The sequence below is a fragment of the Thermomonospora catenispora genome (assembly GCF_006363815.1).
Taxonomy (GTDB): domain Bacteria; phylum Actinomycetota; class Actinomycetes; order Streptosporangiales; family Streptosporangiaceae; genus Thermomonospora; species Thermomonospora catenispora.
In genome coordinates this window covers 282,817-325,962 of record NZ_RRYT01000001.1, presented here as the reverse complement: position 1 = coordinate 325,962, position 43,146 = coordinate 282,817, and the positions used below count along the sequence as shown (strand labels likewise).

Here is a 43,146-nt window from a genome sequence, read left to right as displayed (position 1 = left end):
GGGGGCAAGGCGGCCGCCGCGGCGTTGGGGACCGCGCTGGTGGTGGCCGGCGGCACCGGGGCGGCCGTCGCCTGGCGCCCCGGTGCCGGGGCCGCTCCGACCGCGGTCGCCACGACCGCCGACCGGCCGGCCGCCCTCGTCGCCGTGCGGGCCTGCCCGTTCGGCGCCGACCCGAGCCCGGCGGCCCCGCGGCCGGTCCGGCTGCCCCGGCAGGTGCGGCTGCCGGAGGGGGCGGCCGTCTACGAGGCCACCGGGACGTATCGGGGAGTCCGGCTGATCGGCCCGGCAGAGGCGGACTGCAAGGCCGACGGGGGGAGCTGGGTCGGCAGCGCCGTCGTGCGCACCGACGCCGGGGGCGTGGAGGTGCAGCTGTATTCGCGCTCCTATGTGTGCGCGTACTTCCCGGACTCGGCGCAGGCCGCCGAACTGCGCCGCACCCGCCCGACCTGGTGCACGGAGCCCGGGTCCGTCCGGGAGAGGCAGGACGTGCCGACCGGGCTGCCAGGGCATGAGGCGTACCTGACGGTGGAGGACGGCAGGCCCGGCGCCGTGATCCTGCGGATGCTCGCGCTCGACCGCGCCTCCGGCGGGCCGGGACCCGGGCTCATGATCACCTGCGATCTGCCGCGGAGCCGGGCGGAGATCTGCGTGGCCGCGTTGACCCATCGGTTCGTGGAGATCATGGGGCGGGCGGGCGCGTCCGCGCAGGTCCTGGACCGGGCGGCGCGGCAGATCCGCGCCTATGTGCCCTCCCGGCTGCGCTGAGCCGCCCGAGGACGGGCAGACGGACCTGGTGGAGAGGGGCCGGACCGGTCACGGGTAGTCTGGCCACCGCCATGAGTGAGAAGACGATCGTTCATCTGTTGCGACACGGTGAGGTCCACAACCCCGAGGGGATCCTCTACGGCCGGCTGCCCGGCTACCGTCTCAGCGAGAACGGCGTCCTCATGGCGCAAGAGGCGGCCAAGTGGTTCACCGACCGGGACGTGACCGCGCTGTTCTCCTCGCCGCTGGAGCGGGCGCTGGAGACGGCCGCCCCCCTCGCGGAGCTCTTCGGCCTGGAACCCGTCGTCGACGAGCGGCTGACCGAGGCCGAGAACCACTTCGAAGGACTGACGTTCGGGGCGGGGCAGGGGTCGCTGAAGCATCCCCGGCACTGGCCGTACCTGGTCAACCCCATCCGTCCGTCGTGGGGCGAGCCCTACAAGAAGATCGCCATGCGGATGCGGAGCGCGGTGATCGCCGCCAAGAGCGCCGCCCGCGGGCACGAGGCGGTGTGCGTCAGCCACCAGCTGCCCATCTGGACGCTGCGCCGCTACGCCGAACGCCGCCGCCTGTGGCATCACCCCAAGCACCGGGAGTGCGGGCTGGCCAGCGTGACCAGCCTGGTGTTCCAGGGGGACCGGCTGGTCGAGGTCTCCTACCACGAGCCGGCCGCGGCCCTGATCCAGCAGCCCACCGTCCCGGGCGCCTGATTCCGGCACTACAGTGATGTACTACACCGTGTAGTAGGAGTTGCCCCGATGCCCGGAGTCGCAGCCATCGCCCGTGCCGGCCTGCCGCTGGCCGTCTGCCTGCTGCTGGCCGGATGCGCCGGCGGCCAGGCGTCGCCGGGCGATGCCGGCAACCGGTTCATCGGCGGTGACGGCACCGCCCAGACCATCGCGGTCGCCGACCGCAAGACGGTCGGGCCGGTCGAGGGCACCACCCTGGACGGCAGGCCGCTCAAGCTCGCCGACTACCGGGGCAAGGTCGTGGTGGTGAACTTCTGGGCCTCCTGGTGCGCCCCCTGCCGCGGCGAGGCCCCCACCCTGCAGAAGCTGTCGGTCGAGCACAAGCCCAAGGGCGTGGAGTTCGTCGGCGTCAACTTCAAAGACTCCAAGGATCAGGCGCTGGCCATGGAGCGCACCTTCAAGATCACCTATCCCAGCCTGTTCGACGCCGACGGGCGCGTGATGCTGGCGTTCCGCGACGTCCCGCCGAACGCGGTGCCCAGCACGCTGATCTTCGACCGGCAGGGCCGGGTCGCCGTCCGGATCATCGGTGCCACCACCTACTCCACCCTCAACCCGCTGATCGCCCAGATCGCCGCGGAACGATGAGCGCGAGCGGGACGAGGCCATGAGCACCCTCGCGGACACGGTCACCGACGGTTCGCTGCTGCTGGCGATGCCGCTGGCGGCGCTGGCCGGGCTGGTGTCGTTCGCCTCCCCGTGCGTGCTGCCGCTGGTGCCGGGCTACCTGTCCTATGTCACCGGCATGTCCGGGGTGGACCTGGAGCGGCGGCGACGTGGCCGGCTGGTGGCCGGTGCGGCGCTGTTCGTCGCCGGGTTCACGGCGGTGTTCGTGACCGCCGGGGTGGCGGCCGGCGGGATCGGCCGGTGGCTGCTGGAGTACGCCGACCCCATCACCCGGGTGCTCGGCGGCGTGACGATCGTGTTCGGGCTGGCGTTCATGGGGCTGATCCCCGGGCTGCAGCGCACCGTGAAGTCCGGGCGGCTGCCGGCCGCCGGGCTGGCCGGGGCGCCGATGCTCGGGGTGCTGTTCGGGCTCGGCTGGACGCCCTGCATCGGGCCCACCCTGGCCGCCGTGCAGGCGCTGTCGTTCAACGAGGCCAGCGCCGGCCGGGGGGCGCTGCTGTCGCTGACCTACTGCCTGGGGCTGGGGCTGCCGTTCGTGGCGACCGCCCTGGCCTACCGGCGGGCGCTGGGCGCGTTCGACGCGATCAGGAGCCGGTACCGGCTGATCACCCGGATCGGCGGCGGGCTGCTCGTGGCGATCGGCCTGCTGTTGGTGACCGGACTGTGGGGCGACCTGACCCTGGAGCTGAAGTCGTGGATCGGCGGCTTCGAGACGGTGATCTGACATGACGCAGGCGCAGCGGGAGGACACCGGGACCTCCGTCGAGCAGACCGGGCGGGCTGCGGGCGGCTCCCGGACCGGCTCCGGCGGGATGGGGCCGCTGGGCTGGCTGCGCTGGGGCTGGCGGCAGCTGACCTCGATGCGCACCGCCCTGATCCTGCTGTTCCTGGTGGCGCTGGGCTCGGTGCCCGGGTCGATCCTGCCGCAGCGGGGCCAGGCGCCCGAGAAGGTCGCCGAATACCTGGCCGAGCACCGGACGCTCGGGCCGTGGCTGGACCGGCTGTCGCTGTTCGACGTGTTCGCCGCGCCCTGGTTCGCGGCCGTCTACATCCTGCTGTTCGTGTCGCTGGCGGGCTGCGTCATCCCCCGGGCCCGGCAGCACTGGCGGGCCATGCGGTCCGCGCCGCCGCCCGCCCCGCGCCGCCTGTCCCGGCTGCCGCAGTCGGCGTCGTTTCGCACCGACCGGGACGCCGAGCAGGTGCTCGCCCAGGCCCGGGAGCTGCTGCGCCGGCGGCGGTTCCGGGTGGCGGAGGGGGCGGACTCGGTCGCCGCCGAGAAGGGCTACCTGGGCGAGATCGGGAACCTGACGTTCCACCTGGCGCTGCTGATGCTGCTGCTGGCGGTCGCGGCCGGAGCGATGCTGGGCTACCGCGGCAACATCGTGCTCACCGAGGGCGGCGCCTTCGCCAACTCGCTGGCCTACTACGACCAGTTCACCCCGGGCCGGCGGTTCGACCCCGACCGGCTGGCGCCGTTCTCGATACGGCTGGAGGACTTCCGGGCGAGCTTCGTCACCGATCCCGGGCCGCAGCAGGGACAGGCGCTGGACTTCACCGCCGAGATCTTCTACCGGGAGCGGCCCGACGGGCCGGAGAAGCCCTACGACCTCAAGGTCAACCACCCGCTGGGCGTCGGCGGCGCCAAGGTCTACGTGCTGGGCCACGGATACGCGCCGCGCTTCACCGTCCGCGACGGCAAGGGCGACGTCGCCTTCCGCGGGGCGGTGCCGTTCCTGCCGCTGGAGCAGCGCACCTTCACCTCCGAGGGCGTCGTCAAGGTGCCGGATGCGCGCCCCGAGCAGCTGGCCTTCCAGATGGTGTTCTGGCCCACCGCCGTGGCCGACACCCGCAACCGGCAGATCGTCTCCCGCTTCCCCGCCCCGCTGAACCCCACGGTCTCGCTGATGACGTTCAAGGGCGACCTGGGGCTGGACTCGGGCGTCCCGCAGTCGGTGTACCGGATCGAGGGGATCGGCAAGACCCTGCAGCCGGTCCGCGACGGCTCGGCGGTCCTCAAGCAGGGCGAGACGTTCCAGATCCCCGGCGGGGCCGGATCCATCACCTTCGACGGCGTCCAGGAGTACGTCAGCCTGGCGATCAACCACGATCCCGGCCGGGGGCCCGCGCTGGCCGCCGCCGTGCTCGCCGTTGCCGGGGTCATCGTCTCTTTCACGGTGCGGCGGCGCCGGGTTTGGGTGCGGGCGGTCCCCGGCGAGGACGGCCGTACCGTGGTGGAGATCGGCGGATTGACCCTGGGCAACCCGACCGCGGAGTTCGACGACCTGGTGGCGGCGCTGCGCCGCGACGACCCCCCGGCGGACGAGGCCGCCGAGCGGTCCGGCGCCGGTTCCGCCGACGAGACCGAGGAGTGACGAGGTGGCCGACAGCGACCTTGCGAACCTGAGCGACCAGCTCGCGCTGGGCGCCGTGCTGCTGTACGTGGTGGCCATGGTCGGGTACGCGCTCGACCTGGGCTTCGGCCGCCGCCGGGCGCGGGCCGAGGCCGAACGCGCCGAACCCGTCGAGGCGCTGGTGGGGGCGGGCGGCGGCGGGGTCGCCGAGGCGCCCCCCGCCGAGGCCTCCGCGGCCTCCGCCGAGGAGGAGGGGGCCGAGCGCGTCGAGCGGGACTGGGGCCGGTTCGCGATCCTGATCAACCTGCTGGGCTGGGGCGCGCACCTGGGCATGCTGGTCACCCGCGGCCTGGCGGCCGAACGCTGGCCGTGGGGCAACATGTACGAGTTCCTGTCGGCCATCGCGTTCGCGGCGGTCACCGCCTACCTGGTGGTGCTGGCCCGCTACAAGGCCCGCTTCCTGGGCGCGTTCGTGATGGTCGCCGCGGTGCTCGCGCTCGGGGTCGCCACCATCTGGCTCTACACGCCGGTCGGACCGCTGGTGCCGGCGCTCAAGTCGTACTGGATCGCCATCCACGTCACCGCCGCGATCGTGGCCACCGGCGCCTTCACGGTCGGGGGAGCGGCCACGATCCTGTACCTGGTGCAGTCCCGCCGGGAGGAGCGCGGGGCGTCCGGCGGGGCGCTGGACATGCTGCCGGGCGCACAGACCCTGGACCGGCTGGCCTACAAGGTGACCGTGTTCTCGTTCCCGATCTGGACCTTCGCCATCATCGCGGGGGCGATCTGGGCGGACGAGGCGTGGGGCCGCTACTGGGGCTGGGACCCCAAGGAGGTCTGGTCGTTCGTCACCTGGGTGGTGTACGCCGGATACCTGCACGCCCGGGCCACCGCGGGGTGGAAGGGGCGTCGCGCGGCGGTCATCTCGCTGGTGGCGTTCGCCGCGCTGTTGTTCAACTTCTTCGGGGTGAACTACCTGTTCTCCGGCCTGCACTCCTACGCCGGGTAGCCGCCCTCGGGCGGCTCCCGTCACCGGATCCGCGGCGGGGGACCGGTCAGTCCTCGCCGCGGATCCTGCGGTCCAGGCTGCGCAGGAACTCCTCGTCGTCGTCGGGGCCGCGGGGCGGCTCGGGACGCGGACCGCTCTGCATCCCCGGGGGCGTCCAGCCCGACCCCACCGGCTCCCGGGGCCGGCCGAGGGCCAGCCACAGCGCCGCACCGATCGCGAAGCCGAGCAGCACGATCAGGAACCAGCCGAACTTCGGCAGGAGCCGTACGTCGATCTCGTCGGTGGTGAGCACGTCGAACAGGCAGAACAGCCAGACGCTCACGGTGATCAGGCCGAGCAGGACATACAGCATGGTTTGAGCGTATCCGGTGACTCGCCGCCGGACCGCCTGTCGACGGAACGTGACCGCCCGGCTTACTCTGCCATGGGCGAGTCTGGCATGGTGCGTCCTGGGCGACCGAACGGTGCGGAGAGGCGGGGTGGATGCGGTATCGGGGTATTCGCCGTAAGTCCCGCGAGCGGCTGGAGGAGGGGTTCGCGTCATCGCCCCCCGAACGGGTCGGTCCCGACCGCCGGGGGTGGATGCAGACCCGTCCGCGCAGCAGCCAGCCGCGCGACAGGTGGGGCAGGTTCCGCAAGGGCGGACGGGACGATGAGTTCGTGGCGGCCGGAGAGGCCCCCGTGGACCGGGTCCGGGCGGGTGCCGGGCCGGGTCGGCCCCGGGGCACGGGACGTTCCGGGCCGAGCTGGCGTGACTTCGAGCTCGACACCGAGCTGCCCCGGACCGAACCGCACCCGCCGGGCACCCCGTCGCTGGGCGACGGCCGGGTGCACTGCGGGCCACTGGAGGACGTTCTGCACCGCCAGTGGGACGCCGCGCAGGGGCCGCCTCCGCCGGACGTGGTGCGCGCGGTGGAGAGCCTGGCCGCGCTGCCCGAGCCGCTGAAGGAGAGGCTCGCCGCCGGGCTGGACGGGATCTATGTGGGACCGGGAGGGGTCCCGCAGCTGGACGACATGGGACACCTGGCCGGGCGCCCGCTGCCGTCGGGCCGGGCCACGTGGGACATCTGCGCCGGGGCGTACGGCGACCGCAAGATCGTGGTGGGCGATCGGCCGTCGCCGACCCCGGACGTGATGATGCACGAGGTCGGGCACGCCCTCGACGACATCGATTCCGGACGCGGCGGGTGGCGGTCCGACAGCGCCGAGTTCCGTGCGCTGTACGCCCGGTGCCTGCCGCATCTGGCCAGCGACTTCCATCGGCAGCCCGCCGAGCTGGGCAGACGCGAGTTCTTCGCGGACGCGTTCGCGGCGATCACGTCCGGCCAGCGGCCTGCCCTGGTGGATATGCTCGGCGGGAACATCCGGTTGGCGCTCGATGTGATGCTCTACTTCAACCGCAGATACGGAATCTAGCCGAGGTGATCGACGGTGTACGTGATCCGGCTTCCCGACGGCACGCTGCGCGTCCCTCGGAGCGCCACCACGGACGACGGGCGGATCATCGGCCAGGGATACGTCGAGATCGGCCCGGACGACCCCGACTACGAACGCCTGCTCGAGCAGGCGCTGACCGAAGAGGAGCTGGCCGACCGACGCCGGCGGTGGCGGGAGGGGGACGAGGCCCTGCTCCGGGAGTTCGAGGAGTACAAGGCCTCGCGCGCAGAAGAGCGCTAGACCGGTTGCCGATGGCGCCGCCGCACCCCGTAGCCCGGTTGGATCGTTACAAACGGCGGCGAACGGAACCGCCGACGCCCGGGAGTGACCTTTCGGGGATGAGAGCCGGACGACGGCCCTCACGGCGATCGTTCCGGGCGTGGCCGGCTCCGCGGGTCAGCGGCCCGAGCGCTCGGCCAGCGGCTCTTCCCCGCGCAACAGCGCGTGGACCTCGGACTCACGGAAGCGGCGGTGGCCTCCGGGCGTGCGAATACTGCTGATCCGACCCGCCGCGGCCCACCGGGTCACCGTCTTGGGGTCGACCCGGAAGAGCGCGGCCACCTCTCCGGGGGTCAGCAGGCGCTCGCTGGTACTTTCCACGTTGTTCTCTCCCCCTTTGTCCCGCTTGCGGTGCGGGTGGACAGATTCTTAGTGTGCCGGGCGGGGACCGTTTTCTCCCTTGTTTTCGGAAAACATCACCGTCCGTAGTTGGTTGACCTGGGAAGATCACAAGATGTAAACGTGAGCTTCGGTCACATTCGTCTCACCGGCTCCGCCTCCCCCGCGTCCGCGCCCCGTCCGCACCCGCCTGTGGCGCAGGTCGCGCCGTCCGACCGAGGGCGACCGCATAGTCTCAAGGTCATGTCCGGAGCGACTCGACACGACGAGGCCCAGGCGGCGGGCCCGCCCGCCCGGGGCCGCCACCGCGGTGCGCCGGCCTGTGAGCTGGTGACCCTGGCCGACATCGAGGAGGCCGCGGCCCGGCTGGCCGGGGTGTGCACCCGGACCCCCCTGGTGCCGTCCGTCCCCGACGCCTCCGGCCTGCAGATCAAGGCCGAGTCGCTGCAGCCGATCGGGACGTTCAAGCTGCGCGGCGCCTACAACGCCATCGCCCGCCTGCCGCACGAGCGGCGCGCCCGCGGCGTGGTCACCCACTCCAGCGGCAACCACGCCCAGGCGGTCGCCTACACCGCGGCCCGGCTCGGCATCCCGGCGGTGCTGGTCGTCCCGCACACCGCTCCCGCCGTCAAGGTCGAGGCCTGCCAGCGGCTGGGCGCGGAGATCGTCTACGTCGAGCCCTCCCTGGAGGCCCGCATCGAGACCGCCGAACGGCTCGCCTCCGCGCACGGCTTCACGTTGGTGCCGCCGTTCGACGACCCCGGAGTGATCGCCGGGCAGGGCACCATCGGCCTTGAGATCGTCCGCCAGGCCCCCGACGTGGAGGTGGTGCTGGTCCCGGTCGGCGGCGGCGGGTTGATCTCCGGGGTGGCCGCCGCGGTCAAGCAGCTGCTCCCGCAGACCAAGGTGATCGGCGTCGAGCCCGAACTGGCCGCCGACGCCCGCGACTCGCTGCGCGCCGGCAGGCCGGTCGGCTGGTCCGTGGAGCAGACCGGCCGCACCATCGCCGACGCGCTGCGCGTGCCCCGGCTGGGCACGCTGACGTTCGCGCACATCGCCGAGTACGTCGACGACATCGTGACGGTCGGGGAGGAGGAGATCCGCGCCGCCATGCGCCATCTGGCGCTGCACGCCCGGCTGGTCGCCGAGCCCGCCGGCGCCGTCGCCGCCGCCGCCCATCTGTTCCGTCGCGACGCGCTGCCCGCGGCCCCGCGCCAGGTCGCCGTGCTGTCCGGCGGCAACGTCGACCCTGAGCTGTTGTCCCAGGTCCTGGCATAGACTCCGGAACGTCATGCGCTCCCTGGTCACCTACACCGCGGCCCGGCTGGCCGTCTTCGCGGTCACCGCCGGCATCCTCTATCTGGTGCTTCCGCTGGATTACGGCGAGCCCGACGCCCTGCTCCTCCTGCTCGCCGTCGCCGTGCTGGTCAGCGGCATCGTCAGCTACGTGCTGCTGGCCCGCTTCCGCGAGGAGTTCTCCGCCGCCGTCGTCGACGCCTTCATGGGCGTCCGCAGCGCGATCGACAGGTCCCGCCGCAAAGAGGACTGACCCCGCGCCGCCTCGCCTGCACGGATCCCGCCCGCCTCGCCGTCCCGCCCGCCTCGCGACGCCGCCGGCCCTCCGGCGCCGTCGTCGGCCCGCCGTCGCCCCGCCGGCGGGCCGGTGCGCCGCACCCGTGACAATGGAGCCATGACCCGGGCTTCCCTCGACAAACGGCCAGAAGACGTGGCGGCGATGTTCGACGACACCGCCGAGCGCTACGACCTGTTGAACTTCCTGATGACGGGAGGGATGGAGCCACGGTGGCGGCGGGCCGTCGCCGCCGCGCTCGAGGCCCGGCCCGGGGAGCGGATCTTGGATCTGGCGGCGGGGACGGGGACGTCGTCGCTGCCGTTCGCCGAGGCGGGGGCGCACACCGTGGCGTGCGACTTCTCGCTGGGGATGCTGCGGGTCGGGACGCGGCGGACGGCCGGCCTGCCGGAGGGGCGCAGGCCGCGGTTCGTGGCGGGGGACGCGCTGCGGCTGCCGTTCGGGGACGGCGTGTTCGACGCGGTGACCATCTCCTTCGGGCTGCGCAACGTCGTCGACACCGACCTGGCGCTGCGCGAGCTGCGCCGGGTGACCCGGCCGGGCGGCCGACTGCTGGTGTGCGAGGTCAGTCACCCGCCGAACGCGCTGCTGCGGCTCGGGCACCGGCTGCACCTGCGTTACGGGCTGCCGCTGCTGGCCCGGGTGTCGTCCAATCCCGACTCCTATCGGTACCTGGCCGAGTCCACTCTGGCCTGGCCCGACCAGGCGGCGCTGGCGCGGCGGCTGCAGGAGGCCGGGTGGACCTCGGTGCGGTGGCGCAACCTGACGTTCGGGGTCGCCGCGATGCACCACGCGGTCAATCCGGGCTAACGTTCCCCGGGGCCGGTCGGACGGCGCGTGCGGGCACACCGGGGGCCACGCTCGTGGGACCGGTCCAAAGAGCAGTGGGGTCAAGTACCACTTCACCTCGCTGAAGGCATAGACTCCACCAATGGAAGTTTGTGAAGTACTTCACAAGCGAACGAGCTAAGGAACCCTCGTGACCGACCTCTCCGGACAGGCCGACGTCATCGTCGTCGGGGCGGGCCCCGCCGGCTCGGCGACCGCCTATTGGCTGGCGCAGGCGGGCCTGGATGTGCTGCTGCTGGAGAAGGCCGCTTTTCCGCGGGACAAGGTCTGCGGAGACGGGCTCACCCCGCGCGCGGTCCGCGCGCTGATCTCCATGGGCGTCGACCTCGACGCCCCCGGCTGGGCCCGCACTCGCGGCCTGCGGATCTACGGCGGCGGCGTCAAGATCGAGCTGGACTGGCCGGAGCTGGCGACGTTCCCCGACTTCGGGCTGGTCCGGGCGCGCACCGACCTGGACCGGCTGCTGGCCGAGCACGCCGCCAAGGCCGGCGCCCGGCTGCAGCAGCGCTGCACCGTCACCGGCCCGATCACCGACGAGCGCACCGGTCGGATCATCGGGGTGACCGCTCGGTACGAGGGCGAGGAGGTGACCTACCGGGCGCCGCTGGTGGTGGCCGCCGACGGGGTCTCCAGCCGGCTGTCGCTGGCGATGGGCATCCGCAAGCGCGAGGACCGCCCGATGGGCGTGGCCGTCCGGCGCTACTACCGCACGCCCCGGCACGACGACGAGTACCTGGAGTCCTGGCTGGAGCTGTGGGACGGGCAGCGGCTGCTGCCCGGCTACGGCTGGGTGTTCCCGCTGGGCAACGGGCTGTCCAACGTCGGGCTCGGGCTGCTCAACACCAGCAAGGCGTTCCAGAACGTGGACTACCGCGCCATGATGCGCCGCTGGTGCGCCCAGATGCCCGAGGAGTGGCAGTTCGACGAGGACCACGCCACCGGCCCCATCCGCGGCGCCGCCCTGCCCATGGGCTTCAACCGGCAGCCGCACTACACCCGAGGGCTGCTGCTGGTCGGGGACGCCGGCGGCATGGTCAACCCGTTCAACGGCGAGGGCATCGACTACGGGCTGGAGTCGGGCCGGCTGGCGGCCGAGACCATCGTGCAGGCCCTGGGCCGCACCACCCCCGGGCAGCGCGAGCGCACCCTGCACGAGTACCCGCGGATCCTCAAGGAGGAGCACGGCGGCTACTTCACCCTCGGGCGGCTGTTCGTCAAGGCGATCGGCGACCCGCGGGTGATGCAGTTCCTGACCCGCCACGGCCTGCCGCATCCGACGCTCATGCGGTTCACCCTCAAGCTGCTCGCCAACCTGACCGATCCGCGGGGCGGCGATGCGATGGACCGGATCATCAATGCCATGTCGAAGGCGGCCCCGGCGGCATGACCGAAGGACCGGACACCACGATCGGGGCCCCCGAGGGATGTTGCGATGACCACCCTGACTAAGGTGGCGACCCGTGACCGAGACCGGCACCACACCCGGGTCCCCGGTCACGCCGCCATCGCGCCCCCACCGCCGGCGTCCCCCAGCGCCGACGGCGCGGCGGCGTGCACCCCGTACAACGCCGTACGAACCGAGGAGGGGGTGTAGAGACCGATGGATCTCTATGTTCCGATCGTGGTGCTGGGCCTGCTGGCACTGGCGTTCGCCGTCTTTTCGGTCGGCGCGGCCGCGATCACCGGCCCCAAGCGGTGGAACAGGGCCAAGCTGGAGTCCTACGAGTGCGGGATCGAGCCGACCCCGCAGCCGGTGGGCGGCGGCCGGTTCCCGATCAAGTACTACGTGACGGCGATGCTGTTCATCGTCTTCGACATCGAGATCATCTTCCTGTACCCGTGGGCGGTCGCCTTCAACAGCATGGGGATCTTCGCGCTGGTCGAGATGGTGCTGTTCATCGTCACCGTGCTGGTCGCGTACGCCTACGTGTGGCGGCGCGGCGGTCTGGAGTGGGACTGAGATGGGTCTTGAGGAGAAGCTCCCCAGCGGTTTTCTGCTGACCACCGTCGAGCAGGTGGCGGGCTGGGCCCGCCGGAGCTCGACGTGGCCGGCCGTCTTCGGGCTGGCCTGCTGCGCCATCGAGATGATGGCCGCCGGCGACCCCCGGCACGACTTCTCCCGCTGGGGGATGGAGCGCGCCGCGGCCACGCCCCGGCAGGCCGACCTGATGATCGTGGCGGGCCGGGTGAGCCAGAAGATGGCCCCGGTGCTGCGGCAGATCTACGACCAGATGACCGAGCCCAAGTGGGTCATCGCGATGGGCGTGTGCGCCTCCTCCGGAGGCATGTTCAACAACTACGCCGTCGTGCAGGGCGTGGACCACATCGTCCCGGTCGACATCTACCTGCCCGGCTGCCCGCCGCGGCCGGAGATGCTGATCGACGCCATCGTCAAGCTGCACGACAAGATCCAGAACACCAAGCTGGGCCCGCACCGGCGCAAGCAGATCGCCGAGCTGGAGGAGGCCAAGCGCCGTCAGCTTCCGCTGCTGGGCCAGGGTCAGGGGGCGATCTCATGAGCAGCCAGCATCCCGAACAGCAGGCCGAACAGGGCGCCGACAAGCTCCCCGCGCACGCGGCGCAGGACCGGCTGAACCAGCCCGTCGTCCGCAAGGGCATGTTCGGCGTCAAGGGCAGCGGCGACACCTCCGGGTACGGCCGGCTGCTCATCCGGCAGTCCCCGAAGGTCTCCAGCCCCCGGCCCTACGGCGGTCCCGGGGGCGGCGGCGAGCCCGGGGAGTTCGACGAGGTCGCCGACGCCCTGGAGCGGGCGCTCCCGGACTTCGGCGAGGCGGTCGAGCGGGTCGTGGTGGACCGCGGCGAGATCACCTTCTTCGTCCGGCGGGAGCACCTGCCCACGGTGGCGCAGACCCTGCGTGACCAGCCCGACCTGCGGTTCGAGCTGTGCACCGGGGTGTCGGGCGTGCACTACCCCGCCGACACCGGCGCCGAGCTGCACGCCGTCTACCACTTCCTGTCGATGACCCACAACCGGCGGATCCGGGTCGAGGTCACCTGCCCCGACGCCGATCCGCACATTCCGTCGATCGTGTCGATCTACCCGACCAACGACTGGCACGAGCGGGAGACCTACGACTTCTTCGGGATCATCTTCGACGGCCATCCGGCGCTGACCCGCATCGAGATGCCCGACGACTGGGTGGGCCACCCGCAGCGCAAGGACTACCCCCTGGGCGGGATCCCGGTCGAGTACCGCGGTGCACAGGTCCCGCCGCCCGACCAGCGGAGGTCGTACGTCTGATGAGCTCTGCCAAGTACACCGAGTACGACGCCTACGCCGAAGAGGTCGCCGAGGGCAAGGTCCTGGGCGTCGACGGCGGCGACTGGGACCAGGTGGTGGCCGCGGCCGAGGAGGGCGACGACGAGCGGCTGGTCGTCAACATGGGCCCCCAGCACCCGTCCACGCACGGGGTGCTGCGGCTGGTCCTGACGCTGGACGGCGAGACCGTCACCGAGACCCGGCTGAACATCGGCTACCTGCACACCGGGATCGAGAAGAACATGGAGTACCGGACGTGGACCCAGGGGACCACGTTCTGTACCCGCATGGACTACCTGGCGCCGATCTTCAACGAGACGGCGTACTGCCTGGCCGTGGAGAAGCTGCTGGGGATCACCGACCAGATCCCCGAGCGGGCCCAGATCATCCGCGTGATGATGATGGAGATCAACCGGATCTCCTCGCACCTGGTCGCGATCGCCACGTTCGGGCTGGAGCTGGGCGCCACCACGGTGATGCTCAACGGCTTCATCGAGCGCGAGTACGCCCTGGACGTGTTCGAGGAGATCACCGGCCTGCGGATGAACATGGCCTACGTCCGGCCGGGCGGCGTCGCCCAGGACATCGGGCACGGCGGGTTCACCAAGGTCCGCGAGTTCCTGGACCGGATGCCGGGGCGGATCAAGCAGCTGCGCAAGCTGCTGGACGCCAACCCCGTCTTCCTGGCCCGCACCAAGGACATCGCCTACCTGGACCTGGAGGGCTGCATGGCCCTCGGGGTGACCGGGCCGGTGCTGCGCGCCACCGGGCTGCCGTGGGACCTGCGCAAGACCCAGCCGTACTGCGGCTATGAGACCTACGAGTTCGAGGTCGCCACCGAGGACACCTGCGATGTGTACGGCCGGTACCTGGTGCGGGTGAAGGAGATGGAGGAGTCCCTCAAGATCATCGAGCAGTGCCTGGACCGGCTGTCGGTCACCAAGGGCCCGGTGATGATCGAGGACAAGAAGATCGGCTGGCCCGCCCAGCTGGCCATCGGCACCGACGGGATGGGCAACTCCCCCCGGCACATCGCGCACATCATGGGCACCTCGATGGAGGCCCTGATCCACCACTTCAAGCTGGTGACCGAGGGCTTCCGGGTGCCGGCCGGACAGGTCTACGCCGCGGTGGAGGCCCCGCGCGGCGAGCTGGGCGTGCACGTGGTCAGCGACGGCGGCACCCGCCCCTACCGCGTGCACTTCCGTGATCCGTCCTTCACCAACCTGCAGGCGACGCCCGCCATGTGCGAGGGCGGCATGGTCGCGGACGTGATCGCCGCGGTCGCCAGCATCGACCCCGTGATGGGAGGGGTGGACCGCTGATGGGATATCCACCTGAGACGCTCGCCCGGCTGGAGCGGGACGCCAAGGAGATCATCGCGCGGTACCCGAAGCCGCGTTCGGCCCTGCTGCCGCTGCTGCACCTGGTGCAGTCGGAGGACGGCTACATCAGCCAGGACGGCATCGAGTTCTGCGCCGAGCAGCTGGGCATCACCCCCGCCCAGGTCACCGGGGTCGCCACCTTCTACACCATGTACAAGCGGCGGCCGGCCGGCGAGTACCACGTCGGCGTGTGCATCAACACGCTGTGCGCGGTGATGGGCGGCGACCAGATCTGGGAGGAGCTGAGCGAGCACCTCGGCGTCGGCCACGATGAGGCCACCGAGGACGGCAAGATCTCGCTGGAGCGCCTGGAGTGCAACGCCGCCTGCGACTTCGCGCCGGTGGTGATGGTCAACTGGGAGTTCTTCGACAACATGACTCCCGAGAAGGCCAAGCAGCTGGTCGACGACCTGCGCGCCGGCAAGGAGGTCGCCCCCACCCGCGGCCCGAACCGGCTGTGCACCTGGAAGGAGGCCTCCCGGGTGCTGGCCGGCTTCCCCGACGGCCGCGCGGGTGAGGGCCCGCAGGCCGGACCGCAGACGCTGGCGGGTCTGGAGCTGGCCAAGCGCAACGGCTGGACGGCGCCGCCCGCGGACGCCGACCGGCCCGAGCCGGACGACCCCGCCGCCGGTTCCGAGACCCAGGGGGACATCCACAGATGAGCACCACGCTGACCCCGGTGCTGTCCCGCAACTGGGACCAGCCCGACTCCTTCACCATCACCGCGTACCGGCGCAACGGCGGCTACCGGGCGCTGCGCAAGGCGCTGCGGATGCAGCCGGACGAGATCGTGCAGGCAGTCAAGGACTCCGGGCTGCGCGGCCGCGGCGGCGCGGGCTTCCCCACCGGCATGAAGTGGGGGTTCCTGCCGCCCAAGAGCGACAAGCCCCGCTACCTGGTGGTGAACGCCGACGAGTCCGAGCCGGGCACGTGCAAGGACATCCCGCTGATGATGGCCAACCCGCACGTGCTGGTGGAGGGGATCATCATCAGCGCCTACGCGATCCGCTCCCACCACGCGTTCATCTACGTGCGCGGCGAGGTGCTGCACGTGATCCGCCGGCTCCAGCAGGCGGTCGCCGAGGCGTACGAGGCCGGCTACCTCGGCAAGAACATCCTCGGCAGCGGCTACGACCTGGACCTGGTGGTGCACACCGGCGCGGGGGCCTACATCTGCGGCGAGGAGACCGCGCTGCTGGACTCGCTGGAGGGTTACCGCGGACAACCCCGGCTCAAGCCTCCCTTCCCGGCGGTGGCCGGCCTGTACGGCGGCCCCACTGTGATCAACAACGTCGAGTCCATCTCCTCGGTTCCCTCGATCGTCGCCAACGGGCCCGACTGGTTCGCCTCGATGGGGACCGAGAAGTCCAAGGGCTTCGGCATCTTCTCGCTGTCGGGGCACGTCACCCGGCCCGGCCAGTACGAGGCCCCGCTCGGCATCACGCTGCGGGAGCTGCTGGAGATGGCCGGCGGCATCCGCAAGGGCCACCGGCTGAAGTTCTGGACCCCGGGTGGCTCCTCGACCCCGTTGTTCACCGAGGAGCACCTGGACGTCCCGCTGGACTTCGAGAGCGTCGGAGCGGCCGGGTCGATGCTGGGCACCCGGGCGCTGCAGATCTTCGACGAGACCACCTGCGTGGTGCGGGCGGTGCTGCGCTGGTCGGAGTTCTACGCGCACGAGTCGTGCGGCAAGTGCACCCCCTGCCGCGAGGGCACCTACTGGTACAAGCAGATGCTCAAGCGGCTGGAGGCCGGTCAGGGCACCGAGGAGGATCTCGAGACGCTGCTGGACCTGTCCGACAACATCCTCGGCAGGTCCTTCTGCGCGCTGGGCGACGGCGCGACCAGCCCGGTGACCTCGTCGATCAAGTTGTTCCGCGACGAGTACATCGAGCACTTCAAGCAGGGCGGGTGCCCGTTCGACCCCGCCAAGTCGACCGTGTGGGCAGGTGAGCAGTGACGGTCACCGACAAGACCTCCGCAGAGGTCGAACAGCAGCCGACGATGGTCAAGTGCACCATCGACGGGTTCGAGATCGAGGTTCCGGAGGGGACCCTGATCATCCGGGCCGCCGAGCTGCTGGGCATCCAGATCCCCCGGTTCTGCGACCACCCGCTGCTCGACCCGGTCGGCGCGTGCCGGCAGTGCCTGGTGGAGATCCCCGACGCCGGCAACGGGCGCCCGATGCCCAAGCCGCAGGCGTCCTGCACCACCCCGGTGATGCCGGGGATGGTGATCAAGACGCAGCTCACCTCGCCGGTGGCCGACAAGGCCCAGCACGGGGTGATGGAGCTGCTGCTGATCAACCACCCGCTGGACTGCCCGATCTGCGACAAGGGCGGCGAGTGCCCGCTGCAGAACCAGGCGATGTCCAACGGCCGCGGGGAGTCCCGGTTCACCGAGACCAAGCGGACCTTCCCCAAGCCGATCCCGCTATCCTCGCAGATCCTGCTGGACCGGGAGCGCTGCATCCAGTGCGCCCGGTGCACCCGGTTCTCCGACCAGATCGCCGGCGACCCGCTCATCGACCTGTTCGAGCGCGGCGCCAAGGAGCAGGTGGGGGCGGCCGAGGACAGGCCGTTCCAGTCCTACTTCTCCGGCAACACGGTGCAGATCTGCCCGGTGGGCGCGCTCACCGGCACCGCCTACCGGTTCCGCTCCCGCCCGTTCGACCTGGTGTCGACGCCGACCGTCTGCGAGCACTGCGCCTCCGGGTGCGCGCTGCGCACCGACCACCGGCGCGGGAAGATCACCCGCCGGCTGGCCGGTGACGACCCGCAGGTGAACGAGGAGTGGAACTGCGACAAGGGCCGGTGGGCGTTCACCTACACCACCCAGCCCGACCGGCTGGTCCACCCGCTGGTGCGCAACGAGAACGGCGAGCTGGAGACCGCCTCCTGGCCGGAGGCGCTGGCCGCCGCCGCCCGCGGGCTGGCCGCCGCGCGCGGCAGGGCGGGCGTGCTGACCGGCGGTCGGCTCACCCTCGAGGACGCCTACGCCTACAGCAAGTTCGCCCGGATCGCGCTCGGCACCAACGACATCGACTTCCGGGCCCGGTCCCACTCGGCGGAGGAGGCCGACTTCCTGGCCGCCGTGGTGGCGGGCCGCGACATCGAGGTCTCCTACTCCGACCTGGAGAAGGCGCCGGCGGTGCTGCTGGTCGGCTTCGAGCCGGAGGAGGAGTCCCCGATCGTCTTCCTGCGGCTGCGCAAGGCGTTCCGCAAGAAGGGCCTGAAGGTCTACTCGATCGCCCCGTTCGCCACCCGCGGGCTGACCAAGATGGGCGGCACGCTGCTGCGGTCGCTGCCCGGCGGTGAGGCCGAGGTGCTGGGCGCCCTGGTCACCGGGGACGAGCCCGCCGCCGAGGAGCTCAAGGCCCCGGGCGTGGTCATCCTGCTCGGCGAGCGGCTGGCCGCCAGCCCCGGCGCCCTGTCCAGCGCGGTCCGGCTGTCCCAGGTCACCGGCGCCCGCCTGGCCTGGGTGCCGCGGCGGGCCGGGGAGCGCGGCGCGCTGGAGGCGGGCGCGCTGCCCACGCTGCTGCCGATCGGCCGCCCGGTCGCCGACCCGGCCGCCCGCGCCGAGGTCGCCCGGGCCTGGAACGTCGCCGACCTGCCGGCCGAGCCGGGGCGCGACACCGCCCAGATCCTGGCCGCCGCGGCGGCCGGGGAGCTGGGGGCGCTGCTCATCGGCGGCGTCGACCCCTACGACCTGCCCGACCCGGCCGCGGCGCTGGCCGCGCTCGAGGCGGTCCCGTTCGTGGTGAGCCTGGAGCAGCGGGCCAGCGCGGTCACCGACCGCGCCGACGTGGTGCTGCCGGTGGCGGCGGTCCCCGAGAAGGCCGGCACGTTCGTCGACTGGGAGGGCCGCGGCCGTCCGTTCGAGGCGGCGCTGCGGGTCCCCGGCCGGCTGCCGGACCTGCGAGTGCTGAACGCGCTGGCCGACCAGATGGACGTGCATCTGGCGCTGCCGGAGCCGGAGGCGGCCCGCCGCGAGCTGGCCGCGCTCGGCTCCTACCGGGGCGACCGGCCGTCCGCCCCGTCGGTCACCGCCGGGATCCGGCCCGAGCCCGGTCCGGGGCAGGCGCTGCTGGCCACCTGGCGGCAGCTGCTGGACCTGGGCCGGCTGCAGGACGGCGAGCCGCATCTGGCGGGCACCGCCAAGCCGGCGGTGGCCCGGCTGTCGCCCGCCACCGCCGCCGAGATCGGCGCGGAGGAGGCGGTCACCGTCGCGCACGGCGGCCGGGAGCTGACCCTGCCGCTGGAGATCACGCCGGATCTGCCCGACCGGGTGGTCTGGCTGCCGACCAACTCCCAGGGCTGCGTGCTGTACCGCGACCTGGGCGCCGACACCGGCGCGATCGTGCAGATCGCCGCCGCAGCAGGCAGCGGAGGTGCCGCATGAGCAGCGTCCCCCTGGCCGCCCCCGAGCCCACCCTGTCGTCCTTCGGGCGCGACCCGTGGTGGCTGATCGGCGGCAAGGTTCTGGCGATCTTCGTCTTCCTGGTGCTCACCGTGCTGTTGACGATGTGGGTGGAGCGCCGGGTGCTGGGCCGGATGCAGCTGCGGGTCGGGCCCAACCGGGCCGGGCCGTTCGGGCTGCTGCAGGGGCTGGCCGACGGCATCAAGCTGGCGCTGAAGGAGGACATCGTCCCGCGCGGCGTGGACAAGGTCGTCTTCGTCCTGGCGCCGGTCATCTCGGCCACCCCGGCGTTCGTCGCCTTCAGCATCATCCCGTTCGGGCCGACGGTGTCGATCTTCGGGCACCAGACCCCGCTGCAGGGCACCGACCTGCCGGTGGCGGTGCTGCTGGTGCTGGCGATGGCCTCGATGGGCGCTTATGGGATCGTGCTGGCGGGCTGGTCGTCGATGTCCCCGTACGCCCTGCTGGGCGGGCTGCGCTCGACCGCGCAGATCATCTCCTATGAGATCGCGATGGGCCTGTCGTTCGTGGCGGTGTTCCTGTTCGCCGGCACGATGTCGACCACGGGGATCGTGGCGGCCCAGGCCGACCGCTGGTTCGCGGTGCTGCTGCTGCCCTCGTTCCTCATCTACGTGATCACGATGATGGGCGAGTCCAACCGGATCCCCTTCGACCTGCCCGAGGGCGAGGGCGAGATCGTCGGCGGCTTCCACACCGAGTACTCGTCGCTGAAGTTCGCGATGTTCTTCCTCGCCGAGTACATCAACCTGGCGACCCTCTCGGCCCTGGCCACCACGTTGTTCCTGGGCGGCTGGCGGGCCCCGGCGCCGATCTCCACCGTCTGGCCGGGCGCCAATGAGGGCTGGTGGCCGGTGCTGTGGTTCCTGGCCAAGGTGTGGCTGTTCATCTTCTTCTTCATCTGGCTGCGCGGTGCGCTGCCGCGGGTGCGCTACGACCAGCTGATGAAGCTGGGCTGGAAGATCCTGATCCCGGTCTCGCTCGCCTGGATCGTGCTGGTGGCCACCATCCGCGGGCTGCGCAACGCGGGTCACGACATGACCCAGGTGGCGATCTGGTCGGCCGCGGTGATCGGCGCGCTGCTGCTGCTGTCGATCGTCTGGGACATGGTCAAGCAGGGCAAGGGCGACGGCGAGGGCGAGAAGGCCGCCCGCGAGGCCCGGCGGCAGCAGACCGAGGGCTTCTTCCCCGTGCCGCCGCTGGACGCGCCGCACTACCACGGCGTTCGCCCGGGCGCCGACGTCACTGCGCACAAGGAGGTGGCCAGTGGGTCTCACTGACTTCCTGAACCCGGTCAAGGGCTTCGGGGTGGCCTTCCACCAGATGTTCCAGAAGACCGAGACCGTCCAGTACCCGGAGGTGAAGAAGCCCACCGCGCCGCGCTTCCACGGTCGGCACCAGCTCAACCGGTGGCCGGACGGGCTGGAGAAGTGCATCGGCTGCGAGCTGTGCGCGTGGGCCTGCCCGGCAGACGCGATCTACGTCGAGGCCGCCGACAACACCGAGGAGGAGCGCTACTCGCCGGGTGAGCGCTACGGCCGCGTCTACCAGATCAACTACCTGCGCTGCATCCTGTGCGGGCTGTGCATCGAGGCGTGCCCGACCCGGGCGCTGACCATGACCAACGAGTACGAGCTGGCCGACGACAGCCGCGAGTCCCTGATCTACACCAAGGACATGCTGCTGGCGCCGCTGCGCGAGGGCATGGAGGCGCCGCCGCACCCGATGCGGCTCGGGGAGACCGAGGAGGACTACTACCGCCTCGGGCTCAAGGACTCCGACGAGGCTCCGGGCATCCCGTCCGAAGGCGGCCGACGGTCCGGCGTCGACGCCGCGGCACGTGCCGAGAGCGGTGAGAAGAAGTGATCGATACACAGACCTCGGTCCTCGCGCAGACCTCCGGGCAGGCCGGCGAGCCGGTGGTGTTCTGGCTGCTGGCGGTCGTCAGCGTGGCCGCCGCGCTCGGCATGATCTTCCTGCGCAAGGCGGTCCACTCCGCGCTGATGCTGGCGGTGGTGATGCTGTCGCTGGCGGTGCTGTACGCGGTGCAGGACGCCCCGTTCCTGGCGTTCGTGCAGGTGATCGTGTACACCGGCGCGGTGCTGATGCTGTTCTTGTTCGTGCTGATGCTGGTGGGCGTGTCCTCCACCGACTCGCTGGTGGAGACCATCCGCGGGCAGCGGCTGTGGGCGGCGATCGCCGGCATCGGGTTCGCGGCGCTGCTGGTGGCCGGGCTCGGCAACGCGGCGCTGTCGGAGTCGATGGGCCTGGCCGCCGCCAACGGCGAGGGCGGCAACGTGATCGGGCTGGCCCGGTTGCTGTTCACCAAGTACGTGTTCGCGTTCGAGGTGACCAGCGCGCTGCTGATCACCGCGGCGCTGGGGGCGATGGTGCTGGCGCACCGCGAGCGGCACGCCCCCCGGCCCACCCAGAAGGAGCTGTCCAAGCGGCGCTTCCGCCCCGGCGGGCACCCGTCGCCGCTGCCCGGCCCCGGCACCTACGCCCGGCACAACGCGGTCGACATGCCCGCGCTGCTGCCGGACGGCAGCGTGTCGGAGCTGTCGGTCAACCCGATCATCGCGCGGCGCAGCGGCACCGCGCGCCTGCACGCCGACCTGCACGGCCAGACCGAGGAGCAGGCGGTGGAGCACGATGTCGCGGCGGTGAAGGCGGCCACCGAGGCCGCCCACGACGCCGACGCCGAGGTCCGGGAGACCAAGGCGGGCACGTCGGCCGCCGGCGGCCCCGCGAGTGAAGGCGAGGCAGGGAAATGAGTCCTGGCCACTACCTGGTCCTGTCGGCGCTGCTGTTCACCATCGGCGCGGTCGGCGTGCTGGTGCGCCGCAACGCCATCGTGGTGTTCATGTGCGTCGAGCTGATGCTCAACGCCGCCAATTTGGCGTTCGTGTCGTTCGCCCGCATGCACGGCAACCTCGACGGCCAGATCATCGCCTTCTTCGTGATGGTGGTCGCCGCGGCCGAGGTCGTGGTGGGCCTCGCGATCATCATGACGATCTTTAGGACCCGCAGGTCGTCGTCGGTGGACGACGTCAACCTGCTGAAGTACTGAGAGGCGATCGATGAAGGCCGAAGGCATCCAGGCCGCCGCCTGGCTTCTCATCGCCCTCCCGCTGGCGGGCGCGGCGATCCTGCTGCTGGGCGGCAGGCGCACCGACAGGTGGGGGCACCTGCTCGGCACCGCCATGTCGCTGGGCGCGTTCGTCGTCGGGCTGGCGATGTTCGTCCAGATGCTCGGGTACGGCGACGAGGAGCGGCGGCGCACCGTCCATCTGTACGAGTGGTTCACCGTCGGGGACTTCACCCTCAACATGGACCTGCTGGTGGACCCGCTGTCGATCAGCTTCGTGCTGCTGATCACCGGTGTGGGTTCGCTGATCCACATCTACTCCATCGGCTACATGGCCCATGACGCCGACCGGCGGCGGTTCTTCGCCTACCTGAACCTGTTCGTGGCGGCGATGCTGCTGTTGGTGCTGGCCGACAACTACGTCGGGCTGTTCATCGGCTGGGAGGGCGTCGGCCTGGCCTCCTACCTGCTGATCGGGTTCTGGCAGTTCAAGCCCTCGGCGGCGACGGCGGCCAAGAAGGCGTTCGTGGTCAACCGGGTCGGCGACCTGGGCCTGGTGATCGGGATCGCGCTGATGTTCGCCACCTTCGGCACGGTGGAGTTCGGCGAGATCCTCGGCACCGGCGCCCACCACGTCGGGGCCGTCCAGCAGATCAGCGAGGGCACCGCCACCGCGATCGGGCTGCTGCTGTTGCTGGGCGCCTGCGGCAAGTCCGCCCAGCTGCCGCTGCAGTCCTGGCTGCTGGACGCGATGGAGGGCCCGACCCCGGTGTCGGCGCTGATCCACGCGGCGACCATGGTGACCGCGGGCGTCTACCTGATCGTGCGGTCCGGGCCGATCTACGAGATGGCCCCGGACGCGCAGCTGGCGGTCACGATCGTCGGCGCGGCCACCCTGCTGGCCGGTGCGATCATCGGTACCGCCAAGGACGACATCAAGAAGGCCCTGGCCGGCTCGACCATGTCGCAGATCGGCTACATGGTGCTGGCGGCGGGGCTGGGCCCGGCCGGGTACGTGTTCGCCATCGCCCACCTGATCGCGCACGGCTTCTTCAAGGCCGGGCTGTTCCTGGGCGCCGGGTCGGTCATGCACGGCATGAACGACGACGTGAACATGCGGCACTACGGCGGGCTGTCCTCCGTGATGAAGATCACCTGGGCCACGTTCGGGCTGGGCTACCTGGCGATCATCGGGTTCCCCCTCCTGTCCGGGTTCTTCACCAAGGAGGGCATCATCGCCGCCGCCTTCGACTCCGGCGGCACCTCCGGGACGATCCTGGGCGGCTGCGCGCTGCTGGGCGCGGCGATCACCGCCTACTACATGTCCCGGGTGATGTTCATGACCTTCCACGGGCAGCGCCGCTGGGAGGAGGACGTCCACCCGCACGAGTCGCCCGCGGTGATGACCGTTCCGCTGATCCTGCTGGCGGTCGGCTCGGTCGGCGCCGGCGCCTTCCTGGTGCTCGGCCCGTTCGGGCACTTCCTGGAGCCGGTGGTCGGCGGCGAGGAGCACGAGTTCCACTGGATCTCCGCGCCGGGCGTCGCCGCGTTCGTGCTGATGCTGGCCGGCGCGGCGATCGCGTGGCTGCAGTACGGCGCCCGCCCGGTGCCGCGCCAGGCCCCCCGCGGCTCGTTCGTCACCGTCGCGGCCCGCAAGGACCTGTACGGCGACGCCATCAACGAGTCGCTGCTCATGCGGCCCGGTCAGTGGCTGACCCGCCTGGCGGTGTTCTTCGACAACAAGGGCGTGGACGGGATCGTCAACGGCCTGGCCGCCCTGATCGGCGGGACCTCGGGCCGGGTCCGGCGGCTGCAGACCGGCTTCGTCCGCTCCTATGCGCTGTCGATGTTCTTCGGCGCGGCCGTCGTGGTGGCGGCACTGTTGGCGGTGAACGCCTGATGCGCACTGTCCGTTCGACTCCGATCGCGGCGGCGGCCCGCCCCGCGCTGGTGGTGAACCCATGAACGACTTTCCCTGGCTGAGCGTCCTGATCGCGGTCCCCGCGGTCGGTGCGCTGCTGGTGGCGTTGCTGCCGCGCGGCAAGGACGAGCTTGCCAAGCGGGTGGCGCTGGGCCTGTCGTCGCTGGTCGCCGTCCTCGCCTTCGTGATGGCGGCCGGCTTCGAGACCGGCGGTGCGCGCCACCAGTTCGAGGAGACATACGACTGGATCCCCGCCTTCGGGGTGCACTGGGCCCTCGGCGTGGACGGCGTCGCGCTGACGCTGATCCTGATGTCGGTGGTGCTGGTCCCCCTGGTCATGCTGGCCTCGTGGAACGACGCCGAGCGCTACGGCGGCGTCGTCGCCGAGGGCGAGCGGGCGCCCGCCCGGTCGGTGAAGGGCTACTTCGCCCTGATCCTGGCCCTCGAGGCGATGATGGTCGGGGTCTTCGCAGCCACCGACGTCTTCCTGTTCTACGTGTTCTTCGAGGCCATGCTGGTCCCGGTGTACTTCCTCATCGGGCACTACGGCGGCCCCCAGCGGTCGTACGCGGCGGTCAAGTTCCTGCTGTACTCGCTGCTCGGCGGGCTGCTGATGCTGGTCGCGGTGATCGCCCTGTACGTGCAGGGGCCGAACACCTTCCTGATGTCGGAGCTGGGGGACCTCGACCTGGACCCGACGGTGGCCAAGTGGCTGTTCCTCGGCTTCTTCGTCGCGTTCGCGATCAAGGCGCCGATGGTGCCGCTGCACACCTGGCTGCCGGACGCCGCCGGTCAGGCCCCGGCCGGCGCGCTGGTGCTGATCGTCGGCGTGCTGGACAAGGTCGGCACCTACGGCATGATGCGGTTCTGCCTGGAGCTGTTCCCGGAGGCCTCGAAGTGGGCCACCCCGGTGGTGGTCACCTTCGCGGTGATCAGCGTGATCTACGGGGCGATCCTGGCGATCGGGCAGGTCGACCTCAAGCGGCTGGTCGCCTACACCTCGATCTCCCACTTCGGGTTCATCGTGCTGGGGATCTTCGCGATGACCTCGCAGGGGCAGGCCGGGGCCGCGCTCTACATGGTCAACCACGGCTTCGCCACCGGGGCGCTGTTCCTGGTGGTCGGGTTCCTGATCGTGCGCCGCGGCTCGGCGCGGGTGGACGCCTTCGGCGGAGTGCAGAAGGTCGCGCCGCTGCTGGCCGGGGCGTTCCTGATCTCCGGGCTGGCCGGGCTGTCGCTGCCCGGGCTGGCGCCGTTCGTGTCGGAGTTCCTGGTGATCATCGGCACGTTCGCCCGGTACGAGGCGGCCGCGGTGTTCGCCGCGCTGGGCATCGTGCTGGCCGCCATCTACATCCTGTGGATGTACCAGCGGACCATGAACGGGCCGACCGCCGAGGCGGTGGCCGGCTTCAAGGACCTGTCCCGGCGTGAGCTGGTCGTGATCGCGCCGATCCTGGCGGTCATCGTGGCGTTGGGCTTCTTCCCCAAGCCGGCCCTCGACGTGATCGACCCGTCGGTGCAGCAGACGCTCAGCCGGGTGCAGATGAGTGATCCCACGACCACCGTCGCCGAGAAGGGGGCTCGTCCGTGAGCGCCGGAGTGCAGGTCATCGCGGCACCGGGGGACATCCCCGCGCCGCACATCGAGTACGGCCAGCTCGCGCCGATGCTGATCGTCTTCGGTGTCGCCGTGGTCGGCGTGCTGGTCGAGGCGTTCGTCGGGCGGAGCTGGCGGTACCGGGTCCAGGTGCCGCTGGCGTTCGCCGGGCTGCTGGCGGCGCTGGTGTGGACGCTGGTGCTGGGGCTGTCGGAGAAGCCGTTCCACGTCGCCGCGATGGGCGCCATCGGGGTGGACGCCCCGACGCTGTTCCTCCAGGGCACCATCCTGGTGCTGGCGCTGGTCGGCCTGCTGCTGATCGCCGAGCGCAGTGCCGCCCACTTCGCCGCGCAGGCCTCCGCGCTGCCCGGCTCGGAGGCCGAGCAGGCCGGCGCGGCGGCGGGGATCCGGCAGACCGAGCTCTTCCCGCTGATGATGTTCGCGGTCGGCGGGATGCTGCTGTTCCCGGCCGCCAACGACCTGCTGACCATGTTCGTGGCGCTGGAGGTGCTGTCGCTGCCGCTGTACCTGCTGTGCGGGCTGGCCCGCCGGCGGCGCCTGCTGTCGCAGGAGGCGGCGGTCAAGTACTTCCTGCTGGGCGCGTTCTCCTCGGCGTTCTTCCTGTACGGGACGGCGCTGCTGTACGGCTTCGCCGGCTCGGTGCGGCTGTCGGACATCGCCGAGCAGGCCGGCCAGGGCGCCGGCGGGGAGCCGCTGCTGCTGGGCGGGATCGCGCTGCTGAGCGTGGGACTGCTGTTCAAGCTGGGCGCGGCGCCGTTCCACATGTGGAAGCCGGACGTCTACCAGGGCGCCCCGACCCCGATCACCGCGCTGATGGCCTCCACCACGCTGGTGGCGGCCTTCGGGGCGATGCTGCGGGTGTACTACGTCGGGTTCGAGACGCTGCGCTGGGACTGGCGGCCCACGATGTGGGGTGTGGCGATCCTCACCATGCTGGTCGGCGCGGTCATCGCGGTCACCCAGACCGACGTCAAGCGGCTGCTGGCATACTCGTCCATCGCACACGCCGGGTTCCTCCTGACCGGTCTGGTGGCCACCAGCCGGGAGGGCCTGTCGGGCTCGCTGTTCTACCTGGCCGCGTACGGGTTCACCACGCTCGGCGCGTTCGCCGTGGTGACCATGGTGCGCGACCCGGGAGGCGAGGCCGCTCACCTGAGCCGCTGGGCGGGACTGGGCAAGCGCTCCCCGCTGCTCGCCGGGGCGTTCGCCTTCTTCCTGCTGGCGATGGCCGGGATTCCGCTGACCAGCGGGTTCACCGGCAAGTTCGCGGTGTTCTCCGCGGCGGTGGACGGCGGGGCGACCCCGCTGGTCATCGTGGGCGTGCTGGCCTCGGCGATCGCGGCGTTCTTCTACGTCCGGGTGATCGTGGTGATGTTCTTCAGCGAGCCCGACGCCGACGGGCCGGCGGTGGTGGTCAGCCCGACCACCGCGACTGCGGTGGCCGTCGGGTTGGCCGTTACTGTGGTACTGGGCGTGCTGCCCCAGCCGGTGCTCGACCTGGCCGGGGAAGCCGCCGCTCAGATGTTCGTTCGTTGACGGGCGGCCCGGCAGGCGCGCCTGTCCAGTAGGGGGTTCCGGGTGAACAGTGGCGTGCCGTTCGGGCTGCCGGTCGACGACGCGCTCGCGGCGGACATGCGCAAGCGCATGGCGGCGGTCGAGGAGCTGCTGGCGCAGTCGGTCACCAGCGACGATCCCCTGCTGTCCCAAGCGTCCAAGCACCTGGTGAACGCCGGCGGCAAGCGGTTCCGGCCGGCGCTGGTGCTGCTGGCGTCGCACTTCGGCGACCCGACCGCTGCGGGGGTGATCCCCGCAGCGGTCGTGGTCGAGCTGACCCATCTGGCCACGCTCTATCACGACGATGTGATGGACGAGGCCACCATGCGGCGCGGTGAGGAGTCCGCCAACACCCGGTGGACCAACACCATCGCCATCCTCACCGGCGACTATCTGTTCGCCCAGGCCTCGGACCTGCTGGCCGGGCTGGGACCGGAGGCGGTGCGCATCCAGGCCCGGGCGTTCGCCCGGCTGGTGCGCGGGCAGATCGCCGAGACCTCCGGCCCGCCGGCGGGCGTCGACCCGCTCAAGCACTACCTGCAGGTCGTGGCGGACAAGACCGCGTCGCTGATCGCGGTGTCGGGACATCTGGGGGCGCTGCTGGCCGGCGCGGACGCGCAGACGGTCAAGACCATCACCGACGCCTGCGAGAAGATCGGGGTCGCCTTCCAGCTGTCCGACGACATCCTGGACATCGCCTCGGAGGCGGAGCAGTCCGGCAAGACCCCCGGCACCGACCTGCGCGAGGGCGTCCGCACGTTGCCGATGCTGCACGTGCTGGCCTCGACCGACCCGGCCGACGCCCGGCTGCAGGAGCTGCTGCGGGTCGATCTGAGCGATGATGAGCTGCACGCCGAGGCGCTGGCGATGCTGCGCGCCCACCCGGCGATGGAGCGGGCCCGCGCCGATCTGCGGCAGTGGGCCGAGGAGGCCCGGGCCGAGCTGCTCACCCTGCCCGACATCCCGGCCCGCGCGGCCCTCACCGGTTTGTGCGACTACGTGGTCACCCGCACCGGCTGAGAGCGACCCCGGCGGCCCGCCGGAGCGGAACGGGCCGGACGGGTTCGCCGATGAGCCCCTGACCAGGCGTGCGGCGCGTGCGGCGCGTGCGGCCTCAGGCGGCCTCGGCGGCGGTGGGGGCGGGGGCCGCGGGCCTTCGCGCGCGGCGGGCCGCGCGCAGGCCGTCGGCGGTGAGGATCACCAGGGCCGTCCAGACCAGCAGGAAGCCGGCCCACCGGCTGGCGGGCATGGGCTCGTGCTGGATCAGCAGCCCGATCAGGAACTGCAGCACCGGCGCGAGGTACTGCAGCATCCCCAGCACGGTCATCGGGATCCGGGTGGCGGCGGTGTTGAACAGCATCAGCGGGATCGCGGTGACGACCCCGCCGGAGGCCAGCAGCAGCGCGTTGAGGGCGCCCGCATGGCCGAACGCCGCCGTCCCCCGTCCTTCCAGGATCAGCACGAACGCCAGAGCGGGCAGGAACAGCACGGCGGTCTCGGCGGCCAGGCTCTCCGCCGAGGGCATGGCGGCGAACTTCTTGACCAGCCCGTAGGTGCCGAACGAGCAGGCCAGCACCAGCGCGACCCAGGGCGGGCGGCCGTAGTCGACGGCGAGCACCAGCACCGCCGCCGCGCCCAGCCCGATCGCCGTCCACTGCCAGGGACGCAGCCGCTCCCGGAAGACCAGCACTCCGAGCAGCACGCTGATCAGCGGATTGATGAAGTAGCCGAGGGCCGCCTCGATGGTGTGCCCGGTGGTGACGGCGTAGATGTAGGTGCCCCAGTTGGCGCTGATCACCAGGGCGGCCAGGGCGAGCAGGGCGATCGTGCGCGGCGTCAGCTCGCGCACCCATCGCCAGTGCCGCCGCACGCCCAAGATGACGGCCACCGCCACCAGCGACCACATGATGCGGTGTGCCAGCACCTCACCCGACCCGGCGGGTTTCAGCAACGGCCAGTAGAGGGGGAACAGGCCCCACAGCCCGTAGGCCGCGATTCCGGCCGCCATCCCACGCCGATCGATCACGGCGGCCAGACTATCACCTGGTAATGAGCGTTAATCGGTGACGGTCATGTCTGAGGAGGTCTGCGCCTTGGACGCATCGCCGGATGTCCGGCGAGAGCGTTCCTCGGCTTCGGGAGGCCGGCCCCGGCGGTCCTCGGCGCGCCCGTCGCGTCGCCGTCGGCGCATGAGGGCTCGCATGAGCGACTGTCGGGTTCATGCGGCGCCGGCGGGCGTCCTCTGCGATGCCGTTCACGGGGGACGTCCTCCGGCGGCCGTGGCGGTCCGCGCCGATGAGTCGGCCCGGTGCCGGTCCGCCGGCCGCAGATCGCGGCCGAGAGGGAACGGGACGGCGTGACGGCCGCGTACACCGATGCGACCCGTGGCGCGTTGCCGCCGCACGGGGCGCGGATCTGGGCCCCTGTCGGGGCGGGACCGACCCCGTACTCTGGAAGGTGTACGGGGCCTCCGCGTGTGGTCCGAGGTCGTTCGGCGTTTGGTGGGTGAGCTGCACGATGTTCAAGACCGAGATGGTCGCTCCCGAGGCCGCGCTGCCCGGCCGCGACACCCCGATGCCCGTGCCGCCCCGTCATGAGGTGCTGGGCACCCCGCTGACCCCGCCCTACCCGGAGGGCAGCGAGATCGCCGACTTCGCCCTCGGCTGCTTCTGGGGCGCCGAACGCAAGTTCTGGCAGGTCCCCGGCGTCATCACCACCGCCGTGGGCTACCAGGGCGGCTACACGCCCAACCCCACCTACGAGGAGGTCTGCAGCGGCCTCACCGGTCACGCCGAGACCGTCCGCGTCGTCTACGACCCGACCCGGGTCACCTACGAGCAGCTGCTGCGCGTCTTCTGGGAGGCCCACGACCCCACGCAGGGCATGCGGCAGGGCAACGACATCGGAACCCAGTACCGCTCGGCCGTCTACACCCACTCCGACGCCCAGCTCAAGGCCGCCGAGGCCTCCCGCGACGCCTACCAGAAGGTCCTGACCGCCGCCGGCTACGGCGCCATCACCACCGAGATCGCCCCCGCCGGTCCCTTCTACTTCGCCGAGGCCTACCACCAGCAGTACCTGTCGGACGCCAAGAACCCCAACGGGTACTGCGGTCTCGGCGGGACCGGCGTCGCCTGCCCGGTGGGCGTCGCCCCCGCCGAGTGACCGCCCCGGCCTCGCACGCGATCCTCCCCGTCGCGGTGCGCGCCGCCCCGCGGCCGTGAACGCGGGGGTCTTCGCCCGATCGGCGCAGGACGCGGGGCGGCGGGTCTGCGTGACCGCCCCGTCGTCGGGTCTGCGGGGCGTGGATGCGGACGAACCCGGCCGCGTCGACCGGTGGGCGGCCTGCGGCGAGTTGTCGGATGCCGGGAGGCCGACGGGGGCGCTCCGGCCGATGCGGTCGTGGTGACCCCGGCGACGTTCGTCACGGTCGACGAAAGGGCCTCGGGCTCGGCGCCGCGTCCGCGGCGGGACCGCCGCGAACGACGGGTTTCGGTGCGCCGTCGGCGCATCGCACGGGGCGTGGCCTCTTCCGGCAAGGACGCCGGGGGACGGCGAGAGGTCCTTTCCGGTAGGTTCGCGGTGATCGAAGATCGTCAGCGAGTCGTGGGGTCGGGAGGGCCGATGCCGCAGGCGGCGCCGCTGCGCCCCGGAGATCCGACGGAGGTCGCCGGATATCGGCTGGCCGGACGGCTGGGGAGCGGCGGCCAGGGGACGGTCTTCTTGGGACATGCGCCGGACGGCTCGCCCGTCGCGGTGAAGATGCTGCACGCCCGGTTCGACGGGGACGAGCGGGCCAGGACGCGGTTCGCCCGGGAGATCCAGGCGGCTCGGCAGGTGGCGTCGTTCTGCACGGCGCGGGTGCTGGCCGCGGATCTCGCCGACGACACCCCCTATCTGGTCAGCGAGTTCATCGACGGTCCGTCCCTGGCGACGGTGGTGCGGGAGCAGGGGCCGCTGGCGGGGGACGAGCTGCACCGGCTGGCGGTCGGCACGGCCACCGCGCTGGTCGCGATCCACCGGGCCGGGGTGGTGCACCGCGACTTCAAGCCGTCCAACATCCTGCTGGCGTCGCAGGGGCCGCGGGTGATCGACTTCGGCATCGCCCGTGCCCTGGACGAGACCGTCACCCTGACCAGCCAGGCCGTCGGGACCCCCGCCTACATGTCGCCCGAGCAGGTCTCCGGCGCTCGGCTGGGTCCGCCCACCGACGTGTTCGCCTGGGCCGCGACCATGGTGTTCGCCGCCACCGGCCGGCCGCCGTACGGCCAGGACACCATGCCCGCGGTCTTCCACCGCATCCTGACGGCCGGTCCCGACCTCGGCGACCTGGCCGAGCCGCTGCGCGGCATCGTCGCCGCCTGCCTGGCCAAGGACCCGCAGAAACGGCCGACCGCCGACCGGGTGCTGCACTGGCTGCTGGAGGGCGGCTCCCCCGACGCGGAGTCCCTCGCCCGGACCCTCGTGCAGCCCGCCGCCGGGACCGGGGAGCCGGGGGCCGGAACCGAGGATCCGGACTCGCAGCCCACGGTGTCGGAGGTCGCGCCGCCGGCCGCCGCGTCGGCGGCCGTGCCGCCCCACGCCCCGTCCGCGCCGCCGTACGTTCCATCCACGACGACGGTGCGCTGGAGCCCGAGGTATCCCAACGCCTCCAAGGTCCTGCTCTGGGCGATCACCGTGATGGGGATCCTGTTCGGCCTGGCCGCCTTCGGGGTCCTGGTGATCGCGCCGGGATGGGGGAAGATCGGCGCGGTGCCGTACGCAGGGCTCTACCTGCTCCTCGTGCTGTGGTCCCGGCAGCTCTCCTCGCGTCCGCTGCGGGCCGGGACGGTCGAGGTGGACGTCGACGGAGCGGGCATCGCCGCCCGGGTCGACGGGCTGTCGCTGCGGTGGGACTGGGCGACGATCGCGCAGGTGACCGTGATGCCGCTCGGATCGTCGTGGCTCTGGGGGCCCCTGGAGCAGTTCTCCGGCGTCTGGGCCGCTCCGCGGCCGGGGGCGCCCGCCCTGGGCCGGCTGCCCGTGCTGCGGCGCTTCCCGCTGTGGGGCATGCGGGGCCGACCCGGCTGGACGCTGCTGCTGCCCGTGGGGCGCACCGAGGATCCGCAGACGGCGGAGATCGTCGAGGCGTTGCGCCGCCATGCCGGGGAGCGCTGGGTCTCCTTTCACTGATCGCCCGCCGCCGGTGAGGAGAGGCGGGGAGGAGAAGAAAAAGGCGGCGGCGAAGGGCGGTCGATTCCGAAAGGTCGGAGCGAACGCGGGAAATGTCGCGATGTGCCCGGCCGGTGGCGATAAAAAACCACCCTCAGGGTTTACCGAGGGTGTTCCGATCGTGACGCGCTTCGCCCTCCTCCGCTTCGCCCGCCAGGTGTCTGTGCAGATGGACACAGCACCTGGCGGGTCTCGCAGGGGATGTCCGGTCTTGACTGCGGAGTGCGGTGCACCCGGTCAATGGGTCAGGAGGTACGCGATCACGAGAGCGATAACAAGTTCCGCCATGGCTCCAGAGTAAGGCGGAAATCCACCGGGGATGGACATCTGCGGGGTGACATCGAGCTGACTTTGTGCGCCATGCGGTGTTTCAATGCCGCGCCCGTTGACGGTGAGGTGATCGCAGAGTCTCCTGTGACTCAGCGGAACGGGCGGGCGTATTCGTCCATCACCTCGTGAACGATCTCGTGCAGTGAGTGGGACGGATTCTCGGTCCACATGATGGTGGCGATGCGCAGGCTGGCGAGGAACGCGGCGGCCATCACGCGGGGGCGGGGGGAGGACGCGGGGATCTCCTCGCGTTGGGCGATCAGCCGGGTCAGCCGCTGCTCCATGGTGGAGTAGTGGGCCATCTGGCGGGCCGCCAGCGAAGGATGCTTCTTGACCAGCCGGGCGCGGGCCGCCCACTCCGGGTCGGGGCGGCGCCCGATCCGCTCGTGCATGACGTCGACGGCGGCGTGCAGCGCGGCCCAGGGCGACTCCGTGGGCGGCCGGGCGGCGAAGTGGTCCAGCAGCTCGCTCATCCGCCGCTCGTCGCCGTACAGGATGGCGTCCTCTTTGCCGGCGAAGTAGTTGGAGAACGTGCGGCGCGACACCCCCGCTGCGTCCGCGATGGCCTCCACGGTGACGTTGTCGAGGCCGTGCTCGATGGACAGCCGCAGGGCGGCCTCATGGAGGGCCTGGCGGGTGGCCTCCTTCTTGCGCTCGCGCAGTCCCGGCATCGTCCCCACGACGTTCACCTTACCGGTTCGCCAGTAAACTTGCTCACTGGGTAAATTTTCCCGTTGGGAATAGAAGAGTCGGTGTCCGACGTTCCCCCCGCGTGCGCCGGCTTCGCGCCGTCGACCCCGATCAGGCCACGAACCCTGGAGGCAGCTACGTGAGCTCACATCCGTCCGAATCCCCACCGATGAGCCGTCGGGAGACGCTCGAGGCGCTCAGCGGCCTGATGCTGGTGCTGTTCGTCGCCATGCTGAGCGGGACCGTGGTGGGGACAGCGCTGCCGCGGATCATCGGCGCGCTGCACGGCAGCCAGTCCCAGTACACCTGGGTGGTGACGGCGACCCTGCTCACCTCCACCGCCAGCACCCCGATCTGGGGCAAGCTCGCCGACCTGTACGACAAGAAGCGGCTGTTGCAGATCGCCATCGGGATCTTCGCGGTCGGCTCGCTGATCTCCGGGTTCGCCCAGAACACCGAGCAGCTCATCGCGGCCCGAGCCTTCCAGGGGCTGGGCGTTGGAGCGCTGCAGATCCTGGTGCAGATCGTGATCGGCGTCATGGTCTCCCCGCGCGAGCGCGGCAAGTACTTCGGTTACATCGGCGCGGTCATGGCCGTGGCCACCGTCGGCGGCCCGCTGCTGGGCGGGCTCATCGTGGACGTCTCCTGGCTGGGCTGGCGCTGGTGCTTCTTCATCGGCGTGCCCATCGCGGTGATCGCGTTCGCGCTGCTGAGCAAGACCCTGCACGTGCCGCACATCCGCCGCGCGAACGTGCAGATCGACTACCTGGGCGCCACCCTCATCGCCGGCGGCGTCAGCGTGCTGCTGATCTGGGTCACCTTCGTGGACGACTCCTTCGCCTGGCTGTCCTGGCAGACCGGCGCCATGGTGAGCGGCGGCCTGCTGCTGCTGGCGCTGGCCGTGTGGGTCGAGTCCCGTGCGGCCGAGCCGGTGGTGCCGCTGCCGATCGTGCTGCGCCGCAACACCGCCCTGGCCATCGTGGCCAGCCTGGCGGTCGGCTCGGCCATGTTCGGCGGCGCGGTGTTCCTCGGCCAGTACTTCCAGATCGGGCGCGGCTACAGCCCGACCGAGGCCGGTCTGCTCACCATCCCGATGATGGTCGGCGTGCTGGGCTCGGCGACCGTCGTGGGCCGGCTGACCTCGCGCACCGGCCGGCCCAAGATGTTCGTGGTGATCGGCACGTTCGTGCTCACCGGCGGGTTCGCGCTGCTGTCGACCATCGACCACGAGACCCACATGGGGATCCTGTCCCTGGGCATGCTGATGATGGGCATCGGCGTCGGCGCCTCGATGCAGAACCTGGTGCTGATCGTGCAGAACTCGGTGGCCCTCCGGGAGCTGGGCGCCGCCAGCGGCACGGTCACCTTCTTCCGCTCCCTGGGCGGTGCGATCGGCGTGTCGGTGCTGGGCGCGATCCTGGCCAACAAGGTCAAGGACATCATCACCGACAAGCTGGCCGCCATGGGCGTCCGCGGTTCCGGCGGCGCCGCCACCGGCTCGCTGGACCTGACCTCGCTGCCCGCGCCCATCGTGGAGATCGTCCGGGCCGCCTACGGGGACGCGACCGGGCACATCTTCCTGGTCTCCACCTCGTTGGGGGTGGTCGCCATCCTGGCCACGCTGGCCCTCAAGCCGGTCGTGCTGCGCGACACCCTCGACCTGATGAAGCCGCCCGCCGAGGGCTCGGCCGCCGACGCCGTCCCCTCGGGCGCGGACTCGGCCCCCAAGGCCTGACCTTCCCGGTGCCGCGAAGGGCCGGCGCCCATGGCGGGCGCCGGCCCTTCGCATGCCGTCCCGGCGCAGGGGCGGGAGAGAGGAGGCGCGGGACGGGAGATGCGGCGAGGCCGCGGACGGACGGGCCCGCGGCCTCGTTCGTCGGCGGATCGGGGTTCGGCCTCGTCAGTACGGCAGGACCCGGCCGGACGGCGTCCGGAGGTCCAGCGGAGCCGGCTGACGCGGGGGCTTGGGGCGCTTGATGAGTTGCTGCCGTGCCATGGTGATCACTCCCCCTCTCGGCGACGGTCACATCACCGATCGAGCCGATCAGTTCTGATCGTGTATGACGCGGGCTCGCTGCCCTACGAATGCGCGAGCTTAGGCGACCCCGTGGAGTGGTTCGACCGATTTTTCAGCGAAAGTCCAAATTTGTGGGGGTGAGTTGGCCGGCGGTCACGGGGCCAGGGCGGCGGTGAACATCGCGGTCAGGCGGTCGGTGAGGGCCTGCGGGTCGGCCTCCCGCAGCTCCGACAGGCCGAGGGTGCGGCGGACCGAGCCGCTGCCCATGAGGATCGCGGCGGCGGCGGTGGCGCGCAGCCGAGCGTCCGGGCCCTCCAGCAGCTCCGCCAGCGGCTCGATGAGGGACTGCTCCATGTGCCGGCGGATGATCGGCTGGATCTCCGGGTTGCCCACCGACCGGTCCAGGATGCGCAGCAGCGGGATGGCGGGCGCGCCGTGGATCTGGTGCGCCACGTGCTCGGCCAGCCGGCGGGGCAGCTCCTGTGGCCGCGGCGGCGGCTCGCCGGGGCCGCCGAAGATCCGGCGCAGCGCCGACTCGCTCGCCAGCACCTCGCCGAACAACGCGGCCTTGGAGCCGAAGTAGCGGTTGACCAGCGCGACGTTGGCCTCCGCCCGGGCCGCGATCGCCCGCACCGGCACATGGTCGTAGCCGTGCTCGGCGAACAGGTCGCGCGCCGCCTCCAGCAGCCGCCGCCGGGTGGCCTCCCGGTCGCGCTTGGGCCTGTCCGGGGTCCGCTCCAGTCGCATCGCATCAGTATGCGACCATTGACTTGTAAACGTGCGTATACATACTCAAGAGAGACCTTGAGCGAGGGAGCACGGTGGGGCGGAGCGCGATGGACGGCCGGAAGGAGTCCGCTTCGACGCACACCCCGCCGGGATGGCGGCCCTACACCCACCGGCAGGTCCTGCAGGTCCTCGGCGGGCTGATCACCGCCATGCTGACCGCGACGATCTCCACCTCGATCATCTCCACCGCGCTGCCCACGATCATGGGCGACCTGGGCGGCCAGGAGCAGCTGCCCTGGGTGGCCAGCGCGCCGCTGCTGGCGATGACCGCCACCGCCCCGCTGTGGGGCAAGGTGTCGGACCTGTTCGGACGCAAGCGGATGTTCCAGACCGCCCTGGTGATCTACGCGCTCGCCTCGGTGGCCGCCGGGCTGTCGCAGAACGTCGCCATGCTCATCGCCGCCCGGGCCCTGCAGGGCCTCGGCGCGGGCGGCGTGACGTCGCTGACCCAGGTGGTCCTCGGCGACATCGTCGAACCCCGCGAACGCGGCAGATACGCCGGCTATCTGGGATCGGCGTTCGGCGTCGCCACCGTCGCCGGACCGCTGCTCGGCGGGCTGCTGGTCGACGCCCCCGGCATGGGCTGGCGCGCCTGCTTCCTGGTGCCGGTGCCCCTGGCGGTCGGCTCGTTCCTCCTGATCCAGAAAGTGCTGCGGCTGCCGCCGGTCGACCGCGGACGCCCCCGGATCGACTGGCTCGGCGCGCTCACCATCGCCGGCGGCGCCAGCACGGTCATGGTGGTGCTGTCCCTGGGCGGCACCTCGTTCCCCTGGAACTCCGGCTGGACCTACGGGCTGACCGCGCTGAGCCTGGCGCTGCTGGCGGCGGCGGTCGTCGCCGAACGCCGGGCCGCCGAGCCGATCCTGCCGCCCCGGCTGCTGCGCGACCGCACCTTCGTGCTCACCTCCGCCGCATCGCTGCTGGTCGGCATGGTGATGTTCGGGGTGATGATCTTCCTGCCGCAGTACCTGCAGGTGGTGCGGGGGATGAGCCCCACCGCCTCCGGGCTGATGACGTTGCCGCTGGTGGTCGGGATGCTGACGGCCTCCACCGTCGCCGGGCAGCTGACCACCCGCACCGGCCGGTACAAGATCTTCCCGGTGTGCGGGCTGACGTTGCTGGCCTGCGGCGCGCTGCTGCTGTCCCGGCTGCACACCGACTCGCCGCTGGTGCTGATCGGCACCGACTGCGCGGTCGCCGGGATCGGCTTGGGCCTGACCATGCAGACCCTGATCCTGGCCGCGCAGAACGCCGTGCCGCGCGCCGACCTGGCCGCCGCCACCACGGGCGTCGCGTTCTTCCGCAGCCTGGGCAGCGCGGTCGGGGTGGCGGCGTTCGGCGCGATCCTGACCGCCCGGCTCACCTCCGGGCTGGCCGACCGGCTGCGCGCCGCCCGCCTGCCGGTCCCCGACGACGTCGGCACCGGGTTGGGCACCCCCGCCGAGATCCGCGCCCTGCCCGAGCCCCTGCGGGGATTCCTGCTGGACTCCTACACCGCCGGCCTGCAGACGGTGTACCTGGTGGGCGTCCCGCTGGCGGTGGGCGGCCTGCTGGCGGTGCTGGCGCTGCGAGAGCTCCCGCTGCGCACCTCCGCCCCCGCCGAGCCGACCGCCGTCGACCCGGTGAAGCCCGCCGCCCGGTCCGCCGAGTCCTCATCCGCCTGAACGGTCTCCCCGGGACCGGGGACGCCCGCCGGGCGAGCCGGGCGTCACGACCCCCGCAACGTGCGGACCAGCCGCTCGGCGTCGGCCCGGGTGAACCGCCCGCTCACCACGACCTTCCCGTCGGTGATCGGCATGTCCACCCGCGGCGCGGTGATCAGCTGATCGCGCACCACGAACGCCACCGTCCGGCCCGCCGTCACCTTGGTCAGCTCGGCGAACGCCCGCCGGTCCGCACCCGCCAGCTCGATCGCCACCTCATAGGTGTCCGCCGGCCGCCCCTCCCGCACCCGGATGTCGACGACCTCGCGGATCGCGATGCCGCTGGTGAGCTGGTAACAGGCCTGGCCGGACGCGGTCATCCCGGTGATGCCCTGCGTCCCGGCCGGACACGCCCCCGACACCACCCGGAGCACCGGATACACGTGCAGCGGAGCCGCCAAGGGGGTCGTCTTCCCGTCCCGGGCGCTGGCCACCAGGAAGCCGGTCACCGCCGCCGAGGCGATCAGCAGCCCGATCACCAGCACCAGCACCAGCGGCGCCGACCGGGGCCACGCCGGCCGGCCGGGGCGTCGCCGTCCGGCCCGCTCCCTGCGCTGCTCCTGCAACCGCGCCAGCGCCTCGGCCCGCCGTGCCCGCTCCGCGGCCCGCGGGTCCCAAGGCACCGTCCGTCCGACGTCCGGAGCCGGCCCTCCGGCCGCCGCCGACGGCCGTTGCCGGACGAGCGTGTCCGTCTTCTTCCGGCGCGGTACGGCCCGCATGCTCACCTCCCCACTCCGTTGCCCGCCAGTGTTGCAGCGGCGCCCGGCGACCGCCACCGTTGATCGTTCTCGGTCCGCTCCGGGCATCCGCCGCACCGGGCGCTCGCCCTCGTCCCGGGTGAGGCCGCCGGTGATCTGGACCCCGCCTCCGGTGAGGGGACGCTCGGGTGACGGTCACCCCCGGCCCCGCCGGCGGGGCGCAGACCGCCCTCGGCCGCGGGAACGGCCGTCGGGGGACCCTCGTCCATGCGCGCGGAAGGCTGGGCGGGTGCGAGTCTCGCAGCATTCCGGGCCCGCCACCAGCCTTCCGGGGCGGATGGCCACATGCGGAAGGCCCCGGCGCCGCCTGGGCGCCGGGGCCTTCCGGCACGCTTCCCGAAGGAGGAGGGCCTAGTCGATGCGCCAGGTGTCGCCGCTGGCCAGCAGGGCGGCCAGGTCGCCGGGACCCTCGTGCTCGACGGCCTCCTCGATCTGGGCGCGCATCAGCTCGTCGTAGGAGGGCCGCTGCACCTGCCGGAAGATCCCGATCGGGGTGTGCTCGAACGCCGGCGAGTCCAGCCGCGACAGCGCGAACGCCAGGGACGGGTCGGGGTTGTGGGCGTCGTGCACCACGATCTCGGACGGGTCCACGTCCGCCACGTTCACCACCTCGAGCCCGCCGGAGGCCGACCGGCGCAGCCCCTTGGAGCGGTCCGCCCCGAACACGATCGGCTCGCCGTGCTCCAGCCGGATGGTGACGTCCTCGCGCACCGCCGGGTCCTTGAGCGGCTCGAACGCCCCGTCGTTGAAGATGTTGCAGTTCTGGTAGATCTCCACCAGCGCGGTGCCCTTGTGCTGGGCCGCCGCCCGCAGCACCGACTGCAGGTGCTTGCGGTCGGAGTCGAGGGTGCGGGCCACGAAGGTGCCCTCGGCCCCGATCGCCAGCGAGATCGGGTTGAACGGGGTGTCCAGCGAGCCCATCGGGGTCGACTTGGTGATCTTGCCGACCTCGGAGGTGGGCGAGTACTGGCCCTTGGTCAGCCCGTAGATCCGGTTGTTGAACAGCAGGATCTTCAGGTTGACGTTGCGGCGCAGCGCGTGGATCAGGTGGTTGCCGCCGATCGACAGCGCGTCGCCGTCACCGGTCACCACCCACACCGACAGGTCCGGGCGCGAGGTCGCCAGCCCGGTCGCGATGGCCGGGGCGCGCCCGTGGATCGAGTGGAACCCGTAGGTGTTCATGTAGTACGGGAACCGCGACGAGCAGCCGATGCCGGAGATGAAGCAGATGTTCTCCCGGCGCAGCCCCAGCTCGGGCAGGAAGGACTGGACGGCGGCCAGGATGGCGTAGTCCCCGCAGCCGGGGCACCAGCGCACCTCCTGGTCGGTCTTGAAGTCCTTGGCGGTCTGCTTGACGTCGGTCTTGGGCACCAGCGACAGCGCGCCGGCGGAGGTCCCGTTGAGCTGTTCACTCACTGTCGATCACATCCTGGATCACACCGGCCAGCTCCTCGGAGGTGAACGGCAGCCCGCGCATGCGGTTGTAGCCGATCACGTCCACGAGGTACTTGGCGCGCAGCAGCAGGGCCAGTTGGCCGAGGTTGATCTCCGGCACCACGACCTTGTCGTAGGACCGCAGCACCTCGCCGAGGTTGGCCGGGAACGGGTTCAGGTGGCGCAGGTGGGCGTGGGCGACGTGTCGTCCGTTCGCGCGCAGCTCCCGCACCGCCGCCGCGATGGACCCGTACGTGCAGCCCCAGCCGATCACCAGCACGCGGGCCCGGCCGGACGGGTCGTCGACCTCCACCGGCGCGATGTCGCTCGCGATCCCGTCGATCTTGGCCTGCCGCAGCCGGACCATGGTGTCGTGGTTCTCGGGGTCGTAGGAGATGTTGCCGGTCACGTCGGACTTCTCCAGACCGCCGATCCGGTGCTCCAGGCCCGCGGTGCCCGGGATCGCCCACGGCCGCGCCAACGTCTCGGGGTCCCGCCGGAACGGCGCGAAGTCCTCCTGGCCCGGGACGGCGAAGCCGGGGTCGATCTTCGGCAGCGACTCCACGTCCGGGATCCGCCACGGCTCGGACCCGTTGGCCAGGTAACCGTCCGACAGCAGCACCACCGGAGTGCGGTACTTGATCGCGATCCGGGCGGCCTCCAGCGCCGCGTCGAAGCAGTCCGAAGGTGAGCGCGGCGCCACCACCGGCACCGGGGCCTCGCCGTTGCGGCCGAACATCACCTGCAGCAGGTCCGCCTGCTCGGTCTTGGTCGGCATGCCGGTGGACGGCCCGGCCCGCTGCACGTCCACGATCACCAGCGGCAGCTCGGTGGCGACCGCCAGGCCGATGGTCTCGCTCTTGAGCGCCACGCCCGGACCGGAGGTGGTGGTCACCCCCAGCGAGCCGCCGAAGGAGGCGCCCAGGGCCGCGCCGATCGCCGCGATCTCGTCCTCGGCCTGGAACGTGCGAACCCCGAAGCGCTTGTGCTTGGACAGCTCGTGCAGGATGTCGGAGGCCGGGGTGATCGGGTAGGAGCCGAGGAACACCGGCAGCCCGCTGCGCACCCCGGCGGCCACCAGCCCGTAGGCCAGCGCCATGTTGCCGGTGATGTTGCGGTACAGCCCGGCCGGCTGGGCGGCCGGCTTGACCTCGTACTGGACCGAGAACGTCTCGGTGGTCTCGCCGTAGTTCCACCCCGCCTGGAAGGCCGCGATGTTGGCCTTCATGATCTCGGGCTTCTTGGCGAACTTGCGCTCCAGGAAGGCCAGCGTGCCCTCGGTCGGCCGGTGGTACAGCCACGACAGCAGGCCGAGGGCGAACATGTTCTTGGCCCGTTCGGCGTCCTTCTTGGTGATGTCGAAGCCCGCCAGCGCCTCCACGGTCATCGAGGTCAGCGGAAGCGCGTGCACCCGGTACTCCGACAGCGAGCCGTCCTCCAGCGGGTTGCTGTCGTACCCGACCTTGGCCAGGTTCCGCTTGGTGAACTCGTCGGTGTTGACGATCAGATCCCCGCCGCGCGGCAGATCCCCGATGTTGGCCTTGAGCGCCGCCGGGTTCATCGCGACCAGCACGTCCGGGGCGTCGCCCGGGGTGAGGATGTCGTGGTCGGCGAAGTGCAGCTGGAAGCTGGACACGCCCGGCAGGGTCCCCGCCGGAGCGCGGATCTCCGCGGGGAAGTTGGGCAGCGTGGACAGGTCGTTTCCGAACGACGCCGTTTCCTGGGTGAAGCGATCGCCGGTCAGCTGCATGCCGTCGCCGGAGTCCCCGGCGAAACGGATGATGACGCGGTCGAGCTGCTGGACCTGTTTGGTCACAGAGGGAGACCTCCTCGACGCGCAGCACCGGGACCGGGGGAGGCATCCAGGTCCGTGATGCTACTTAGGCTTGCCTTCAATGGTACGTCCGGGACTGTGCTGGAACTGGTCGGGTGATGCGCGACCGCCGCGGCCCCGGGGGGGCGGCCGACGTCATCGCGGGGGTGCGGGCGTGACGCGCCTCACGGAGGCCGGATCGCGGTCGCCGGTGCGGCGCGTCCGAAGGGGCGGCCGGTACGGCGCGAGCGGTGCCGGGCGTTCATGTCGTCCGGTCACGCGGGGGCGCGACACAGGCAGCTGGCCAGCCGGCACAGGTCCACGTGCAGCCGGCGCACCAGTACCGGGAGCTCGACGGAGGGCGACGGGGCGCCTCGCCCCGCCGGACCTGCCGACGCCTCGGTTTCCACACCCCGCACTATAGTTCGTCCGAATCAGATTCGGTTTACCGGGCCGGGGTTCCGCGCCCGCGGCGGACCCGCCGCGCCGGCCGCCCTCGAAAGAGGCCCGGACCGGCGCCCGGGGCGCCGGGCGGCACGACCCCGCCCGCAGGTCATCGCACCACCGCCGACCACGATGCCCGCACCGCGTTCCGCGGAAACGGCCCGGCGGGGATCAGCCTCCGGACGCCTCCCGCTCCACCAGCGCCAGCAGCTCCTGCACCCGCTCCGGGGGGACCGCCTCCCCGATCACCCGGGCCTGGGCGGTGTACTCGTGACGGCCGGGGGTCTCCCGCGCCCGGCTCATCCACTCGCGCCAGCCCTGACTGGTGACGGTGCAGCTCAGCACGGTCCGGCCGGTCGCCGCCACCGGGCGCGCCCCGGTGCACGACCCCAGCGTCCGCCCCTCGGCGCTGATGGTGGCGACGAGCACGGCCCGGACGGGCTTGGCGGACCCTCCGGCGGAGCCGGCCGGCAGGCTCACCGGCAGCCGCAGGGTGCAGCCGGAGACGTTCTCGTTGCAGTTCACGAACGTCAGCTCACCGTGGTCGAACCGGATGCCCGGATCGCGGGCGCCGCCCAGCGCGGTCACCCGCCGGCGCAGCTCGGTCAGCACGGGCGCGACGTCGGTGATCTCGGTGACCGTGAAGCGGGCGTCGGAGGCGCCCTCCACCTGCAACAGC

General features: G+C 71.7%; 42 protein-coding genes (1 of these 42 only partly in view). 32 read left to right on the top strand and 10 right to left on the bottom strand.

Annotation, left to right across the window (positions count from 1 at the left end):
- The 6 genes from EIO00_RS01560 to ccsB form a co-directional block, all read left to right on the top strand.
- Window positions 1-765, top strand: a 765-nt coding sequence (locus EIO00_RS01560) for a hypothetical protein (protein WP_206664003.1), incomplete at its 5' end; no start/stop codon positions are given.
- Window positions 766-836: 71 nt separating this feature from the next.
- Window positions 837-1,475 (top strand): histidine phosphatase family protein, encoded by a 639-nt coding sequence (locus EIO00_RS01555; protein ID WP_140174949.1) that lies wholly within the window; start codon window positions 837-839, stop codon window positions 1,473-1,475.
- A 48-nt stretch (window positions 1,476-1,523) separates the two neighbouring features.
- Window positions 1,524-2,102, top strand: a complete 579-nt coding sequence (locus tag EIO00_RS01550; protein WP_140174947.1) for a TlpA family protein disulfide reductase — start codon at window positions 1,524-1,526, stop codon at window positions 2,100-2,102.
- 19 nt (window positions 2,103-2,121) lie between these two features.
- Window positions 2,122-2,865 carry a cytochrome c biogenesis CcdA family protein gene (locus tag EIO00_RS01545; protein ID WP_140174945.1) on the top strand — a complete coding sequence of 248 codons (744 nt, stop codon included), beginning with the start codon at window positions 2,122-2,124 and terminating at the stop codon, window positions 2,863-2,865.
- A gap of 1 nt (window position 2,866) precedes the next feature.
- Window positions 2,867-4,513 carry a cytochrome c biogenesis protein ResB gene (gene resB / locus EIO00_RS01540; RefSeq protein WP_140174943.1) on the top strand — a complete coding sequence of 549 codons (1,647 nt, stop codon included), beginning with the start codon at window positions 2,867-2,869 and terminating at the stop codon, window positions 4,511-4,513.
- A 4-nt stretch (window positions 4,514-4,517) separates the two neighbouring features.
- Window positions 4,518-5,501, top strand: a complete 984-nt coding sequence (ccsB, locus tag EIO00_RS01535; protein ID WP_140174941.1) for a c-type cytochrome biogenesis protein CcsB — start codon at window positions 4,518-4,520, stop codon at window positions 5,499-5,501.
- 46 nt (window positions 5,502-5,547) lie between these two features.
- On the opposite strand, the gene EIO00_RS01530 is transcribed toward ccsB, so the two are convergent.
- Window positions 5,548-5,853: a PLDc N-terminal domain-containing protein gene (locus EIO00_RS01530; RefSeq protein ID WP_140174939.1), complete on the bottom strand. Its 306-nt coding sequence runs from the start codon at window positions 5,851-5,853 to the stop codon at window positions 5,548-5,550.
- Window positions 5,854-5,984: 131 nt separating this feature from the next.
- Between EIO00_RS01530 and EIO00_RS01525 the strand changes: the two genes are divergently transcribed.
- Together EIO00_RS01525 and EIO00_RS01520 are read left to right on the top strand one after the other, a co-directional pair.
- Complete coding sequence (locus tag EIO00_RS01525; RefSeq protein WP_140174938.1) at window positions 5,985-6,917, top strand: hypothetical protein; 933 nt, start codon at window positions 5,985-5,987, stop codon at window positions 6,915-6,917.
- A 15-nt stretch (window positions 6,918-6,932) separates the two neighbouring features.
- Window positions 6,933-7,178 (top strand): hypothetical protein, encoded by a 246-nt coding sequence (locus EIO00_RS01520; protein ID WP_140174936.1) that lies wholly within the window; start codon window positions 6,933-6,935, stop codon window positions 7,176-7,178.
- A 156-nt stretch (window positions 7,179-7,334) separates the two neighbouring features.
- Here EIO00_RS01520 and EIO00_RS01515 read toward each other — a convergent pair whose 3' ends face one another.
- The gene (locus tag EIO00_RS01515) at window positions 7,335-7,538 is read right to left on the bottom strand and encodes a BldC family transcriptional regulator (protein ID WP_140174934.1); all 204 of its coding nucleotides are present in this window, start codon (window positions 7,536-7,538) and stop codon (window positions 7,335-7,337) included.
- Window positions 7,539-7,799: 261 nt separating this feature from the next.
- Between EIO00_RS01515 and EIO00_RS01510 the strand changes: the two genes are divergently transcribed.
- The 20 genes from EIO00_RS01510 (at window position 7,800) to EIO00_RS01420 (ending at window position 28,298) form a co-directional block, all read left to right on the top strand.
- Window positions 7,800-8,834, top strand: coding sequence for a threonine/serine dehydratase family protein (locus EIO00_RS01510; RefSeq protein WP_140174932.1), 1,035 nt, complete (start codon window positions 7,800-7,802; stop codon window positions 8,832-8,834).
- Window positions 8,835-8,847: 13 nt separating this feature from the next.
- Window positions 8,848-9,105, top strand: coding sequence for a DUF4229 domain-containing protein (locus tag EIO00_RS01505; RefSeq protein ID WP_140174930.1), 258 nt, complete (start codon window positions 8,848-8,850; stop codon window positions 9,103-9,105).
- A gap of 141 nt (window positions 9,106-9,246) precedes the next feature.
- Window positions 9,247-9,957: a demethylmenaquinone methyltransferase gene (locus tag EIO00_RS01500; protein ID WP_140174928.1), complete on the top strand. Its 711-nt coding sequence runs from the start codon at window positions 9,247-9,249 to the stop codon at window positions 9,955-9,957.
- Window positions 9,958-10,126: 169 nt separating this feature from the next.
- Complete coding sequence (locus tag EIO00_RS01495) at window positions 10,127-11,383, top strand: geranylgeranyl reductase family protein (protein WP_140174926.1); 1,257 nt, start codon at window positions 10,127-10,129, stop codon at window positions 11,381-11,383.
- Window positions 11,384-11,428: 45 nt separating this feature from the next.
- Entirely contained in the window at window positions 11,429-11,590 is a 162-nt protein-coding gene (locus EIO00_RS24050; RefSeq protein ID WP_161602624.1) for a hypothetical protein, read from the top strand.
- A 6-nt stretch (window positions 11,591-11,596) separates the two neighbouring features.
- On the top strand, window positions 11,597-11,956 hold the full coding sequence (locus EIO00_RS01490) for an NADH-quinone oxidoreductase subunit A (RefSeq protein ID WP_140174924.1): 360 nt from the start codon (window positions 11,597-11,599) through the stop codon (window positions 11,954-11,956).
- A 1-nt stretch (window position 11,957) separates the two neighbouring features.
- Window positions 11,958-12,515: a NuoB/complex I 20 kDa subunit family protein gene (locus tag EIO00_RS01485; protein ID WP_140174922.1), complete on the top strand. Its 558-nt coding sequence runs from the start codon at window positions 11,958-11,960 to the stop codon at window positions 12,513-12,515.
- On the top strand, window positions 12,512-13,258 hold the full coding sequence (locus EIO00_RS01480; protein WP_140174920.1) for an NADH-quinone oxidoreductase subunit C: 747 nt from the start codon (window positions 12,512-12,514) through the stop codon (window positions 13,256-13,258). Before EIO00_RS01485 ends, EIO00_RS01480 begins: the two co-directional genes overlap by 4 nt.
- Window positions 13,258-14,601: an NADH-quinone oxidoreductase subunit D gene (locus EIO00_RS01475; RefSeq protein WP_140174918.1), complete on the top strand. Its 1,344-nt coding sequence runs from the start codon at window positions 13,258-13,260 to the stop codon at window positions 14,599-14,601. The genes EIO00_RS01480 and EIO00_RS01475 overlap by 1 nt, the downstream gene beginning before the upstream one ends.
- Window positions 14,601-15,323 carry an NADH-quinone oxidoreductase subunit NuoE gene (nuoE, locus tag EIO00_RS01470; protein WP_140174916.1) on the top strand — a complete coding sequence of 241 codons (723 nt, stop codon included), beginning with the start codon at window positions 14,601-14,603 and terminating at the stop codon, window positions 15,321-15,323. The genes EIO00_RS01475 and nuoE overlap by 1 nt, the downstream gene beginning before the upstream one ends.
- On the top strand, window positions 15,320-16,621 hold the full coding sequence (gene nuoF, locus EIO00_RS01465; protein WP_140174912.1) for an NADH-quinone oxidoreductase subunit NuoF: 1,302 nt from the start codon (window positions 15,320-15,322) through the stop codon (window positions 16,619-16,621). Before nuoE ends, nuoF begins: the two co-directional genes overlap by 4 nt.
- On the top strand, window positions 16,618-19,062 hold the full coding sequence (locus EIO00_RS01460) for an NADH-quinone oxidoreductase subunit G (protein ID WP_140174910.1): 2,445 nt from the start codon (window positions 16,618-16,620) through the stop codon (window positions 19,060-19,062). Before nuoF ends, EIO00_RS01460 begins: the two co-directional genes overlap by 4 nt.
- The gene (gene nuoH, locus EIO00_RS01455) at window positions 19,059-20,378 is read left to right on the top strand and encodes an NADH-quinone oxidoreductase subunit NuoH (RefSeq protein WP_140174908.1); all 1,320 of its coding nucleotides are present in this window, start codon (window positions 19,059-19,061) and stop codon (window positions 20,376-20,378) included. Before EIO00_RS01460 ends, nuoH begins: the two co-directional genes overlap by 4 nt.
- Window positions 20,365-20,964, top strand: a complete 600-nt coding sequence (nuoI, locus tag EIO00_RS01450; protein ID WP_140174907.1) for an NADH-quinone oxidoreductase subunit NuoI — start codon at window positions 20,365-20,367, stop codon at window positions 20,962-20,964. Before nuoH ends, nuoI begins: the two co-directional genes overlap by 14 nt.
- On the top strand, window positions 20,961-21,872 hold the full coding sequence (locus EIO00_RS01445; RefSeq protein ID WP_140174905.1) for an NADH-quinone oxidoreductase subunit J: 912 nt from the start codon (window positions 20,961-20,963) through the stop codon (window positions 21,870-21,872). Before nuoI ends, EIO00_RS01445 begins: the two co-directional genes overlap by 4 nt.
- The gene (gene nuoK / locus EIO00_RS01440; protein WP_140174903.1) at window positions 21,869-22,168 is read left to right on the top strand and encodes an NADH-quinone oxidoreductase subunit NuoK; all 300 of its coding nucleotides are present in this window, start codon (window positions 21,869-21,871) and stop codon (window positions 22,166-22,168) included. Before EIO00_RS01445 ends, nuoK begins: the two co-directional genes overlap by 4 nt.
- Window positions 22,169-22,178: 10 nt before the next feature.
- Window positions 22,179-24,086, top strand: a complete 1,908-nt coding sequence (nuoL, locus tag EIO00_RS01435) for an NADH-quinone oxidoreductase subunit L (protein WP_140174901.1) — start codon at window positions 22,179-22,181, stop codon at window positions 24,084-24,086.
- A 61-nt stretch (window positions 24,087-24,147) separates the two neighbouring features.
- Window positions 24,148-25,698 carry an NADH-quinone oxidoreductase subunit M gene (locus EIO00_RS01430; protein WP_140174899.1) on the top strand — a complete coding sequence of 517 codons (1,551 nt, stop codon included), beginning with the start codon at window positions 24,148-24,150 and terminating at the stop codon, window positions 25,696-25,698.
- Window positions 25,695-27,260 (top strand): NADH-quinone oxidoreductase subunit NuoN, encoded by a 1,566-nt coding sequence (nuoN, locus tag EIO00_RS01425; RefSeq protein ID WP_140174897.1) that lies wholly within the window; start codon window positions 25,695-25,697, stop codon window positions 27,258-27,260. Before EIO00_RS01430 ends, nuoN begins: the two co-directional genes overlap by 4 nt.
- A 42-nt stretch (window positions 27,261-27,302) precedes the next feature.
- Entirely contained in the window at window positions 27,303-28,298 is a 996-nt protein-coding gene (locus EIO00_RS01420) for a polyprenyl synthetase family protein (RefSeq protein ID WP_422100018.1), read from the top strand.
- A 94-nt stretch (window positions 28,299-28,392) separates the two neighbouring features.
- Here the strand turns inward: EIO00_RS01420 and rarD are convergent, their stop codons facing one another.
- Window positions 28,393-29,304, bottom strand: coding sequence for an EamA family transporter RarD (rarD, locus tag EIO00_RS01415; RefSeq protein WP_422100017.1), 912 nt, complete (start codon window positions 29,302-29,304; stop codon window positions 28,393-28,395).
- A 491-nt stretch (window positions 29,305-29,795) separates the two neighbouring features.
- Between rarD and msrA the strand changes: the two genes are divergently transcribed.
- Window positions 29,796-30,443: a peptide-methionine (S)-S-oxide reductase MsrA gene (gene msrA / locus EIO00_RS01410; RefSeq protein WP_140174895.1), complete on the top strand. Its 648-nt coding sequence runs from the start codon at window positions 29,796-29,798 to the stop codon at window positions 30,441-30,443.
- Window positions 30,444-30,902: 459 nt separating this feature from the next.
- Window positions 30,903-32,450, top strand: a complete 1,548-nt coding sequence (locus tag EIO00_RS01405; protein ID WP_140174893.1) for a serine/threonine-protein kinase — start codon at window positions 30,903-30,905, stop codon at window positions 32,448-32,450.
- 458 nt (window positions 32,451-32,908) lie between these two features.
- On the opposite strand, the gene EIO00_RS01400 is transcribed toward EIO00_RS01405, so the two are convergent.
- Entirely contained in the window at window positions 32,909-33,490 is a 582-nt protein-coding gene (locus EIO00_RS01400; RefSeq protein ID WP_140175072.1) for a TetR/AcrR family transcriptional regulator, read from the bottom strand.
- A 188-nt stretch (window positions 33,491-33,678) separates the two neighbouring features.
- On the opposite strand from EIO00_RS01400, the gene EIO00_RS01395 reads away from it, so the two are divergent.
- The gene (locus EIO00_RS01395; RefSeq protein ID WP_140174891.1) at window positions 33,679-35,244 is read left to right on the top strand and encodes an MDR family MFS transporter; all 1,566 of its coding nucleotides are present in this window, start codon (window positions 33,679-33,681) and stop codon (window positions 35,242-35,244) included.
- Window positions 35,245-35,679: 435 nt separating this feature from the next.
- Here the strand turns inward: EIO00_RS01395 and EIO00_RS01390 are convergent, their stop codons facing one another.
- Window positions 35,680-36,273 (bottom strand): TetR/AcrR family transcriptional regulator, encoded by a 594-nt coding sequence (locus EIO00_RS01390; RefSeq protein ID WP_140174889.1) that lies wholly within the window; start codon window positions 36,271-36,273, stop codon window positions 35,680-35,682.
- A gap of 89 nt (window positions 36,274-36,362) precedes the next feature.
- Here EIO00_RS01390 and EIO00_RS01385 point away from each other — a divergent pair, with 89 nt between their 5' ends.
- Window positions 36,363-37,979 (top strand): MDR family MFS transporter, encoded by a 1,617-nt coding sequence (locus EIO00_RS01385; protein ID WP_140174887.1) that lies wholly within the window; start codon window positions 36,363-36,365, stop codon window positions 37,977-37,979.
- A gap of 44 nt (window positions 37,980-38,023) precedes the next feature.
- Here the strand turns inward: EIO00_RS01385 and EIO00_RS01380 are convergent, their stop codons facing one another.
- From EIO00_RS01380 to EIO00_RS01365, 5 genes are all read right to left on the bottom strand, one after another.
- Window positions 38,024-38,641, bottom strand: coding sequence for a SecDF P1 head subdomain-containing protein (locus tag EIO00_RS01380; RefSeq protein ID WP_140174885.1), 618 nt, complete (start codon window positions 38,639-38,641; stop codon window positions 38,024-38,026).
- Window positions 38,642-39,127: 486 nt separating this feature from the next.
- Window positions 39,128-40,192, bottom strand: coding sequence for a 2-oxoacid:ferredoxin oxidoreductase subunit beta (locus tag EIO00_RS01375; RefSeq protein ID WP_140174883.1), 1,065 nt, complete (start codon window positions 40,190-40,192; stop codon window positions 39,128-39,130).
- Window positions 40,185-42,026 (bottom strand): 2-oxoacid:acceptor oxidoreductase subunit alpha, encoded by a 1,842-nt coding sequence (locus EIO00_RS01370; RefSeq protein WP_140174881.1) that lies wholly within the window; start codon window positions 42,024-42,026, stop codon window positions 40,185-40,187. The genes EIO00_RS01375 and EIO00_RS01370 overlap by 8 nt, the downstream gene beginning before the upstream one ends.
- A gap of 272 nt (window positions 42,027-42,298) precedes the next feature.
- Window positions 42,299-42,433 (bottom strand): putative leader peptide, encoded by a 135-nt coding sequence (locus EIO00_RS25845; protein ID WP_422100016.1) that lies wholly within the window; start codon window positions 42,431-42,433, stop codon window positions 42,299-42,301.
- Window positions 42,434-42,638: 205 nt separating this feature from the next.
- A protein-coding gene (locus EIO00_RS01365) for a hypothetical protein (protein ID WP_140174879.1) crosses the window boundary here: on the bottom strand, window positions 42,639-43,146 show its 3' portion. 566 nt of this gene lie beyond the right edge of the window; 508 of the gene's 1,074 nt are visible here — the last part of the coding sequence; its start codon lies beyond the right edge, outside the window; the stop codon is at window positions 42,639-42,641.

What these genes read in the sequence shown, in the direction of transcription:
- EIO00_RS01555 (WP_140174949.1), top strand. Translation starts at nt 837, where the DNA reads ATGAGTGAGAAGACGATCGTTCATCTGTTGCGACACGGTGAGGTCCAC.
- EIO00_RS01550 (WP_140174947.1), top strand. Translation starts at nt 1,524, where the DNA reads ATGCCCGGAGTCGCAGCCATCGCCCGTGCCGGCCTGCCGCTGGCCGTC.
- EIO00_RS01545 (WP_140174945.1), top strand. Translation starts at nt 2,122, where the DNA reads ATGAGCACCCTCGCGGACACGGTCACCGACGGTTCGCTGCTGCTGGCG.
- resB (WP_140174943.1), top strand. Translation starts at nt 2,867, where the DNA reads ATGACGCAGGCGCAGCGGGAGGACACCGGGACCTCCGTCGAGCAGACC.
- EIO00_RS01530 (WP_140174939.1), bottom strand. Translation starts at nt 5,853, where the DNA reads ATGCTGTATGTCCTGCTCGGCCTGATCACCGTGAGCGTCTGGCTGTTC.
- EIO00_RS01525 (WP_140174938.1), top strand. Translation starts at nt 5,985, where the DNA reads ATGCGGTATCGGGGTATTCGCCGTAAGTCCCGCGAGCGGCTGGAGGAG.
- EIO00_RS01510 (WP_140174932.1), top strand. Translation starts at nt 7,800, where the DNA reads ATGTCCGGAGCGACTCGACACGACGAGGCCCAGGCGGCGGGCCCGCCC.
- EIO00_RS01505 (WP_140174930.1), top strand. Translation starts at nt 8,848, where the DNA reads ATGCGCTCCCTGGTCACCTACACCGCGGCCCGGCTGGCCGTCTTCGCG.
- EIO00_RS01500 (WP_140174928.1), top strand. Translation starts at nt 9,247, where the DNA reads ATGACCCGGGCTTCCCTCGACAAACGGCCAGAAGACGTGGCGGCGATG.
- EIO00_RS24050 (WP_161602624.1), top strand. Translation starts at nt 11,429, where the DNA reads ATGACCACCCTGACTAAGGTGGCGACCCGTGACCGAGACCGGCACCAC.
- EIO00_RS01490 (WP_140174924.1), top strand. Translation starts at nt 11,597, where the DNA reads ATGGATCTCTATGTTCCGATCGTGGTGCTGGGCCTGCTGGCACTGGCG.
- EIO00_RS01485 (WP_140174922.1), top strand. Translation starts at nt 11,958, where the DNA reads ATGGGTCTTGAGGAGAAGCTCCCCAGCGGTTTTCTGCTGACCACCGTC.
- EIO00_RS01480 (WP_140174920.1), top strand. Translation starts at nt 12,512, where the DNA reads ATGAGCAGCCAGCATCCCGAACAGCAGGCCGAACAGGGCGCCGACAAG.
- EIO00_RS01475 (WP_140174918.1), top strand. Translation starts at nt 13,258, where the DNA reads ATGAGCTCTGCCAAGTACACCGAGTACGACGCCTACGCCGAAGAGGTC.
- nuoE (WP_140174916.1), top strand. Translation starts at nt 14,601, where the DNA reads ATGGGATATCCACCTGAGACGCTCGCCCGGCTGGAGCGGGACGCCAAG.
- nuoF (WP_140174912.1), top strand. Translation starts at nt 15,320, where the DNA reads ATGAGCACCACGCTGACCCCGGTGCTGTCCCGCAACTGGGACCAGCCC.
- nuoH (WP_140174908.1), top strand. Translation starts at nt 19,059, where the DNA reads ATGAGCAGCGTCCCCCTGGCCGCCCCCGAGCCCACCCTGTCGTCCTTC.
- nuoK (WP_140174903.1), top strand. Translation starts at nt 21,869, where the DNA reads ATGAGTCCTGGCCACTACCTGGTCCTGTCGGCGCTGCTGTTCACCATC.
- nuoL (WP_140174901.1), top strand. Translation starts at nt 22,179, where the DNA reads ATGAAGGCCGAAGGCATCCAGGCCGCCGCCTGGCTTCTCATCGCCCTC.
- EIO00_RS01430 (WP_140174899.1), top strand. Translation starts at nt 24,148, where the DNA reads ATGAACGACTTTCCCTGGCTGAGCGTCCTGATCGCGGTCCCCGCGGTC.
- msrA (WP_140174895.1), top strand. Translation starts at nt 29,796, where the DNA reads ATGTTCAAGACCGAGATGGTCGCTCCCGAGGCCGCGCTGCCCGGCCGC.
- EIO00_RS01405 (WP_140174893.1), top strand. Translation starts at nt 30,903, where the DNA reads ATGCCGCAGGCGGCGCCGCTGCGCCCCGGAGATCCGACGGAGGTCGCC.
- EIO00_RS01400 (WP_140175072.1), bottom strand. Translation starts at nt 33,490, where the DNA reads ATGCCGGGACTGCGCGAGCGCAAGAAGGAGGCCACCCGCCAGGCCCTC.
- EIO00_RS01395 (WP_140174891.1), top strand. Translation starts at nt 33,679, where the DNA reads ATGAGCCGTCGGGAGACGCTCGAGGCGCTCAGCGGCCTGATGCTGGTG.
- EIO00_RS01390 (WP_140174889.1), bottom strand. Translation starts at nt 36,273, where the DNA reads ATGCGACTGGAGCGGACCCCGGACAGGCCCAAGCGCGACCGGGAGGCC.
- EIO00_RS01385 (WP_140174887.1), top strand. Translation starts at nt 36,363, where the DNA reads ATGGACGGCCGGAAGGAGTCCGCTTCGACGCACACCCCGCCGGGATGG.